The organism is Faecalimonas nexilis (assembly GCF_059731825.1).
This window is the reverse complement of sequence record NZ_AP029189.1, coordinates 3,287,275-3,344,945: the sequence shown is the minus strand read 5'-3', so window position 1 is coordinate 3,344,945 and position 57,671 is coordinate 3,287,275. Positions and strand designations below refer to the sequence as shown.

53 protein-coding genes and 6 pseudogenes (2 of these 59 only partly in view) are annotated in these 57,671 nt (G+C 40.0%); 46 read left to right on the top strand and 13 right to left on the bottom strand.

Translation table 11 applies throughout. The features are described from left to right. The 9 genes and pseudogenes from AC6I5B_RS16520 to tnpB all read left to right on the top strand — a co-directional run. A protein-coding gene (locus tag AC6I5B_RS16520) for a CHC2 zinc finger domain-containing protein (RefSeq protein WP_004612911.1) crosses the window boundary here: on the top strand, positions 1 to 625 show its 3' portion. It extends 2 nt beyond the left edge of the window; the window shows 625 of its 627 coding nt (coding positions 3-627); only part of the start codon is in view: it crosses the left edge, with 1 base visible at position 1; its stop codon occupies positions 623 to 625. After that, positions 561 to 1,913, top strand: coding sequence for a virulence-associated E family protein (locus AC6I5B_RS16515; RefSeq protein WP_330409490.1), 1,353 nt, complete (start codon positions 561 to 563; stop codon positions 1,911 to 1,913). The genes AC6I5B_RS16520 and AC6I5B_RS16515 overlap by 65 nt, the downstream gene beginning before the upstream one ends. A 251-nt stretch (positions 1,914 to 2,164) precedes the next feature. After that, positions 2,165 to 2,344, top strand: coding sequence for a transposon-encoded TnpW family protein (locus AC6I5B_RS16510; protein WP_004612908.1), 180 nt, complete (start codon positions 2,165 to 2,167; stop codon positions 2,342 to 2,344). Between the two features lie 43 nt (positions 2,345 to 2,387). Then, a pseudogene (locus AC6I5B_RS16505) lies at positions 2,388 to 3,113 on the top strand (VirD4-like conjugal transfer protein, CD1115 family); the annotation flags it as partial. 759 nt (positions 3,114 to 3,872) lie between these two features. Next, positions 3,873 to 5,416 (top strand): annotated as a pseudogene (gene ltrA, locus AC6I5B_RS16500) (group II intron reverse transcriptase/maturase). Between the two features lie 62 nt (positions 5,417 to 5,478). Next, entirely contained in the window at positions 5,479 to 5,820 is a 342-nt protein-coding gene (locus tag AC6I5B_RS16495) for a transposase (protein WP_004615554.1), read from the top strand. Continuing rightward, the gene (locus AC6I5B_RS16490) at positions 5,820 to 6,725 is read left to right on the top strand and encodes an IS3 family transposase (protein ID WP_117788463.1); all 906 of its coding nucleotides are present in this window, start codon (positions 5,820 to 5,822) and stop codon (positions 6,723 to 6,725) included. The genes AC6I5B_RS16495 and AC6I5B_RS16490 overlap by 1 nt, the downstream gene beginning before the upstream one ends. Positions 6,726 to 7,370: 645 nt before the next feature. Beyond that, positions 7,371 to 7,784: an IS66 family insertion sequence element accessory protein TnpA gene (tnpA, locus tag AC6I5B_RS16485; protein ID WP_497773462.1), complete on the top strand. Its 414-nt coding sequence runs from the start codon at positions 7,371 to 7,373 to the stop codon at positions 7,782 to 7,784. After that, on the top strand, positions 7,778 to 7,990 hold the full coding sequence (tnpB, locus tag AC6I5B_RS16480) for an IS66 family insertion sequence element accessory protein TnpB (protein ID WP_497773461.1): 213 nt from the start codon (positions 7,778 to 7,780) through the stop codon (positions 7,988 to 7,990). Before tnpA ends, tnpB begins: the two co-directional genes overlap by 7 nt. 79 nt (positions 7,991 to 8,069) lie before the next feature. On the opposite strand, the gene AC6I5B_RS16475 is transcribed toward tnpB, so the two are convergent. The 3 genes and pseudogenes from AC6I5B_RS16475 to AC6I5B_RS16465 form a co-directional block, all read right to left on the bottom strand. Continuing rightward, complete coding sequence (locus AC6I5B_RS16475; protein WP_004615744.1) at positions 8,070 to 9,107, bottom strand: tyrosine-type recombinase/integrase; 1,038 nt, start codon at positions 9,105 to 9,107, stop codon at positions 8,070 to 8,072. After that, positions 9,104 to 9,660, bottom strand: a pseudogene (locus AC6I5B_RS16470) (tyrosine-type recombinase/integrase). Before AC6I5B_RS16470 ends, AC6I5B_RS16475 begins: the two are co-directional and overlap by 4 nt. Positions 9,661 to 10,079: 419 nt before the next feature. Further along, positions 10,080 to 10,655: a tyrosine-type recombinase/integrase gene (locus AC6I5B_RS16465; RefSeq protein WP_497773775.1), complete on the bottom strand. Its 576-nt coding sequence runs from the start codon at positions 10,653 to 10,655 to the stop codon at positions 10,080 to 10,082. 913 nt (positions 10,656 to 11,568) lie between these two features. Here AC6I5B_RS16465 and AC6I5B_RS16460 point away from each other — a divergent pair. From AC6I5B_RS16460 to AC6I5B_RS16445, 4 genes are read left to right on the top strand one after another with little or no spacing between them, the layout of a single operon-like run. Next, positions 11,569 to 12,582 carry a hypothetical protein gene (locus AC6I5B_RS16460; protein WP_071144540.1) on the top strand — a complete coding sequence of 338 codons (1,014 nt, stop codon included), beginning with the start codon at positions 11,569 to 11,571 and terminating at the stop codon, positions 12,580 to 12,582. 11 nt (positions 12,583 to 12,593) lie between these two features. Continuing rightward, positions 12,594 to 12,965, top strand: coding sequence for a DUF6054 family protein (locus tag AC6I5B_RS16455; RefSeq protein WP_004612894.1), 372 nt, complete (start codon positions 12,594 to 12,596; stop codon positions 12,963 to 12,965). Beyond that, on the top strand, positions 12,946 to 13,764 hold the full coding sequence (locus AC6I5B_RS16450) for an ABC transporter ATP-binding protein (RefSeq protein ID WP_004612893.1): 819 nt from the start codon (positions 12,946 to 12,948) through the stop codon (positions 13,762 to 13,764). Before AC6I5B_RS16455 ends, AC6I5B_RS16450 begins: the two co-directional genes overlap by 20 nt. Further along, entirely contained in the window at positions 13,757 to 14,557 is an 801-nt protein-coding gene (locus AC6I5B_RS16445; RefSeq protein WP_004612892.1) for a hypothetical protein, read from the top strand. The genes AC6I5B_RS16450 and AC6I5B_RS16445 overlap by 8 nt, the downstream gene beginning before the upstream one ends. 26 nt (positions 14,558 to 14,583) lie before the next feature. Here the strand turns inward: AC6I5B_RS16445 and AC6I5B_RS16440 are convergent, their stop codons facing one another. Genes AC6I5B_RS16440 through AC6I5B_RS16430 form a run of 3 tightly spaced genes read right to left on the bottom strand, consistent with a single transcriptional unit; the run spans position 14,584 to position 17,650 of the window. Further along, positions 14,584 to 15,684: an alginate O-acetyltransferase AlgX-related protein gene (locus AC6I5B_RS16440; RefSeq protein WP_022250744.1), complete on the bottom strand. Its 1,101-nt coding sequence runs from the start codon at positions 15,682 to 15,684 to the stop codon at positions 14,584 to 14,586. Positions 15,685 to 15,699: 15 nt separating this feature from the next. After that, a complete protein-coding gene (locus AC6I5B_RS16435; RefSeq protein ID WP_044987280.1) occupies positions 15,700 to 17,088 on the bottom strand; it encodes an MBOAT family O-acyltransferase in 1,389 nt (462 codons plus the stop codon). A 1-nt stretch (position 17,089) separates the two neighbouring features. Continuing rightward, positions 17,090 to 17,650 carry a hypothetical protein gene (locus tag AC6I5B_RS16430; RefSeq protein WP_004612889.1) on the bottom strand — a complete coding sequence of 187 codons (561 nt, stop codon included), beginning with the start codon at positions 17,648 to 17,650 and terminating at the stop codon, positions 17,090 to 17,092. A gap of 143 nt (positions 17,651 to 17,793) precedes the next feature. Here AC6I5B_RS16430 and AC6I5B_RS16425 point away from each other — a divergent pair, with 143 nt between their 5' ends. The 7 genes from AC6I5B_RS16425 (at position 17,794) to AC6I5B_RS16395 (ending at position 25,652) form a co-directional block, all read left to right on the top strand. Further along, positions 17,794 to 18,579 carry an HD domain-containing protein gene (locus AC6I5B_RS16425; RefSeq protein ID WP_004612888.1) on the top strand — a complete coding sequence of 262 codons (786 nt, stop codon included), beginning with the start codon at positions 17,794 to 17,796 and terminating at the stop codon, positions 18,577 to 18,579. Positions 18,580 to 18,595: 16 nt separating this feature from the next. Next, a complete protein-coding gene (locus AC6I5B_RS16420) occupies positions 18,596 to 20,389 on the top strand; it encodes a flavin reductase (RefSeq protein ID WP_004612887.1) in 1,794 nt (597 codons plus the stop codon). 553 nt (positions 20,390 to 20,942) lie between these two features. Beyond that, entirely contained in the window at positions 20,943 to 22,133 is a 1,191-nt protein-coding gene (locus AC6I5B_RS16415) for a glycosyltransferase family 4 protein (protein ID WP_004612885.1), read from the top strand. A 15-nt stretch (positions 22,134 to 22,148) separates the two neighbouring features. Then, positions 22,149 to 22,808, top strand: a complete 660-nt coding sequence (locus tag AC6I5B_RS16410; RefSeq protein ID WP_004612884.1) for a PHP domain-containing protein — start codon at positions 22,149 to 22,151, stop codon at positions 22,806 to 22,808. Positions 22,809 to 22,817: 9 nt separating this feature from the next. Next, positions 22,818 to 23,735, top strand: a complete 918-nt coding sequence (locus AC6I5B_RS16405; RefSeq protein ID WP_004612883.1) for a LysR family transcriptional regulator — start codon at positions 22,818 to 22,820, stop codon at positions 23,733 to 23,735. 114 nt (positions 23,736 to 23,849) lie between these two features. Next, positions 23,850 to 24,965, top strand: a complete 1,116-nt coding sequence (locus tag AC6I5B_RS16400; protein ID WP_004612882.1) for a 5-methyltetrahydropteroyltriglutamate--homocysteine S-methyltransferase — start codon at positions 23,850 to 23,852, stop codon at positions 24,963 to 24,965. A 21-nt stretch (positions 24,966 to 24,986) separates the two neighbouring features. Next, positions 24,987 to 25,652, top strand: coding sequence for a YoaK family protein (locus tag AC6I5B_RS16395; RefSeq protein ID WP_044987277.1), 666 nt, complete (start codon positions 24,987 to 24,989; stop codon positions 25,650 to 25,652). A 24-nt stretch (positions 25,653 to 25,676) separates the two neighbouring features. Here the strand turns inward: AC6I5B_RS16395 and AC6I5B_RS16390 are convergent, their stop codons facing one another. Next, on the bottom strand, positions 25,677 to 26,042 hold the full coding sequence (locus AC6I5B_RS16390; RefSeq protein ID WP_004612880.1) for a metal-dependent transcriptional regulator: 366 nt from the start codon (positions 26,040 to 26,042) through the stop codon (positions 25,677 to 25,679). A gap of 182 nt (positions 26,043 to 26,224) precedes the next feature. On the opposite strand from AC6I5B_RS16390, the gene AC6I5B_RS16385 reads away from it, so the two are divergent. The 8 genes from AC6I5B_RS16385 (at position 26,225) to AC6I5B_RS16350 (ending at position 33,685) form a co-directional block, all read left to right on the top strand. Further along, positions 26,225 to 26,437 carry a FeoA family protein gene (locus AC6I5B_RS16385; protein ID WP_004612879.1) on the top strand — a complete coding sequence of 71 codons (213 nt, stop codon included), beginning with the start codon at positions 26,225 to 26,227 and terminating at the stop codon, positions 26,435 to 26,437. A 22-nt stretch (positions 26,438 to 26,459) separates the two neighbouring features. Continuing rightward, entirely contained in the window at positions 26,460 to 26,681 is a 222-nt protein-coding gene (locus AC6I5B_RS16380) for a FeoA family protein (protein ID WP_004612878.1), read from the top strand. A 71-nt stretch (positions 26,682 to 26,752) separates the two neighbouring features. Further along, positions 26,753 to 28,909: a ferrous iron transport protein B gene (gene feoB, locus AC6I5B_RS16375; RefSeq protein ID WP_497773460.1), complete on the top strand. Its 2,157-nt coding sequence runs from the start codon at positions 26,753 to 26,755 to the stop codon at positions 28,907 to 28,909. 37 nt (positions 28,910 to 28,946) lie between these two features. Next, positions 28,947 to 29,084: a FeoB-associated Cys-rich membrane protein gene (locus tag AC6I5B_RS16370; protein ID WP_004612876.1), complete on the top strand. Its 138-nt coding sequence runs from the start codon at positions 28,947 to 28,949 to the stop codon at positions 29,082 to 29,084. Between the two features lie 19 nt (positions 29,085 to 29,103). After that, the gene (locus AC6I5B_RS16365) at positions 29,104 to 29,511 is read left to right on the top strand and encodes a Fur family transcriptional regulator (protein WP_004612875.1); all 408 of its coding nucleotides are present in this window, start codon (positions 29,104 to 29,106) and stop codon (positions 29,509 to 29,511) included. Between the two features lie 165 nt (positions 29,512 to 29,676). Then, positions 29,677 to 29,994, top strand: coding sequence for a DUF6110 family protein (locus AC6I5B_RS16360; protein ID WP_044987274.1), 318 nt, complete (start codon positions 29,677 to 29,679; stop codon positions 29,992 to 29,994). 48 nt (positions 29,995 to 30,042) lie between these two features. Then, positions 30,043 to 32,079: a heavy metal translocating P-type ATPase gene (locus AC6I5B_RS16355; RefSeq protein WP_497773774.1), complete on the top strand. Its 2,037-nt coding sequence runs from the start codon at positions 30,043 to 30,045 to the stop codon at positions 32,077 to 32,079. A gap of 286 nt (positions 32,080 to 32,365) precedes the next feature. Beyond that, complete coding sequence (locus tag AC6I5B_RS16350; RefSeq protein ID WP_497773459.1) at positions 32,366 to 33,685, top strand: IS4 family transposase; 1,320 nt, start codon at positions 32,366 to 32,368, stop codon at positions 33,683 to 33,685. Between the two features lie 684 nt (positions 33,686 to 34,369). Here the strand turns inward: AC6I5B_RS16350 and AC6I5B_RS16345 are convergent. Together AC6I5B_RS16345 and AC6I5B_RS16340 are read right to left on the bottom strand one after the other, a co-directional pair. After that, on the bottom strand, positions 34,370 to 37,954 hold the full coding sequence (locus AC6I5B_RS16345) for a hypothetical protein (protein ID WP_497773458.1): 3,585 nt from the start codon (positions 37,952 to 37,954) through the stop codon (positions 34,370 to 34,372). A 113-nt stretch (positions 37,955 to 38,067) separates the two neighbouring features. Next, positions 38,068 to 38,454 (bottom strand): MmcQ/YjbR family DNA-binding protein, encoded by a 387-nt coding sequence (locus AC6I5B_RS16340; RefSeq protein ID WP_022249850.1) that lies wholly within the window; start codon positions 38,452 to 38,454, stop codon positions 38,068 to 38,070. Between the two features lie 394 nt (positions 38,455 to 38,848). Between AC6I5B_RS16340 and AC6I5B_RS16335 the strand changes: the two genes are divergently transcribed. From AC6I5B_RS16335 to AC6I5B_RS16305, 7 genes and pseudogenes are all read left to right on the top strand, one after another. Then, on the top strand, positions 38,849 to 39,235 hold the full coding sequence (locus AC6I5B_RS16335) for a plasmid mobilization protein (RefSeq protein WP_022249849.1): 387 nt from the start codon (positions 38,849 to 38,851) through the stop codon (positions 39,233 to 39,235). Continuing rightward, positions 39,213 to 40,793: a relaxase/mobilization nuclease domain-containing protein gene (locus AC6I5B_RS16330; RefSeq protein ID WP_147611891.1), complete on the top strand. Its 1,581-nt coding sequence runs from the start codon at positions 39,213 to 39,215 to the stop codon at positions 40,791 to 40,793. Before AC6I5B_RS16335 ends, AC6I5B_RS16330 begins: the two co-directional genes overlap by 23 nt. A 290-nt stretch (positions 40,794 to 41,083) precedes the next feature. Beyond that, positions 41,084 to 41,854: pseudogene (locus AC6I5B_RS16325) on the top strand (FAD-dependent thymidylate synthase). Continuing rightward, the gene (locus AC6I5B_RS16320; protein ID WP_022249845.1) at positions 41,851 to 42,264 is read left to right on the top strand and encodes a dUTP diphosphatase; all 414 of its coding nucleotides are present in this window, start codon (positions 41,851 to 41,853) and stop codon (positions 42,262 to 42,264) included. The pseudogene AC6I5B_RS16325 and the gene AC6I5B_RS16320 overlap by 4 nt, the downstream one beginning before the upstream one ends. Positions 42,265 to 43,566: 1,302 nt before the next feature. Beyond that, positions 43,567 to 44,100, top strand: coding sequence for a zinc metalloprotease (locus AC6I5B_RS16315; protein WP_004612870.1), 534 nt, complete (start codon positions 43,567 to 43,569; stop codon positions 44,098 to 44,100). 21 nt (positions 44,101 to 44,121) lie between these two features. Then, complete coding sequence (locus AC6I5B_RS16310) at positions 44,122 to 44,724, top strand: hypothetical protein (RefSeq protein WP_004612869.1); 603 nt, start codon at positions 44,122 to 44,124, stop codon at positions 44,722 to 44,724. A 155-nt stretch (positions 44,725 to 44,879) separates the two neighbouring features. Beyond that, a pseudogene (locus AC6I5B_RS16305) lies at positions 44,880 to 46,635 on the top strand (IS1182 family transposase). 445 nt (positions 46,636 to 47,080) lie between these two features. On the opposite strand, the gene AC6I5B_RS16300 reads toward AC6I5B_RS16305, so the two are convergent. Together AC6I5B_RS16300 and AC6I5B_RS16295 are read right to left on the bottom strand one after the other, a co-directional pair. Next, positions 47,081 to 47,305, bottom strand: coding sequence for a hypothetical protein (locus AC6I5B_RS16300; RefSeq protein ID WP_022251049.1), 225 nt, complete (start codon positions 47,303 to 47,305; stop codon positions 47,081 to 47,083). After that, positions 47,292 to 47,450: pseudogene (locus tag AC6I5B_RS16295) on the bottom strand (helix-turn-helix domain-containing protein); the annotation flags it as partial. The pseudogene AC6I5B_RS16295 and the gene AC6I5B_RS16300, both read right to left, overlap by 14 nt. A 75-nt stretch (positions 47,451 to 47,525) precedes the next feature. Here AC6I5B_RS16295 and AC6I5B_RS16290 point away from each other — a divergent pair. The 4 genes from AC6I5B_RS16290 to AC6I5B_RS16275 are packed head-to-tail and all read left to right on the top strand — an operon-like array spanning position 47,526 to position 51,470. Then, the gene (locus AC6I5B_RS16290) at positions 47,526 to 47,870 is read left to right on the top strand and encodes a nitrous oxide-stimulated promoter family protein (RefSeq protein ID WP_004612863.1); all 345 of its coding nucleotides are present in this window, start codon (positions 47,526 to 47,528) and stop codon (positions 47,868 to 47,870) included. Positions 47,871 to 47,880: 10 nt separating this feature from the next. Continuing rightward, positions 47,881 to 48,087, top strand: a complete 207-nt coding sequence (locus AC6I5B_RS16285) for a hypothetical protein (RefSeq protein ID WP_004612862.1) — start codon at positions 47,881 to 47,883, stop codon at positions 48,085 to 48,087. Then, positions 48,077 to 49,819 (top strand): ABC transporter ATP-binding protein/permease, encoded by a 1,743-nt coding sequence (locus AC6I5B_RS16280; RefSeq protein ID WP_497773457.1) that lies wholly within the window; start codon positions 48,077 to 48,079, stop codon positions 49,817 to 49,819. The genes AC6I5B_RS16285 and AC6I5B_RS16280 overlap by 11 nt, the downstream gene beginning before the upstream one ends. Next, positions 49,812 to 51,470 carry an amino acid ABC transporter ATP-binding/permease protein gene (locus AC6I5B_RS16275; protein WP_071144534.1) on the top strand — a complete coding sequence of 553 codons (1,659 nt, stop codon included), beginning with the start codon at positions 49,812 to 49,814 and terminating at the stop codon, positions 51,468 to 51,470. The genes AC6I5B_RS16280 and AC6I5B_RS16275 overlap by 8 nt, the downstream gene beginning before the upstream one ends. Before the next feature lie 35 nt (positions 51,471 to 51,505). Here AC6I5B_RS16275 and AC6I5B_RS16270 read toward each other — a convergent pair whose 3' ends face one another. Together AC6I5B_RS16270 and AC6I5B_RS16265 are read right to left on the bottom strand one after the other, a co-directional pair. Next, on the bottom strand, positions 51,506 to 52,879 hold the full coding sequence (locus AC6I5B_RS16270; RefSeq protein WP_004612857.1) for an MATE family efflux transporter: 1,374 nt from the start codon (positions 52,877 to 52,879) through the stop codon (positions 51,506 to 51,508). Continuing rightward, positions 52,860 to 53,321: a MarR family winged helix-turn-helix transcriptional regulator gene (locus tag AC6I5B_RS16265; protein WP_004612856.1), complete on the bottom strand. Its 462-nt coding sequence runs from the start codon at positions 53,319 to 53,321 to the stop codon at positions 52,860 to 52,862. Before AC6I5B_RS16265 ends, AC6I5B_RS16270 begins: the two co-directional genes overlap by 20 nt. 172 nt (positions 53,322 to 53,493) lie before the next feature. On the opposite strand from AC6I5B_RS16265, the gene AC6I5B_RS16260 reads away from it, so the two are divergent. The 7 genes from AC6I5B_RS16260 to AC6I5B_RS16230 all read left to right on the top strand — a co-directional run. Next, positions 53,494 to 54,111, top strand: coding sequence for a DUF3793 family protein (locus AC6I5B_RS16260; RefSeq protein WP_004612855.1), 618 nt, complete (start codon positions 53,494 to 53,496; stop codon positions 54,109 to 54,111). Between the two features lie 12 nt (positions 54,112 to 54,123). Next, positions 54,124 to 54,552, top strand: coding sequence for a flavodoxin (locus AC6I5B_RS16255; protein WP_004612854.1), 429 nt, complete (start codon positions 54,124 to 54,126; stop codon positions 54,550 to 54,552). 61 nt (positions 54,553 to 54,613) lie between these two features. After that, complete coding sequence (locus AC6I5B_RS16250) at positions 54,614 to 54,898, top strand: DUF2325 domain-containing protein (protein ID WP_004612853.1); 285 nt, start codon at positions 54,614 to 54,616, stop codon at positions 54,896 to 54,898. 135 nt (positions 54,899 to 55,033) lie between these two features. Then, positions 55,034 to 55,228, top strand: coding sequence for a nucleotidyltransferase family protein (locus AC6I5B_RS16245; RefSeq protein ID WP_004612852.1), 195 nt, complete (start codon positions 55,034 to 55,036; stop codon positions 55,226 to 55,228). Next, positions 55,200 to 56,282 (top strand): DUF3878 family protein, encoded by a 1,083-nt coding sequence (locus AC6I5B_RS16240; protein ID WP_136017832.1) that lies wholly within the window; start codon positions 55,200 to 55,202, stop codon positions 56,280 to 56,282. Before AC6I5B_RS16245 ends, AC6I5B_RS16240 begins: the two co-directional genes overlap by 29 nt. Further along, the gene (locus tag AC6I5B_RS16235; protein WP_004612848.1) at positions 56,279 to 56,917 is read left to right on the top strand and encodes an endonuclease III domain-containing protein; all 639 of its coding nucleotides are present in this window, start codon (positions 56,279 to 56,281) and stop codon (positions 56,915 to 56,917) included. The genes AC6I5B_RS16240 and AC6I5B_RS16235 overlap by 4 nt, the downstream gene beginning before the upstream one ends. 91 nt (positions 56,918 to 57,008) lie before the next feature. After that, positions 57,009 to 57,671, top strand: the 5' portion of a protein-coding gene (locus AC6I5B_RS16230; protein ID WP_004612847.1) for a peptidylprolyl isomerase. 75 nt of this gene lie beyond the right edge of the window; the window shows 663 of its 738 coding nt (coding positions 1-663); the start codon lies at positions 57,009 to 57,011; the stop codon falls past the right edge of the window.

Here is a 57,671-nt window from a genome sequence, read left to right as displayed (position 1 = left end):
GAATTTATTTGAAGCAGTAAAACAGAATGTAACAACCCGACAGGCGGCAGAACGCTATGGAATCCGTATTAGACGAAACGGAATGGCGGTCTGCCCCTTTCACAATGATAAGAACCCCAGCATGAAACTTGACCGCCGCTTTCATTGCTTTGGCTGTCAGGCAGATGGAGACGCAGTTGACTTTGTTTCCCGACTGTTTGGCTTGCCGAGCAAAGAAGCCGCCATGAAGATAGCTGATGATTTTGGTATCAGCTATGACAGCAGACAGAAACCGTCAATCAGACCGAAAATCCGAGAGCCTACCCCGGAGCAGAAATATCAGCAGGAAGAAAATCACTGCTACAAGGTGCTGTCCGATTACTTCCATCTTCTGAGGAAGTGGGAAAAGCAATACGCACCGCAACGGACGGATGAAGTGTGGCACCCGCTTTTTGTGGAAGCATTGGAGAAGAAAAGCTATATCGAATACCTGCTGGATATTCTTCTCTATGACACTCCCGAAGAAAAGAAAGCTCTTGTAGCCGAGCAGAGAAAAGAGGTGATGAAACTTGAACAGCGAATTGCAGGACACACAGCCGAGCATGACCGTGGAAGAAGTCAGAGGAAGTCTGGACTTGACCGATAACGGAGCAATCAAGAACAGCATACGCAACTGTCTGACCGTTTTTCAGAATGACCCCGTTCTGCAAGGTGCTGTCAGATATAACATTCTTACCGAGCGTATCGACATTGTGAAGCCGCTTTGGTGGAGCAAGCAGACAGCGACCTTGACCGACACGGACTTAAATTATCTCATGCTCTATCTGGAAGATAAATATAGTCTGACCAGCGAGAAGAAAATACAGAAAGCCCTTTCCATTATCGCTGACAGCAACAAGTACCACCCTATCCGAGATTATCTGAACGGTCTGGAATGGGACGGAACAGAACGCATCCGCTATGCCTTGCCCCGATTTCTCGGAGCAGAGGAAGGCGAGTACACTTATCAGGCATTACGGCTGTTCATGTTGGGAGCAATCAGCAGAGTGTTCAAACCCGGCTGTAAGTTTGAAGTTATGCTCTGCCTTGTGGGTGGACAGGGTGCAGGAAAGTCCACTTTCTTCCGTCTGCTGGCAGTCAAAGATGAATGGTTCTCCGATGACCTGAAAAAGATTGACGATGACAATGTGTACCGTAAAATGCAGGGGCATTGGATTATCGAAATGTCGGAAATGATTGCCACAGCCAATGCCAAGAGCATTGAGGATATTAAGTCCTTTATCAGCAGGGCGAAAGAAACCTATAAAGTGCCGTATGAAACCCATCCGGCAGACCGCTTGCGACAATGTGTGTTCGGAGGTTCTTCCAACACGATGGACTTTCTACCCCTTGACCGAAGCGGCAACCGTAGATTTCTGCCTATCATGGTACACCCTGAAAATGCAGAGATTCACATTCTGGAAGATGAAGCCGCATCCAGAGCGTTCATTGATATGATGTGGGCAGAAGTCATGTTCATCTATCAGAACTTCCCTGTAAAGCTGACCTTATCAAAGGATATGGACAAGGAACTGAAAGAACTGCAAAAGCAGTTTATGCCGGAGGACACGAAAGCAGGACTGATCCAGTCTTTCCTTGATAACTTCAAAGGTACACAGGTCTGCTCCAAGCTGATCTATGCAGAAGCTCTGAACCACCCTTTTGATGAGCCGAAGCAATGGGAAATCCGAGAAATCAATGAAATCATGAACAACAGCATTGAGGGATGGAGACCGTTTTCCAATCCACGCAGCTTTGCCAAGTATGGCAGACAGCGAGGGTGGGAACGCATACCACCGCCCGACAACGAGCCATCGGCAACAGGCTCAAATCTGACGGACGGTTTTCGTGAACTGACCGAGGAAGAAGCCCGACAGATGGAATTACCGTTTTGAAAAAATGACCGTGTTGCCGACTATGTTGCTACCCCGTTGTCAAGTCCGTTGCAGGGCAAATCTCTTAAAAGTCCTTTATTTACAAGGGATTTTCTTCTCTGGCAACAAAAGCAACGGAGAAATCAAAGAAAAAAGTAAAAATAGTAAATAAGCCAGATAGGACTATGTTCGAGGTTTTTTGAAGTCCGTTGCCGGACTTCGTTGCCGACCACACACCCTGTCTGGCTTTTTCCATTTCAAGGAGGTATTGCATGACACAGAACACAACCACAGCAAAAGCACACAAGGCAACCCCGGTAGGAACATTCAACATGAGAATGGGAAACACCACCTATGTTATCGGCGTTCATTTCAGCAAGGAAAGCAAGGACACCTTAGAGGACAAGATGAAGCGGTTAATGCGTGATGATGTGAAAGCGGCGAATTTCTGAATTGAAAATAATTTGTGACTTTTCCGTTTTCTATCTTGACGAAACGCTTCCGAAGGGAACGATCATTATTGAGTGCGGAAAGATGCTGGTACGGCATGGATATAAAGTGAAAGTATTGAATACGATCAATTTTTCCAAGAGTATGCACTACAACCCATTCCACTATATTCATTCAGAAAAAGATATTCTGAAACTGGTGAATACTATCATGGTAAACACCAAAGGGGAAGGGGAGAAGTCCAGTGAGGATTTCTGGACGAAGGCAGAAAGGCTTCTGTACTGTGCATTGATTGGCTATATCTGGTATGAAGCACCGGAGGAGGAACAGAACTTTGCGACGCTGCTTGAATTTATCAATGCATCGGAAACAAGGGAAGATGATGAGACATTTAAAAATGCAGTAGATATGCTGTTTGAGGAACTGGAGAAAGAAGAACCGGAACACTTTGCGGTACGCCAGTATAAAAAATATAAATTAGCCGCCGGCAAAACGGCAAAGTCGATTCTTATTAGCTGTGGAGCCAGACTTGCTCCATTTGATATTGCAGAGCTTCGTGAGATCATGAGCTATGATGAAATGGAACTGGATATGGTAGGAGATCAAAGAACAGCATTGTTTATCATTATTTCAGATACCGATGATACGTTTAACTTTGTTGTGGCAATGATGTACAGCCAGTTATTTAACCTGTTATGTGACAGGGCGGACGATGTACACCATGGAAGGCTGCCATATCACGTCAGAATATTAGCTGATGAATTTGCAAATAGTGTGACACGTTCTACGCCGAAAACGGTGGGAATAACCGACAAAAGCGTAGCCTAAAGTCACAAATAATTTAATAAATGTGGTTTTAGAGAACTGCATAACTGAAATTTCAAATGAAGGGGTAACGCCCTGAAGGGAATTCACTAATACTCCGAATAGCGTTAGTCGGATACAGACGATTAAGGTTATAAGCTCGGGGAAGTCGTGCGAAGCACACCCTAACACTGCAAGGTGAGGAAAGGTTTGTAGAGGTACAAGCTGTGTGTGACAGTGCGGGTGGGGTTGCCATATGGTTAGAATGACCAGTAAGGCGGTCTGACAAAATTCCGAATGTACGGCTCTAAACGAATGGCTGGCAGAAATGCCAGTGTACCAGTAGGTACGCAAGTGGGGTAAAGTAAAAGTTGTTAGTATGAAATACCCTCTGTGTTTACAGGACACAGGTATCTATAAAGATAATACTTGCAGGGCTAAAGGAATGACCTAAGTGACAACAATCCTAAGTTATGTGGAACGTGGAAAGCAACCAATACGGGAACTGACTGTATCAGTGACAAAGTACCGTAGTTGTGTTGAAAAGGAAAGGTATAAAGGAATCCTTTCTACAATAAGCACATTTATGGTTGTGAGAGTAGTGGCACAGTACCGATGAAACCGTGATAATAAGCGGTGGAGGGATAGCCACAAGCCGATACTAAGATTTCCTTTATGTCTATATAGTAATCACCAAATGGAGATTTTCATAGCTGTCGAGGTGAGATGAAGAAAAAATCATTCTCCAATAAGGAGTTGGTTACTATGGCAAAACGAATTGTAAATAAAGCAGAAAGAAATGCAGAAAGATATGACGCAAAAGAAACTGGATATCAGTTATATGAAGGCAGTCTGAAAGGTAATAAATTTGACAGGCTTATGCCCCTGATAGTATCAGAGCAGAATATCATACTTGCATATCGGAATATCTGCAAAAATAACGGGAGCAAAACTCCTGGAACAGATGGGAAGACAATAACAGAAATTCAGTCACTCCCAATCGAAACGGTCATTAAAACCGTCAGAAATAAATTGAACTTTTATCAGCCTAAAAAGGTCCGGCGTGTAGAAATACCAAAAGACAATGGAAAAACCAGACCATTAGGAATCCCAAGTATATGGGATAGACTGATACAGCAATGTATTCTGCAAATACTGGAACCGATTTGTGAAGCAAAATTTCATGAACGAAATAATGGGTTCAGACCATACAGGTCAACGCAAAATGCGATTGCTCAATGCTATAAAATGGCACAGTTGCAAAATCTGCATTTTGTAGTAGATGTGGATATTGTTGGATTCTTTGACAATATTGACCATAATAAGCTGATTCGGCAGTTGTGGGGACTTGGAATACAGGACAGGAAACTGATTATGATAATCAAACAGATGCTAAAAGCAGAAATCCTGTTTAATGACATTGTAATTACCCCGGAAACAGGTACACCACAGGGGGGATTTTATCCCCACTTCTTGCAAATGTAGTATTGAATGAGCTGGACTGGTGGATTGCTAATCAATGGGAGATGTTTAAAGTCAAAGATGGAAAATCCGGACTGGAATTTTACAGGACTGATAAGGAGGGAAATATCCTCACAATAGACAGGTCACCAAAGTGGAAAAAGCTGAGGGAAAAGACAGAACTTAAAGAAATGTACATCGTAAGGTATGCAGACGATTTTAAGATATTCTGTCGGGACTATGTAACAGCTAAGAAAGCCATGTATGCAACAAAATTATGGCTTACAGAACATTTACATCTGCAAACAAGCGATGAGAAATCTGGAATCACAAACCTGCGTAAGAACTATACAACTTTTCTTGGAATCAAATTTAAAGTTGTTCCAAAAGGTGATAAATGGATAATCCGTTCACATATAGCCGACAAAAGTAAAGATAAGGTTATCAATAAGCTGCGGACTGTCTGGAAAGATATCAAAAATCCAAGCAAGCAAAGCGAAATTGATAAAAATATAAGTCTTTACAATTCAATGGTTATGGGTATGCACAATTATTATTGTATGGCAACAATGGTATCAGCAGATTTTGCAGAAATCGCCTATAAAGTGAATGGGAAAAGTAACGGTATGAACCACAATAACCGATGTTTTCCGATAACAAAAACGGGTGAGATAACCAGTAAATTTATCCAACAAAAGTATGGAAAGTCAAAGCAGTTCCGATGGATAAAAGGAAGAATGATTATTCCAGTAGGGTATGTGGCGTATGAATATCCAAAATACAAAATGGTGTTGTATCATAAAAGTTGACACCCTATTCTCAAGGATTTTGATATATAATCATAATCAATACGAGAACAGGAGAAAAACCTATGGCACAGAATCAAAAATCTTATGACAATGAATTTAAAGCACAGGCGGTAAAGCTTGCCCAGGAAATCGGCGGTCATAAAGCTGCTCAGGAATTAGGGATTCCAAAGGGTACTATGTACACTTGGATAAAAGCCTTCAAAGAGGGGCGTCTCAGTGCAAATGAAGCAGTTCATACGCCCAAGAATGCTTTATCCCTTAACGATGAGCTTATTGAACTCAGAAAGCGTGTAAAAGAGCAGGATAAGGAAATTCGTCGCTTAAAAGAAGAAAATGAATTCCTTGAGGAAGCAAGTGCTTTTTTCGCAGCCAGCCGTCGGAAGTCAGCAAAAAACAGAGATTAATGTTTATTGCAATCAAAACGGATGACGGCCGGATTAAGGGTAAAATTTCTTTTTATTGCAAAGTGCTTCATGTTTCAAGGCAGGCATTCAACAAATTCCTAAAAACAAAAGATACCCCTTGGAAATATCAGGCACTGGCAGATGCAATGCTTGATATTTGCAGCGAAGATGAATGCAATGACACTTATGGAAGAATCCGTATGTATCAGGCCTTACAGCTCAAACAGCCTGAGGGAGTACATATTCCCGGTGAGAGAACTGTTTATCGTGTCATGGCAGAAATTGGTCTTAATCATAAACCAAAACGTAAGCCGAATGGTATTACCAAAGCTGATAGAGAAGCCAGTAAATCCGACGATTTAATCAAGCGTGACTTCGCTGCTGAAAAGCCTCTTGAAAAGTGCATTACCGATATGACTGAAATAAAGGCTTCTGACGGGAAGCTCTATGTTTCAGCTATCTTTGACTGCTATGATTTAGCAGTATTGGGACTTGCTATGGATACAAATATGAGAGCTACCCTATGCGAACAAACCTTAGAGAATGCTTGCAAAGCTTACCCGATGCTCCGTGGAGCTATTCTTCACAGTGACAGGGGAACCCAGTATACCAGTGAGCTATATCGTAAAGCTATCAACAGATATGGCATTGTTCAAAGCATGAACAGTGCCGGTGGCAGATGCCATGATAATGCCAGATGCGAAAGCATGTGGGCACGCTTCAAAGAGGAATTACTTTATGGTCGTTACGATCCTACCTCAATGACCGTAGAGCAGTTAAAGACGCTCATCTGGAGATACTTCATCAGCTACTGGAATAATCGGAGGATCTGCTCTGCTAATGGTGGACTACCTCCAATGGTTAAGCGACAACAATACTATGCTTCGCTACAGGAGGCAGCATAAGGTCGAACATTCTTGAGAAAAAAGTGTAAACCAATATTGACAATATCAATGCTGGAATTGTACAGATTAGGTTCAATGGTCGATTGGATAGTTTTCAAATTAGTAAGATGCTATCTGATATACATTTCATTTTATCTGTATACAGAGGAGCATGCAAGAAAATTTGCTTTGTATGTAATGGTGTTTTTAAACCTAAAGATATGTTTGTATATGTTCTTTTTGAAATATTTATCTACACATTGAGATGCAAGTATAACTATGAGGTTGAATATTCCATTAGGGAAGCTAAAACTCACATTCATGCTCCGGGATTAAAGGACAGTCTTTTGCTCTATTTTTATAATGATAAGTTTGACAAGAAATTAATGGAAAAAAATTATTGTTGGATACATAATAGTAATCACTTTAGGCGCATAATATGTAAAGATAATATTCAAGGTGCAGCGGTTCTCTTGGGAGAACTAAAATTATTTTTGAGCTTATTCGATATAAACAAAGTAAGCGCAAAATAATTCGACGGATTGTGTTGCCCTAAAAATGAATCCATAATAATCATTAGAAAATGCAAGCATTTCACTTCATCTTCTCTTGCTAGAAATGATAGATGCGAGCATTTTACTCTATCCGATTTATGGAGGTGTGCTCATGAGAAGCAAAAGAATACCTGCCGAAGAACAATACCGTCTCATCATGGAATGCCGTCAAAGTGGATTGACAGATCATCAATGGTGTGTGGAACACGACATCAAACCGGGAACTTTTTACAACTGGGTAAAAAGGCTGCGTCAGAAAGGCTGTGTGGATTTGCCAGCGTCAACCGGACGCAGCTATCGTGCACCGGAAAACCAGGAAGTTGTCAGAGTGGATTTTCATGATACTGACCCGCTCCCATATGAACAGCCATTAAATGTGATTCCGGTAGCTACGGAAAGAAATAACCTTTCCGTAGCAGAGCCAATGAAGCTGTCTGTAGGAAGTTTTCATCTAACAATACCAAATGGAACAGATCCTCAGCTTCTGGCTCAAACGCTTCGCATTGTGAAGGAGTTGGAATGTTAGGGGATATCACAGCCGCCGATGAAATCTATATCGTAACAGGCAGAACGGATATGCGGAAATCCATTGACGGGCTGTGTGCTATTGTAGAGAATCAACTCCATATGGATCCAAGGCGAAGCGCCCTGTATCTTTTCTGTGGAAAACGTTGTGACAGGATCAAAGCTTTGCTCTGGGAAGCTGACGGATTTGTGTTGTTATTAGAATAGAATTATTATTCGAGATAATCTCTTGGAAAGCCCAGAAATTAAGACTTTCTAAGAAATCTTCTCGAATAATGATATCCTATTAGTGACTCTTCAAAAAATCAGGAACATTTCTTTCTTCCAAGTCTTTTTCATCAATATAAATCGAACGCGGAAAATTCATTTCGTTCCATTCACGGATATGTTTATCAACTGTTGCCTGTGGACTTTCTGTATAAATCTGTGTCGTTTGAACTGATGCATGTCCAAGGAAAGCTTTTATTACCATAATCGGAACTCCCGCTTCTAACATATGTTGTCCGGTCGTGTGTCTCATACTATGAGGTGAATAGTGTTCTTCTTTGAAAAGATTGGGCGTTTTTTCTTTAGCGAGTTTTATATATTTTTTGTATATTTCTTCCACGCATGATATTGTCATATGCTCATGCGTCTGACTCGAAAATATATGTCTGTCAGGTTCTGTTTCTATTCTGCGATGTCTAATATATTTTCTAAGCATAGATGCACAAGGGTCAGGAATACGTATGCGACGTGCTTTTGAACCTTTTCCTACTATATCAATAGTAGTACCAGTTGATCTGAAATTGACAGATTTTACAGTAAGATCACACACTTCCTGTGCACGTGTGCCTGTTGCATACATAAAGCTTAATAAAACCATGTCTCTTAAACCAGTCTCACTTTTTTGGTCAGGCAGTGCCAGAAGGATCTTTACTTCATCGGTGGTAAAACCAACACGCCGCTTTTTAGGTGCTTTTTTTGATGGAATCCTCAATACAGCACTTCTAAAAGTTGATGCTGCATCAAAGTCATAGTTTTGTGCATACTCGGAAAAAGAATACAGTGCGGCAAGTCTTTGATTTCTGGTTGTAACTGAACATTTACGTTCATTTTCAAGCCATGACATAAAATCGGAAAGCGTATTTACATCTAAACAGTCAAAAGTAATCTCATCTGCTTTCGTGTTTTTGACTGAATACATATATTTTATTAAAAGTGTAAATGTTGTTTTATAAGAGTTGATTGTGTTCTTACTTAACCCACGTGCTTCCGGCATATATGTATTTACATAGTATTCAAGATATTTCATAAAAATCGAAGGAGTCTTCTGCTTTCTCATAAATCAACCTCCGGAAACAGAGATTCTGTGAAATCAGCAAACAAGAGCATATCTTCTTCGAAGAGTTCACTGCTGAATTTCATATATTTTTCACTTTCCACAAGGGATTCATGACCACAATATACAGAAAAATATGGAGAAGCCATATCGATATGATATCCTGCAGTTTCCAGCTGTTTAAAAGCATGGAACATAAAACAATGTCTTAAACAGTGCAGGCATGGAGCACGTTTATGAGGATCTTCATTCCCTTTGATAATACCAGCTTTCCTAAGAATCTTTTTAAATTGGCGTTCAGCAGTTATTGGGGATAAATGTTCGCTTTGTCTTGGGAATAAAAATGGATTATCTATACCATAGATTTTTATCACCTTACAATAATCCTTCAGCATGTTTGTTAATGTTTCATGCATTGGAACTAATCGTTGTTTCTTTTTTTTGAATGTATAATACGGATGACTCCGTTTTCTAGATCCAGATGCTCCATCTTCAAATTTAGAGCTTCGCCTAATCTGAGTCCACAACAATACAAAAGGCGTATGAGAACCGCCATTTCCATATGTATATGCGGAATGCTGCTAAATTTGTTTGTCATTGGATATGCATCAGCAATAGCAAATATATTCGACAATTCCTCATCACTAAATATATAGGGAATATACAAATCTTTCGTTTTCTGGAAGGGCGGAAGATAAACAACTTTTCCCATATCGGCTCTATATTTCATAAAGTTTCGTATAGTCTTTATGTATCCATTAATAGATGCCTCTGGAACACCTACATCATTAAGCCACTGATTTATTATTGTTTGTGGTACAATTTCATCATTATAAGATATTTTTGTAAGATATCTGTCAAAAGAAGACAGGCGATAATTATCCAAACGATAGGTATTCCATGCGAAAGTCGCAACACGATACTCCATGAATGACTGCATGTCGTCTTTAAAACAACTTTTAAAAATCACGGTTCTCATATACGACCTCCTTTCAGGAATTGGTGAAGTGTTCCTGAAGGTGCCGGGCATGCAAGAGCACAATTCCTAAGCATCTGAATATCAAGACGTGCATAGTGCCTGATTGCATTGGGACTATCATGTCCCAGTACTTTTCTTACGGTTTCATAAGATATGCCATCGTTTACCATCGATGACGCAAGAGAAGCTCTCAGACTATGAGGTCCATGTTTTTTACCTGCAATGTTAATACCAGAGCGAATCATATGTTTTTTTACAGCAAATGAGACAACAGAATACGATATTTCTGAATAAGGGGCACATGATTTTAAAAATACATAGTCGCTTGTGGATGCAGGACGATCTGTTGACAGATAATCCATCAGTGCTGTTTTGATTTCTGGCACCATGTAAAGTTCTGAAACACTTCCCGTTTTATTTTGGATAAAGCAGATACGCTGATTTTTGAAATCAAGAGAATCTAATTTAAGCGAGGCAATGTCTCCCGCACGCATTCCTAATCGCGAAGCGAGAAGCAATATCGCATAATCTCGTTTTCCGATAGAAGAAGTTCGGTCTACAGCATTTTCGATCTCGATGATTTCAGAGATATCATAAGTTTCAGGAATACGTATGGTAAATTTGGTCGCTCCCCTTGTGGGAGCGTGGATTGAAATATTTACTCCACCTCCTATCCCGCTTTCTTACTTTGTCGCTCCCCTTGTGGGAGCGTGGATTGAAATTTGGAATCGCGTTGTAAAAGCTCTATCTAGCAACGTCGCTCCCCTTGTGGGAGCGTGGATTGAAATTGCGTGTTGTGCTGCTTTCTGTTCTGCGGATTCAGGTCGGAGATATGTTGGATGAATGTGTGGAGCGCTTTCCATTTTAAATAATTGGTGATTTGAACGAAAAATATTGTAGCGGATGGAGTACGATTCAAATTGCACTAGCTATCTATCGATCAATCTGCTACAATCAGCTTATAGTGCGAGCTGAGAAATCAGCATAGCTGATTGTATATAGTAGAAAAATCCTGTCGGGTAAGGTCTAGCCAACCGCACGTACCGAGCCCTTGGAGGCAAAGCGGTAACGTTAGATTTCAGCGTAGGACAGGGAGCGACAGAGCCGAAGCGAAAATGAAGTGATCTGGGAAATGATTGTGAGGTCAGAAATGATAGATATGCTTATTAGTACAAGCAACGACAAGTTATTTTATAAAATTTTATCCGTACAAAACAGTGTGGACAACAATATGGATTGTCAATGGAATTATACAAAGCATATCAAAAAGGGGCATTGAGCCGTTTGCTATCTCATTTGTAATCATGTTAATGCCATATATTGTGCAAGCGATTATTAAAGGACTAGATGGATTAGATGATAGGTGGAGAGTAAAGCAGTGCCTGGAAAAGAAAGAAAAAGAGAAATATTCAAAAGTATATAGAAGATTACCTACAGAAAAACTTGAAGAAAAGGTAACAAAGAAAAATAGGGGGTACACGAAAGATGAGTGATAGCATTACCTTACATGAAATTTTAAGTCAATATCGGAAGAGCGATCTGGTGGAGATTGCAAAGCTTCATCATTTACATGGATATTCGCAATATAAAAAGGCGCAGATGGTTGAATTTTTGTGTCGTGCACTTCTTGATGCAGATGTGATGAGGAAATATTTTATGTATTTGAACGAAGCGGAGCTAGAATTATTGGATTCCGGCGAGAGTCAGGTTTGGATTGAATCAAACGAACATCAGTATGATTATTTGGCGGAAGGCGCCTATATCGGAATCGGTTATGACTGGGATGGAGGAGTTGTTTGTGTACCGGAAGAGGTGCGGAAGGCATATTTGAAAAATTGTGATACGATCTGGAAGCAAAGTCTTAACACGGATAAAAAGCTGTTAATGTATTTGAATGTATTGTCGGAACTATATGGTATGTGCTCAATTGAACAAGTGATAAATTTGTATGTGAGAGATGGCGGAAGTAAGAAGGAACTATTTGAAGTTATTTCTTTTTGTGAAGCGATACCGGAGAATAAAAAGTATTTTGAATTAAGAGGAGAGAAGTTGATTTTAAAACTTTGGACCGACGGAAATATGTATAAGGAGCTTCAAAAAAGACAAGGAGGCTGTCCGTTTTATGAGCCGACGAAGGAAGAAATTGAACATTTGGGGACGAAAGGCTATCTTCCATTTAACAAATATATGCTGGAACTGAAGGATTTCTTTATAAAAGAAGGACATGAAGAAGAGCGCGAGGCAGAATTGCTTTGTAAAACCATTCAGATGATTATCCGCACCGGTGGTACATATGAGCATATTCGGGATGTGCTGGAAGTAGGATTTATGGACTTTGATTATGTTTCAACGAATGAAAAGCTGCGGAGACAGCTATTGCAGAGAATCGACAATGTATGGGAGCATACGAATACCGTGATGAGGCGTGGGCATATGATAAAAGAAATGGTTGCGGAAGAACCGAAGAGTAATATTATTGTATTTCCGGGCAAGCGGTAAGAGAGAGGTAGATGTTTATGGCAAGTGTTGTGAAGAAAATGGAATGTTATAACATTCGAAAAAGTGTAAAGGATTTGGGGGAGGATTTAAAAGAAAAAATCAAAGCAGAGCGGGTGTGTGACGATTACAAAGTATTGGGGAATGCATTTGTAATGCTACTAAGTTTTGAGAGATATTATTGGAGAAATGGAAGCTATGCGAGTTTGACAGTGATGCTGACGGATGACGGGCAGATGCAGACGGCGGATATCGTTGGTTCCGGTGGTGGCGAAGGACTGTGGAATTTTAGTTATGGAGCAAATGCAGAGTTCGCAGATATGGCAGTAGAAGTTCTGCAGGAATATGGTTTTCAGGAGAAAAATAATGAGTGTAATAGAAATTGAGCACCTCTCGCGTGACTTTGGAGGAGGAAAGGGAATTTTTGATGTATCTTTTCAGGTTGGAGAGGGCGAAGTGTTCGGCTTTCTTGGACCGAATGGCGCCGGGAAGACAACCACGATTCGACATCTTATGGGATTTTTGAAAGCAAAATCAGGAAGCTGCACGATCAATGGTCTGGATTGTTGGAAGGAAAGTGACAAGATCCAAAAGCAGCTTGGTTACATAGCCGGAGAAATCAGTTTTTTTGAGGATATGACTGGGACGGAATTTCTTAAATTTATGCAGAAATATCGCAAACTTGGTTTCGAGAATCGCCAAAAGGAGCTTTTGGAGCGATTTGAGGTAAACCCGCGGGGAAAGATCAAAAAGATGAGCAAGGGAATGAAGCAAAAAATCGGGATTGTCGCAGCGTTTATGCACGATCCGACGATTCTTATCTTGGATGAGCCGACAAGCGGACTGGATCCATTGATGCAAAGTCGGTTTGTGGAGCTGATAGAAGAAGAGAAGAAACGTGGAAAGACGATTTTGCTGTCTAGTCATATGTTTGAGGAAGTGGAGAAGACTTGCCAGCAGATTGGGATTATACGCAATGGGAAGCTGATGGCGGTCGATTCGGTGGATGAACTTCGCAAATGTCATGTGCATTCTTATACGATTACACTAGATAATGTGGAGATGGCGAAACAGTTTGCCAATGATTTTGACGGAATTCGTGATGGACAGAACGTGACAGTTTTCACCAAACCAAGTTTGGAGCAAATCTTTATGCATTATTATGGAGGTGAGAGCGATGATTAGTCTTCTGTTGTACAAACGAGAAATGAAAGGCAGTATCAAGGTGTTACTCATTTTTGCGGCAGTGATCACGCTCTATGTCACTGTGATTATTCGGATGTATGATCCAGAGATGATGAAAACATTGGATGATTTTGTGAAGGTGATGCCGGAACTGATGGCGGCAGTCGGAATACATGCGGGAGCTACGAGCCTGATTGGATTTATGATATCATATTTATATGGATTTATTTTGATTGTATTCCCGATGGTATTCTGTATTCTGCGAGGAAATGGTCTGATTGCCAAATATGTTGACCGAGGTTCTGTGGTTTCTCTTGTGGCGGCGCCGGTAAAACGGCAGAAGATTGCGTGTACACAGGCGAGCGTACTTATCAGTGGAGTGATTCAGTTACTTGGCTATGAGACAGTATTGGAAATCGTGGTGGCACAGGGGAGCTTTCCGAATGAATTGGAGATCGCAGAACTTTTGAAACTGAACTCTGGATTGTTTTGCCTGTTGTTATTTATTGCAGGAATCTGCTTTTTGGCATCGTGTCTGTTCTCGGATACGAGATACAGTATTGGGTTAGGTGCAGGAATTCCTGCATTGATGTATGTTCTGCAGATGCTTGCAAATGCAGGGGAAGATGCAGAGAAAGCGAAATATTTTACGTTTTTTACATTGTTTCAGCCGGAAAATCTTGTGGCTGGAAAGAGCAGTGCGCTGATGGGAGTTACTATTTTACTTATCGGTGGAATTGCGCTGTTTGCAGCAGGAATTTTCCTGTTTTGCAAGAAAGATTTATATATCTAAAAAGAGACACTGATGACGGATTTCCGTCATTTCAGTGTCTCGCTGTGATTTAAGACCGATGTACTGTAGAGAAACAGGACATCCTGATTTTTAAAATCAATCAGTGATGGCAGCGAATAGCTTGAAAGATAGCGTACATCCAGCAGTGTAATCTTTTGGTATCCGGTGGCAAGCAGAGGTGCAATGGCACTGCCAAAGGAATCGCGGAAAATAACAAGTTCAAGGTCTGTCTGTACGGCAGGATTTTCAATTGTGATATAGGACAAAGAGCCGGACAAAAAGAGCTCGTAAGGGTCTTTTCCGTCGCCTTTTACAAAATCATACATGGAAATTTGACGGTCGTTTTGGTGGTCGAATACAGTGCACTGTTCTATTGCAGGACTTGTCAGGAACCAAAGTGGTTCGCCGGAAAGATTCTGAGCCGCCTGCCCTGCATAAGCGCCACGAAAATCGTTTGTAAATACCTGCTCTTGGAAATCATCTGAGACAAAAGTACCCATGGAGTCTGCGAGATGATTTGCAACATCGATGATTTTTTCCTGCCGCCAGTGGGGATCGGTCTGATAATAGTCGGTTAACTCCAAAAGCGGTGCAATATCGATATAATGCATCTGCGGATTTGCATCTTGCATCGTCTGGAAGAAATCATCATAGTCCATTGTCAGTGCAGAGTCATCGTCCTGTAAAAAATAGTTCTTATCCGGAATGATGGAAAGATAGATATTTTCCGCATTCCCTTTTAGACAGGTCTCATAAATTCTTTGAAACACTTTCGAGGCGTGCTTCAAAGAGTCCTCGTGCATCGGATATTCCATTGCGATTGCCATATCATCTTTTAAGTACAGTCCTTCTATATCTGATTTTCCAAGTAAATCGAGAGAAACAGTTGAATACAGGTGGCGGAATGCTTCTCGCATCGGAAACTGATCGACCGCATATTTATCAAATTTTTCCATAAAGCTTCCGGAGAGCAAGCTTCCTGTATCCGGCGAAGGAAACTGTGTGAGCGGGCGCCTTTCGCTGAGGGAAACCTCATCGGACGGCTTCAGAAGACAGGCGATGGAAAAAGAAAATAAGAGAATACCTGTGGTAACAATTACGATTCTGTTTTTCCATTGATCTGACATTGAAAATACCTCCTTCTAAAAGCGAAAATATAAAAACGGGTTATAAGAATCCTGAATAAGATAAGCAGTCACAGTAAGCATTAAAACAATCAGGACAGCCGGCTCTAAAATATTGAGGAGCTGTTTCGCCGTTTTCTTTGTACGGAATCTTTCAATCAGCTGCGCAGCAAAGGGGGTGGCGCCGACCACAGAAACGGTGAGGATAACACCATAGCTTTTGAGATAGTATAAGAATTCTTTTGAAACAAGTGGCAAAGAGCCGCCGCTAAACATGACCTTGAGCGTTTCGAGAGCATCTTTGGTGGAGACTGCATTGAAAATGACAAAGCTTACGGTCACTGCGAGCAGGACATACATATGGGAAAATAAAGAATGTTTTTGCAAAAATGCAGAAAATCCTTGCTTTTCTAATACAAGCAGAACCGCAAAGAACATTCCCCACAGGACAAAATTCCAAGATGCACCGTGCCACAGTCCGGTCAGAAACCACACGACTGCGATGTTAAAAAACCAGCGGCTTTTTTTCACGCGGTTGCCGCCCATCGGGATATAGACATAGTCACGGAACCATGACCCCAGTGTAATGTGCCAACGTCTCCAGAATTCCGTGACACTTCTTGACAAATACGGGTAATGAAAATTATCCGGAAAATGGAACCCGAAAATATTGCCGAGACCGACAGCCATATCACTATAACCGGAAAAATCAAAATAAATCTGCAGCGCAAAGGAAAATGCATACAGCCAATAATAGAGAACAGAACGGTCTGTGGAGGTTTGGAAGGTACTGCAAAGCGCGCCGAGAGAGTTCGCAAGAAGTACTTTTTTGGATAATCCCAATATGAATTTTCGGATGCCAAGTGCTGCTTTCTCAACAGAATGTTTCCGCACTTCAAGCTGTGCTGCAATGTCTTTGTACCGCACGATCGGTCCTGCGATCAACTGCGGGAACATCGACACATATGCTCCAAAAGAAATCAGATTTGTCTGCGCCGTACAGTCTTTTCGATACACATCGATGAGATAACTCAAAATTTGAAAGGTGTAGAAGCTGATACCGATTGGCAGAGCAATGTGGAAAAGCGGTATAGACAATCCAATTGCATTCAGGTTTCCAATCAAAAAATCAATGTATTTAAAATACATTAAAAGTCCAAGATGAATGCAGCAGGCGCCTGCCAGAATCAGTCGGGAATGCTTCTTTCTCTCGATGAGGATACCTTCGATATAACCCAGTAAGATGGAGAGAACCATCAAAAAAATATATCGTGGTTCTCCCCAGGAATAAAATATGAGACTGAAGAAAAGCAGAATGAAATTCTTCCATCGAAAAGGCACGCAAAAGTAGCAGACTAAAACAAGCGGTAAAAAGTAGTATAAAAAAGGAATGCTTGAAAATAACATACTATAGGTTCTCTTCCGTCAAGATGACTGCAGATGGATATTGGTCTGTCAACTGTGTTTTGAAATAGTTGATCAAGTCTGTATTTCCAAAAGCAGAGACAACATAATCATCGCCAATTTGAGCGAGAAGCAATACTTCCGGGAATCCACACATCCACTGGTTGCCAAGTATAGATTCTTTTAAAGAATCGGCAAAGGTATTGAGCGTTTTGGGGTCAGACAGATGAAATGCAGATCCCGTAAATGTATTCGCATTCATTGCATGAATCAGGCTTGCTGCATCGTCGATCAGACCTGCTGAATCCTCAGGCACAATCAGCAGAGAGCGTAAACTTTCCGTGTCGCTGACATCGAATTTTCCGGGCTTATTGTCGGTCATATTGTTGTAGTCACCGCCCATAGCCTGAAATTTGTTGTCGTCCGAGTATGAGGACCAGACAGTTGTGAGAATCTCCAAGGCATCTTTTGGTGAGGTGTCTTCTTTTGAAGATTGTTTTTTTGTACAGCCTGCCAGTGAGAATGTTAAAAGGAAGGCTAATAGAATTGATAAAAATTTTTTCATAAGATCTCCTTTTTCTTGAATTTATTTTGTGGCTATATTGTATCAGAGTCCGGGCAGAATAGCTAGGAGGAGAGACACAAAATTTCTCAATTGCAAGTTCGGTACAGAAATGATATAAATAAAGACAAAGGGAGGCGTTTAGCATGGATTTTGAGCAGGCAAAACAGGCTTTTGAATTGTACCTTAACGGGTATGACAGAAAGGATGAAAAAGTTTATTTAAAAATTGTACATACATATGGTGTTGTAGACTGCAGTGAGGAGATCGCAAGGAGGATGGGATTGGGAGAAGAAGATATTTTTCTTGCGAAAATCATTGCCCTGCTGCATGATATAGGAAGATTTGAGCAACTTAAATTATATGATTCATTTGAACCGGGCATTTTTGACCATGCACAGTATGGTGCAGATATTTTGTTTCGGGAGGGGCGAATCAGAGAATTTCTTCCGGAGACAACGTGGGATGAGACAATCGAGACGGCAATCCGTTATCACAGTGCATTTCAGCTTCCAAAGATTTCGGATTCAAGAACTTTATTGCATGCCGAACTGATTCGGGATGCGGATAAGCTGGATAACTGCCGTGTGAAATTAGAGGAGCGGGTGGAGGTTCTGCTTGGAGGAGCGAGTGCGAAAGAAGCAGGAGCGCAGGAAATCAGCCAGAGAGTCTGGGAGGCATGTCTCAATGAACGCTCCGTATTGTCTGAGGATAGAAAGACAAATCTGGATTACTGGGTATCTTATATAGCATATTTTTTCGATATTTATTTTACGGAAACGCTGCAGATTATTCAGGAACACTCTTATGTGGAAAAGATTGTGGACAGGATCCCGTGTGAAAATCTTATCAGTAACGAACGGATGCAGGAGTTGAAAAACCATGTCATAAAATATATAATGAATCGTGTAACGAAAGCGAGCAAAAAATAATAGGAGGAAATGCGAAATGAAGGTTACGAACGACATTATTTATGTAGGAGTCAATGACCATCAGACCGATTTGTTTGAAGGGCAATATGCGGTACCGAATGGAATGGCTTATAATTCTTACGTAATCAGAGATGAAAAGGTCGCAGTTGTAGATACTGTAGATGTAAAATTTGCACATGAGTGGCTGGACAATGTTGGAGCCGCACTTGGAGGAACAAAGCCGGATTACCTGATCATTCAACATATGGAGCCGGATCATTCTGCGAATATTTATAACTTTATGAAAATTTATCCGGATACAACAATCGTAGGAAATGCAAAGACATTTACGATGATTGCGAATTTCTTCCGTGATATGGATTTAGATGAGAAAAAGCTGGAAGTAAAAAATGGAGATACATTGACACTTGGAAAGCATGAACTGCAATTTCTGTTTGCCCCGATGGTGCATTGGCCGGAAGTGATGCTGACTTATGATTCTTATGAAAAAGTGTTGTTTTCAGCAGATGCATTTGGAAAATTCGGCGCACTTGATGTGGAGGAAGATTGGGACGATGAGGCACGTCGCTACTATATCGGTATTGTCGGAAAATACGGAATGCAGGTGCAGAACGTGCTGAAGGCGGCACAGAATTTGGATACTCAGATGATTTGTCCGCTGCATGGACCTGTTTTGAAAGAAAATCTTTCACATTATATCGGAAAATACAATACATGGTCTTCGTATGAGGTGGAATCAGAGGGCGTGATGATTGCCTACACATCGATTTATGGAAATACAAAAAAATCGGTGGAAGTGTTGGAGAGTAAACTGCGCGAGAAAGGATGCCCTGAAGTAGTTGTATGTGACCTTGCCCGTGAGGATATGTCAAAAGCAGTGGAAAATGCATTCCGTTACGGAAAACTTGTGCTGGCGACAACGACATACAATGCTGATATCTTTCCGTTTATGAAGACATTTATTGAGCATTTGACAGAGCGGAATTACCAAAATCGCACAATCGGACTGATCGAAAATGGAAGCTGGGCGCCACTCGCCGCAAAAGTGATGAAGGAAATGTTTGAAAAGAGTAAAAACATTTCCTGGCTTGAGCATAATGTGAAGATCATGTCTTCGCTTAATAGTGATAATATGGATCAGCTCGAAGGTATGGCGGAGGAATTGTGTAAAGAATATGTTGCACAGTCTGACACAAAAGCGAATAAAAATGATCTGACAGCATTGTTTAAGATAGGATATGGACTTTATGTTGTGACTTCCAATGACGGGGAGAAAGATAACGGACTGATCGTCAATACAGTGACACAGCTTACAGATAATCCGAACCGTGTGGCAGTGAATATCAACAAAGCAAATTACTCACACCATGTCATCAAAAAGACGGGCGTGATGAATGTGAACTGTCTTTCTGTGGAAGCACCATTTGAAGTATTCAAGACATTTGGATTTCAGAGTGGTCGTCTGGTCGACAAATTTGCAGGATACCAGACACTTCGCTCAGACAATGGATTAGTATTTCTTCCGAAATACATCAATGCATTTATGTCCTTGAAAGTGGAGCAGTATGTGGATCTCGATACACACGGCATGTTCATCTGTACGGTGACAGAGGCGCGGGTGATGAGCGATAAAGAGACGATGACATATACGTATTATCAGAAAAATGTAAAACCAAAACCACAGACAGAAGGAAAGAAAGGATTTGTCTGTGTCGTTTGCGGATACATCTACGAAGGAGATGTCTTGCCGGATGACTTTATCTGTCCGCTTTGCAAACATGGAGTGGCGGATTTTGAGCCGATATCGTGAGAAGGAGGAGTCGAAGAAATTCGGCTCCTTTTTTATGTCTGAACATTCTTATTTTATTTCATAATCAAATGATAGTTGCTATTGTAATACAATCCGAGATCATCGCAGATTCTTTTATTTATCGCTGTGAGTGCATCGTGGTATTCTTTATATTTTGGCGAAAGCGCAATCATATTTGGGATAAAAATATCGTTGTACCCTTGATTTTGGAGTTCTCGCATAAATCGGCGTTGCGAGATGAACGCAGGGTGATATTTGCAAAAGAAGCTGTTGCGAAGTTTTACATTTTTTCGGGTCTGCTCTAAAAGTCTCTGATACTCCTCGTCTGTAGGATTTAAGTACTGATAAGAGACTGACCTGTTTTGCCACTTCGCTTAATAACATAAACGGTATGCTCCTTTCCTTGTGATGGGTATATTATAAGGGGGTACGCAGCGTACAGGTCAAGGAAAATCAGAAAATATATCAACTTTTTTCTTGTGTGGGTAAAAGAGTTATCGTATGATTGGTATAGACAGGTTACAGAAATGGGAAGAAAGAGTGAGAAAAACAAATGAGGATTTTAAATATTACAGCTCAGAAACCGCACAGCACGGGAAGTGGAATTTATCTGACGGAGTTGGTAAAGAACTGGAATGCCCTTGGATATGAGCAGGCAGTTCTTGCGGGAGTTTATGAGGAGGACAGTGTAAATTTCCCAGAGGGAGTTATATTTTATCCGGTGAAATATTTGTCGGAGGAACTGCCGTTTCCAATTGCAGGAATGTCGGATGAGATGCCATATAAGAGTACGAGATATAAGGACTTTACAGAAGAGATGTTTCAAGCGTACCGGAGTGCATTTCAAATGGTGGTGCGAAAAGCGGTCGAGGAGTTTTGCCCGGATTTGATTGTGTGTCATCACCTGTATCTTTTGACTGCGTTGGTGCGGGAATGGTATCCGAAGAAGAAAGTCATTGGAATTTGTCATGGCTCTGATTTGCGTCAGATTTGTAAAAATCCATTACAGATGGAATACATTCAGAAGTGGATTCCGCAGTTGGATGGCATTGTGGCATTGCATGACGGACAGAAGAAAGAGATTATCCGGATTTTTAATTGCGGCGAGAAGCTTGTGCACACTGTCGGGGTTGGCTACAATCAAAACCTTTTTTATCGGAAGAAAACAGAAGAAAAACCTTATAGACAGTTGGCATTTGCGGGGAAAGTGACAGAGAAGAAGGGGATTTTCAGTCTGCTTCGGGCATTGGAGATGCTTTCGGTCAAACCGGAAAATCTGGTTGTGAAGATTGCAGGAGGGCATGGCAGCAGAGAAGAGTATGAAGAAATTTGCAGGCTTGCCAGAGAATGCAGATATCCGGTGATATTTTTAGGCAGTTTGCAGCAGGAAGCTTTAGCAGAGGTATTTCGGCAAAGCGATGTGTTTGCTCTCCCGTCATTTTTTGAAGGATTGCCACTGGTGACAATGGAGGCAATGGCATGTGGATGTAAGGTGGTCTGTTCGCAGATTCCTGGGATGGAAGAGTGGTTAGATGAGCATGTGCCGGGGCAACAGGTGGAGTTTGTTCCGTTGCCTGAGATGACTCGGGTAGATGAGCCGAAAGAAGAAAAATTGCCAGAGTTTGAAAAGAAATTGGCGGAGGCAATAGAGAAGAAATTAGAACAACAACAAGAAGAATGTCCCGATTTGAACGGTGTCTCATGGGAAGGCATCAGTCGGACTGTTCTGGAAATGATAACGTAGAAAAGAGGAAAAAACATGTTTATAGATATGCACATGCACGAATCGACATTTTCAAAAGATAGCTTTTTAAAATTGGATGAGATGGTGGAGCTTGCAAAGGAGCGGGGACTTGGAGCAATCTGCATTACAGATCACGATGATATGGGATTGAAAGAGTACGCAAAAGAATATTCGGAAAAAACCGGTTTTCCGATTTTTGTGGGAATTGAATTTTTTTCTCTGCAGGGGGATATCGTGGCTTTAGGAATCGAGGAATACCCGAAAGAGCGGGTGGATGCACAGAAGTTTATCGATATTGTGAAAGAGCAGGGTGGAATCTGTTTTAGTGCACATCCGTTTCGCAATAATAACCGGGGATTGGAAGAAAATCTGAGAATTGTAAAGGGACTGGACGGTGTTGAGGTGCTCAACGGAAGTACACTTCCTGAGGCAAACAAAAAAGCGGCAGATTATGCAAGAGAACTTGGACTGGTCACTGTTGGCTCAAGCGACTGTCATATACCGGGAAAGATCGGCTTTTTTGCAACTTATTTTCCGGAGGAGGTGCGCACGATGGAAGACCTGATTCGTGTGTTTAAAAGTGGTAAGTGTAAGCCGGCTTACTACTGGAATGGAGAATACAAAATATGGGATATGGAAACACCGATTCACAAACCATTTGAGATTGAAAGATAAGAGGGAACTATGACATTACAACAGTTGAGATATGTGGCGATGGTGGCGGAGAAGGGAACGATGACCGAAGCTGCAACAGAATTATATATATCACAGCCAAGTCTCACCAAATCAATTCGAGAGCTGGAAAAAGAGCTGGAAATTGTAATTTTTGAGCGAACAAACAAAGGGATTGTTGTCTCACATGAGGGGGAGCAGTTCTTGGCATATGCAAGACAGGTGATTGAACAGGCAGATCTTTTGGAAGAAAAGTATATGCATAAATCCGGCAGAAAGCAGCAGTTTTGTGTCTCCACACAGCACTATTCGTTTGCGGTGAATGCGTTTGTGGACTTGATCAAGGAGCATGGAACCGCCCAATATGATTTTTCTCTTCGGGAAACACAGACATATGAGATTATAGAAGATGTCGCGGCGATGAAAAGTGAGATAGGGATTCTGTATCTGAATGATTTTAATGAAAAAGTGCTGCGAAAAATTATGAAGGTAAAGGAACTTGTGTTTACAGAACTGTTTGTTGCAAAGCCGCATATTTTTATAAGCAACAGACATCCGCTGGCGAGTCGAAAATCTGTGACAATGGAAGAGCTTCATGAGTATCCATATCTTTCGTTTGAACAGGGAGAACATAATTCCTTTTACTATTCGGAGGAGATTTTCAGTACAGTACAGAGGATAAAAAACATCCGGGTGCGTGACAGAGCGACACTGTTTAACCTGCTGATTGGGTTGGACGGATATACTGTCTGCAGCGGAGTGATCGATTCGGAGCTGAACGGGGGAAATATTGTTGCAGTGCCGCTTGAAAAAGAGGGGGATATGCATATCGGATATGTGAGCCATCAGAAGTCACATTTCAGCCGTTTAGGAATAGCATATATAGATGCACTCAAACGAAATATCGGCGAAAATACAGAGTTGATATAACTAAAAGTTATAGCTAACAGATATTTTTGGATATTTTACGTATTTATTGTGTCCCGATATAATACCTTCATAGATTACCGGAGGGTAAGACAAAAGTATTTGGAGGTAGAAGATATGAGTAAGAATGCACCGTTTCGATATGATTTTGTAGGAAGTTTTTTAAGACCTGCACAGTTAAAGCAGGCGAGAGCAGATTTTGAGAGTGGAAAAATATCGGAGAAACAATTGGAAGAAGTTGAGAATGAGGCGATTCGTGATCTGGTAGAAAAACAAAAGGCAGCAGGATATCATGTGATCACCGATGGAGAATTTCGCAGAAGCTACTGGCATTTGGATTTTATGTGGGGATTAAATGGAGTTGAGCATATTGAGCTGGATCATGGATATTTCTTCCATGGAGAAGAGACTACGCACGGCTCCGTTGCTGTGAGCGGAAAGATCAGTGGAGAGGGTCACCCGTTTGTAGAACATTTTAAATTTGTGAAACAATTTGAAGATGAAAACACAGTGGCAAGACAGACGATTCCTGCCCCGGCGCAGCTGCTGGCAGAGCTATTTCGAGAAGAAAATGGAAAAAATACAGTGAAATTTTATCCAGATGAGGAAGTGCTCATTCAGGATATTGCGAAAGCATATCGCACTGTGATCAAAGAACTTTATGAAGCAGGCTGCAGAAATATTCAATTTGACGATTGCACATGGGGTATGTTTTGTGATAAAAAATATTGGGAGGCAAGACAGCAGGATTGTGTTACAATAGAAAGCGAGGCAGAAAAATATCTTCGCCTGAACAACCTTGCGATTGAGGGAAGACCAGAGGATCTTGTGATTACAACTCATGTATGCCGGGGAAACTACCATTCTACCTGGGCATCATCAGGCGGGTATGAGCCAGTGGCAAAATATCTGTTTGCAAATGAGAACGTGGACGCATATTATCTGGAGTTTGACGATGAGCGCTCGGGAGGATTTGAGCCGCTTAGATTTGTTTCAGATGATAAAAAAGTTGTTCTTGGGCTTATTACAACAAAATCACCGGTTCTTGAGAGCGAAGAGCTAATCAAAGAAAGAATTCGGCAGGCGGCTAAGTATGTACCGCTGGAACGTCTGTACCTCAGTCCTCAGTGTGGATTTGCATCGTGTGAGATCGGAAATAAACTGACCGAGGAGGAGCAGTGGGCAAAGCTTGCGCTTGTTAAGAAGATTGCCTCAGCAACTTGGAAAGAATAGAAAATTGAAAGAAGTGGTACTGTGAAACGATCAAGACAAATGTCGGAGTCCATTCGGCTTGGAATTATACTTGCGCTTTCGGGAGGGTTTATGGATGCCTATTCCTATATGTGCAGAGGAAAGGTATTTGCGAATGCCCAGACGGGAAATATCTTATTATTTGGTATCTATATGTCGGAAAGACAGTGGGATATGGCAATCAGGTATTTAATTCCGGTCATTGCATTTGTGACCGGAATCGGAGTTGCAGATCTTGTCCGAATGAAGATTAAAGAAAAAAGTATTTTCCACTGGAGACAGCTGTCGGTGTTAAGTGAAGCAGTTGTATTATTTGTAGTCTGTTTCATACCGCAAAAGTTCAATCTTCCGGCAAATAGTCTGACGTCACTTGCCTGTGGGATACAGGTTGAGAGTTTCCGGAAGATACATGGAAATGGAATTGCGACGACGATGTGTATTGGAAACCTGCGCAGCGCGACACAGCAGATGTGTGAGTATTTGGGCTCGAAAAGAAAAGAGCATCTCAAAAAAGGGTTTTTATATTACGGAATTATTTTTTGTTTTGTAATGGGGGCAGTTTTGGGGAATATCTGTGTGAAATACTTGTCTGAAAAAGCATTGATAGTCTGTGTGGTGATGTTAGGTATGGCGTTTGTCATGATGTTCATAGATGGAGAAAAGCAATAAAAATGCCGGCGTTTGCCGGCGTCTTTATTTTACATGTCTTTTAATCGCTTCAAAGCTTTCTGCACTGATCACGTGTTCCATACGGCAGGCGTCTTCGTTCGCTGTCTCTTCCGACACGCCGAGGCGAATCAACCAATCGGACAAAAGACGGTGCCGTTCATAGATCATCTCTGCTATTTCACGTCCGGATTCTGTTAGATATATAAATCCGGCATCTGTGACTGTAATATGATTCTTTTCACGCAGGTTTTTCATTGCAACGCTTACACTTGATTTTTTAAAATCCAATTCGTTTGCGATATCTACAGAACGGACAACCGGTAACTTTTTGCTCAACATTAAAATCGTCTCGAGATAATTCTCAGCGGATTCATTTACAAAAGGTTTCATAGGCTTCCCTCCTTCACTCTATTATGCATAGACATAATGCCTAACAGCATTATATCATATCCCTGTAAAGATTGCCATAATGGAAAAAAAATAGAGAAATTATATTGACATCTAATAAACGTTAGAGTATACTAACCATGTGAAATGAAATTGTTTATCATTATCAGAAAGAAGAGGTGTGTATGATGCCGTTAACGATGGTGAATCCAGGAGAAGAAAATGTAATTAAAAAAGTCGGTGGAAAAGAAGAGACAAGACGATTTTTAGAAAATCTTGGCTTTGTTACCGGCGGAGTAGTTACCGTAATCTCTGAAATCGGAGGTAACATGATTGTGAATGTGAAAGATTCCAGAGTTGCGATTGGGAAAGATATGGCAAACAAGATTATGGTTTAGTGATGAAAGAGGGCGAAAAGAGATGAAAACGTTAAAGGAGGTAGCCTGCGGTAAGACCGTCAAGGTAAAGAAACTGACTGGTGAGGGACCGGTGAAGCGAAGAATCATGGATATGGGGATCACAAAAGGAGTAGAGATTTTTGTGAGAAAAGTAGCGCCGCTTGGTGATCCGGTGGAAGTAACAGTAAGAGGATATGAATTGTCGTTGAGAAAAGCAGATGCTGAGATGATAGAGGTAGAATAATTTTTTTTAGCAAATGGTTAGTTAAAACTAATAAAAACAAGATTCGACAAACATAAAAAAGGAGAGAGAAGATGTCAGTAAAGATAGCACTAGCAGGTAACCCAAACTGCGGAAAAACAACGTTGTTCAATGCTCTGACTGGTTCAAACCAATTTGTAGGAAACTGGCCTGGAGTAACAGTAGAAAAAAAAGAAGGAAAACTGAAAGGTCATAAAGATGTTATTATCATGGACCTTCCGGGAATTTATTCTTTGTCACCATATACATTAGAGGAAGTAGTGGCGAGAAACTATTTGATTGGCGAGAGACCTGACGCCATTATTAATATCGTAGATGGTACAAATATTGAGCGAAACTTATATTTGTCCACACAATTGATGGAACTTGGCATTCCGGTAATTATGGCAGTCAACATGGTAGATGTACTGCAAAAGAACGGAGACAAGATCTATACAGATAAGCTGAGCAAAGAGCTTGGCTGTGAAGTTGTCGAGATTTCAGCATTAAAAGGAACAGGAATTCAGAAAGCTGCGGAGAAGGCAGTAGGGCTTGCGCAGAAGAAAAAAGCGATGACGCCGGTACATGCATTCTCAGAAGATGCTGAAAATACGATTAAGACAGTTGAAAACATGCTGACGGGAACTGTTCCGGAAGAACAGAAGAGATTCTTTGCAATCAAGCTGTTGGAAAAAGATGATAAAATTCAGGCACAGATGAAATCTGTTCCGGATGTATCCGCAGAGATTCAAAAAATGGAAGAATTGTTTGACGATGACACAGAAAGTATCATTACAAATGAGAGATACGTATATATTTCTTCTATTATTCATGACTGTGTCAAGAAGAATAAACAGAATAAGATGACAACATCAGATAAGATCGACCATATCGTGACGAACAGATGGCTTGCGCTTCCGATCTTTGCGGCGGTTATGTTCCTTGTATATTATATTTCGGTCACAACGGTTGGAACTTGGGTGACAGATTGGACTAATGATGTATTGTTCGGAGAAATCATTCCGCCTGCGATTGAAAAATTCCTGGTCGGTATCGGCTGTGCAGGATGGCTTCAGGGATTGATTCTTGACGGTATTGTGGCTGGTGTAGGAGCAGTTCTTGGTTTTGTACCTCAGATGCTTGTGTTATTCTTGTTTCTTGCATTTTTGGAAGCGTGTGGATATATGGCGAGAGTTGCGTTTATCATGGATAGAATTTTCCGCAAATTTGGACTTTCCGGAAAATCATTTATCCCGATGCTGATCGGAAGCGGATGTGGTGTTCCGGGTATCATGGCGTCGAGAACGATTGAAAATGACCGTGACCGTAAGATGACAATCATGACAACAACATTTATTCCATGTGGAGCAAAACTTCCGATCATTGCATTGATTGCGGGAGCGTTGTTCGATGGCGCATGGTGGGTTGCACCAAGTGCTTACTTTGTTGGAATCGCAGCAATCATCTGTTCCGGTATCATTTTAAAGAAAACAAAGATGTTTGCGGGAGATCCGGCACCGTTTGTAATGGAACTTCCGGCGTATCACTGGCCAACAGTTGGAAACGTACTTAGAAGTATGTGGGAAAGAGGCTGGTCATTTATCAAAAAAGCAGGTACAATTATTCTGTTATCTACAATTGTATTGTGGTTCTTGATGAACTTTGGATGGGGTGACGGTACATTTGGTATGTTGGAGGCAGAACAATTGAACGACAGTATTTTAGCTCACATCGGAAGTGTGATTGCACCGATCTTTGTACCTCTTGGATGGGGCGACTGGAAAATGGCAGTTGCGGCAGTTACAGGATTGATTGCTAAAGAAAATGTAGTTGGTACATTTGGTATTTTATTTGGATTTGCGGAGGTAAATGCAGACAACGGTATCGAGATCTGGGGACAGCTTGCAGGAAGTATGACAGCGGTTGCGGCTTACTCATTCTTAGTGTTCAACCTTCTTTGTGCGCCTTGCTTTGCGGCGATGGGAGCGATTAAAAGAGAGATGAATAATGCAAAATGGTTCTGGTTTGCAATCGGATACCAGACAGGTCTTGCATACATTGTTTCACTTTGCATCTACCAGATTGGAACATTGATCAGCACCGGAACATTCGGCGTTGGAACTGTAGTAGCGTTTATATTAGTAATTGGGTTTATTTATCTGCTTGTCAGACCATACAAAGAAAGCAAGACATTAAATGTCAATATGAAAGGTATGGTAGGAGCAAGATAATTGACAGACCGATTGATTTTGAAATGGAGGCGGTAATATGGGAACAGCAGTTGTTGGCATTGCGTTAGCTGGAATCGTAGCACTGATTATCAGAAAAATGATTCGAGATAAGAAGAACGGAAAATCAATTCAATGTGGTGGAGACTGTAAACACTGTGGAGGACATTGTCACTAAAGATGAGGAGTGAGACTGGATGCAGAAGGAGGCTATCATTCAAAAACTGAAAGAACGAGGATGCAGAATTACAAAGCAGAGATTGATGTTGCTTGATATTATTATGGAGGAAGATTATTCCTGCTGTAAGGAAATCTATTACCGCGCATCGCAGTTAGATCCTCAGATTGGGATTGCGACGATATACAGAATGGTAAATACATTAGAGGAGATCGGAGCGATCAGCAGAAAAAACATGTATAGGATTTCGGATGTATGTGAGTGTGACGGTCAGAATGGATGTGTGATTGAGTTTGAAGATCATTCTGTGTGCCGGCTGTCATCAAACAAGCTTCAGTCGGTGATGCTTGCGGGACTGAAGGCATGCGGTTATGTGAATGAACAGAAAATTAAACACATTGCCTTGCAGCCATGCCCACATATGTAGGAGAAAAGGAGAATGACACAGTCTTGGAGTACTGGACGGTGGCATTCTCCTTTTTGCTGTAGAGAAAATAAATGATAAAATTTATCGATAGTGTAAAAAAAACTGGAATTTGTCGAATCATGGGAATATAATCAATGGATAAAATTATTCTAGGAGGTATTTATGATGTTAGATTGTTTAAAAGGTATCAATTTTAAGAAAACAGGTATTTTTGCAGCAGGTGTGTTATTTGGGACAGCAGGAATCAAGCTATTATCAAGCAAAGATGCAAAGAAACTTTATACAAATGGAACGGCAGCGGTGCTTAGAGCAAAAGAATGTGTCATGAAGACTGCAACTACTATTCAGGAGAATGCAGAAGACATCTACGAAGAGGCAAAAGCAATCAATGAAGAAAGAGCAGTAAAAGAAGAGCAGGAGTTTGAAGAGACACAGACAGAAGAAATTACGGAAGAAGCTGTGGAAGAGACAGTGGCAGAATAGAGGCGACAGCAAGTGAGATTTATCATAAAACATGAGATGAAAGGCAGAATGCGAATTCATCTTCTGCAAAACAGAATGACTTATGAGCAGGCAGATATTTTGCTGTATTTTTTAACCAACATGAAAACGGTTTCATCAGCGAAAGTGTATGAGCGCACGCAGGATGCTGTCATTCGCTATACCGGTGACCGAGAGGTCATTATAGAAGAAATGAAGAGATTTTCTTATGAAAAGACGGAGGTGCCGGCGGGACTTTTAGAAAATTCCGGCAGGGCGTTAAACGCTGCTTATCAGGAAAAGTTAATCAATAAAGTTTTGTTCCGGTATGCAAGAAAATGGTTTCTTCCATATCCGGTAAATGCCCTTTATACGGCGGCAATATCGTTAAAGTATATTTATAAGGGTTTAAAGGTGTTGTGTAAAGGAAAGATTGAAGTTCCGGTTCTTGACGCAACAGCGATTGGGGTTTCCATTTTACGAAATGATATTGATACGGCAGGTTCGGTCATGTTCCTGCTGGGAATCGGAGAAATTTTAGAAGAATGGACACATAAAAAATCAGTGGATGATCTTGCGAGAACAATGTCGTTGAATGTGGGGAAAGTATGGCTTAAACAGGGGGAACAAGACATTCTTGTTCCGGTGTCTGATATTCAGGCAGGAGATCAGGTTGTTGTACATATGGGAAATGTCATTCCGTTTGACGGCACAGTGGCAGATGGTGAGGCGATGGTCAATCAGGCGTCTCTTACCGGAGAATCTCTACCGGTAAGAAAAGTACAAGGAAGTTCTGCGTATGCAGGAACCGTGGTGGAAGAAGGCGAAGTGACGATTACGGTCAAAGCAGTGGGCGGCTCCAGCCGATTTGAAAAAATAGTCACAATGATCGAGGAGTCGGAGAAGCTGAAATCTGCATTGGAAGGCAAGGCGGAGCATCTGGCGGATAAACTTGTGCCGTATACACTTGCGGGCACAGCGCTGACCTATCTTTTGACACGTAATATCACGAAAGCACTGTCCGTATTGATGGTCGATTTTTCCTGTGCATTAAAGCTTGCGATGCCGATTTCTGTCCTTTCAGCGATTCGAGAAGCAGGCGTGCATAATATTACAGTAAAAGGCGGTAAGTTTTTAGAGGCAGCGGCAGAGGCGGATACGATTGTGTTCGACAAGACAGGAACACTCACAAAAGCAAAGCCTACTGTAGTGGATGTCGTTTCGTTCAATGGAGAAGATCCGGATGAACTACTTCGGATTGCAGCATGCATGGAAGAACATTTTCCGCATTCTATGGCAAAAGCAGTCGTGAACGCTGCCAAGAAGAAAAAATTGGATCATGAGGAAATGCATTCGAAAGTGGAATACATGGTTGCACACGGAATTTCCACGATGATCAATGAGAAAAAGGCAATTATCGGAAGCTATCATTTTGTCTTTGAGGATGAAAAATGTATGATCCCAGAGGGGAAAGAAGCGCTTTTTGCATCACTTCCGGTGGAATACTCTCATCTGTATCTTGCGATTGAAAAAGAATTGGCAGCAGTCATCTGCATTGAAGACCCTCTCCGAGAGGAGGCGGCAGATGTCATTGAAATACTGCGAGAATCAGGCATTTCAAAGATCGTGATGATGACAGGGGACAGCGAGCACACTGCGGCAGCGATTGCAAGAAGAGTCGGTGTAGATGAATATTATTCAGAAGTACTTCCGGAAGATAAGGCTGATTTTGTGGAAAAAGAAAGGGCAAAAGGCAGAAAAGTCATCATGATCGGAGATGGCATCAACGACTCACCGGCGCTTTCGGCTGCTGATGTAGGAGTCGCAATCAGTGACGGAGCAGAGCTTGCAAGAGAAATTGCGGACATTATGATTGGTGCAGAAAACTTATATGAACTTGTAATATTAAAGCAGTTGAGCGATGGACTGATGAAACGAATCAAAAGAAATTACCGATTTATTGTTACTTTTAATGCAGGACTGATTTTACTTGGGGTGAGTGGAATCTTACAGCCGACTACGTCAGCATTGTTCCATAATATGTCAACACTTGGAATCAGCCTGAAGAGTATGCAGGATTTGCTGTAGTCACATACCAGGAGGCGAAAAGATATGAAAAAACATAGATTTTGGGCATGGGCAATGATAGGATGCCTTTTTATGACACTGTACACAGGATATAAACACAAATAGTGGTGCAAGGGGGCTGTCGGTTAATCAATGTCAATAAGTTAAGATAATCTTGAAAGAGTGGGTAATACAAAAATGTATGCTCACTCTTTTTTTGTAATAAAATAGAAAAAACGCTTGACAAATCTTCAAAAATTTGCGGCGAAGCCACTTGAATATATTTTTTATTTAAGGAGGTTCCCGTATGTTTTATGACTCACCTACTATGTTAAAACAGAATCTGCTTCGCACAATCTCGAATGTGCAGGAAGTATCTCAACTGTTTGTAAAGCAGCCCGAAAAAGACTTTTCTAGGAAACGGAAGATTTCTTTTGCAGACACGATCCGTTTTCTTTTGTCTATGAATGGAAACACGGTTCCAAAAGAATGGATGGATTATTGGGATTTTTATCCTGATATGCCCTCTGTTTCTGCCTTTTCACAGCAACGACAAAAGCTGCTCCCTGATGCAATGGATTTTCTATTCCATACTTTTACGGATTCCTTCTCAACTCTGAGTACTTACCGGGGATTTCGTTTAATTGCCTGTGACGGTTCAGACCTTGCCATCGCCTGCAATCCGAAAGACAAAGAGACCCATAGACGGCATAATTCTATCGAGCGAGGTGAAAAGGGGTATAACCAACTTCATTTAAATGCACTGTATGATCTGAAAAACCGCATTTATATAGATGCTGTCATACAACCCGGCCGTCATCCAAACGAGGCACAGGCGCTTATTGAAATGCTGAAACGCTCTAAGGTGCAGGAGCCGGTTCTGCTGATTGCAGACAGAGGATATGAAAGTTATAACATCATGGCTAACGCACAGGAAAAAGGGTGGAAATTTCTGATCCGTGCAAAAGATCTGGGAAGCCGCGGTATTCTTACACATTTACCGATACCGGAAGATGGAACTTTTGATTGTACTTTGTCCTTAATCCTTACCAGGAAGCAAACAAAAGAAATAAAAAGCCAGCCCTATAAATATCGCTTCCTCACAAACAAAACTGTATGTGATTTTCTGGATCCAATCGAAAATCCCTTTTATACACTTCATTTTCGTGTCTTACGGTTTCCGATTACAGAAAGTACGATGGAATGTATCATTACGAATCTAGAGGAAGAAGATTTTCCAATGAAAGAAATCAAAAAACTGTATGAATGGAGATGGGGAATTGAGCGTTCTTTTCGAGAATTGAAATATACGATTGGATTAACGAATTTCCATGCAAAAAAGGTGGAGTATATCTTGCAGGAAATTTTTGCCCGACTGATCATCTACAACTTTTGTGAAAGGATTATCACAAAGATCGTAATCCAACAGAAAAACAGGAAGTATATTTATCAGGCCAACTTCACTGTTGCGGTGCTGATATGCCGGGAATTTTTTTCGGGCAGGGTTCCTCCACCAAATTTAGAAGCACTTATTCAAAAGAATATCCTGCCTGTAAGAGAAGGGCGTAAGGCTCCTCGGAAAATCCGTCCTAACTCAGCAGTGAGCTTCTTATATAGAATAGCATAGAAAGAATAAAAAAATATATATAATCTTACAGCCCATGGGACTGTTTTATTTGCTATGCGCAAAAATAGCCAAAAGCAGAAATATCTGCTCTTAGCTATTTGATCATTCATAATGAAGTTGTTGGGACAATCCTTAACTTATTGACATTGATTTCCCGACAGCCCCTTCTACTCATTTACTCGTTACAAGTATCGTTTTTCATGCTACCAGCATTCATCGAAATAACTCTGTTAAAGCTACGGTTTTCAGAATAATCACCATGAGAAGCTACTATAATGTAAGCGCAAAATAGTATTCTTTTCATAGGCAGTGGTCTCTTTCTGTATTGGCTTGCCTAAGTCGTATAACTTCAAAAGCCTATATCTTGGAATTTATTGGAAATGATAGACGAATTGAAAAACAGTAACTTATTAACTATAGCTGAGCTACGCTCAGTTTAAAGCGGAACAGCACTCCGTTCTATTGGAACGTATGTGCAGTTCTTGCAGAATATGCATTCTTATCGGAAACACTTTGTTTCTGATAGGTTCATTATAACTTATATATATAATTTCAATAGTGTTTTGAGCAAAAGAAATGAGGTGTCGTTTTTTACTAACACCTCAATTTTCTTAACTTATTCAGTTTTGTTTCATTTCTTAAATCGTATACTTTCACAAATCATAACCATTGGATAACTAACTATTACTTTTCCTCAATTTCCACCATTTGTTCCTCAGACTCTATGTTTACAAGCGAAAAGGATAAATACCCTGCTGCATCGATAAACAATTCAATTTTCTGCTTTCGAAGTAAAAGTATATTTTTAGTCAATACATGAAGAATACCTTTATCAATGTTTCTTACCTCATCTCCAAACGAAGCAACGATCTCCGACACAGCTTGAATAAATACATCCTTTTGTTTATCTGGAAAGTTATCAACTCTACTTAATAAATCATCCCACATCAAATACATTCTCTGTTTAGAAACACTATCTTTCTTTGATGCTTCTAATGACATGTAATCAATCACATCTTTAGTAACAGACATTAAGCAACCTTCATCCAGTAAAGATTGCAAGTACCCAATTAATCTCGAATCATCCATTTGCTGTCTAACCAACCAATCTGAAACTGAAATAACATTTAGATTGACTAACTCATTTTGTGACAAAGATGCTAATATTGCTTCAATTATTACCAAAGAATACTCTTCATTATGTTGAACAAATGCTATAGCATCATAATCACAAATCCCGAATAATTCCTTGCTATCAAATTCCCCAAAAAACTCTCCGGATAAATCCTGATCACTCTTGACGGTAGGTATAGCTTCACAATACTTTTTAAAACCTCCGGCTTCTTTTAGCCAATAATCTTTACCGGCCTCATCTACTTGATTAATAAAAAGCTTCTCGTCCATAACCCCTAAAAAAGCTACAGTATCTCTATTATATTCTTTAATGACCTCTGCAACATCTGAATCAGCTTGTACCAATGTGGATTCCATAATGGTTCCGCCAGATTCACCTATTTTATCTGCCGGATATCCCGTTTTATACAAAGCAACTAACGCCGAAAAGGAAATTACATATTTCTCTGCTGGTTTAGATGCATGAATCATCTGCCTAACAAAATAGTCATGAGATGAAAGAATCACATCTACAAACTGAAAATATGTAAGACGTGTAAATCTTTTATACGTATACAGTGGTAACGGAACATCTTGAATGTTATTATACTGTTCAAGCCAATCAACTGACTGTCTTTCATCAGGGATGATTTGAGAAATCATTTCTGTAAAAGCAGAAGAATCCATTTTTCCATTCTGTACTGGAATAGATAGTTCCTTAGCAAATCCATTCTGAGTCATTTTCGCTGTACATGTTCTAAATAAGTAACAATCTAACGGCACTATGTCTGTAATTACATATAAATCATTATCTATAGTAATTTGATTACCGGTATGCTTTCTTAAAAAGCCTAGCCTAGCAGCATCATCAATATGCATATGATAATCATTATTCCAAACATATGGAGATGTTGGGAGAATACAATCCTTATATACACATAACCAACGTTGACTACCATTATTTTTTTTACAGCATGCCGCAGTATCGGCCTCGATTCCTGTTATTGTTATTACTTCATTACTGTGTATGGATGTCGAAATTGCTATATATTGTCCAAACGCAGGATTATAGCTTTCTCCGGACATTAAAATAGCACGTATATTTTCACTCTTCGCTCTTGATATGTCGCCCTCATTCAAATAGCAGGCAGCCGCAAGCATATGTAGTCGTGATGTATCTGTCTTTATTGCTGCATTTAATACCTCTTTACTGACTTTTCGCTTGTTCATCAGTGATAATGTTATCAATGAATCTATAACCAATTCATCGGTGCTATTATCTTCAAACGCTGCTCTATACCACTTCAAAGCTTCTACATCATTCTTTTTACCTTGAAGGATAATCGCTTTATATTTTTTTATTCTAAAACCTTTTTCACCTATTTTTTCATGTTTTTTCACATACAATTCAGCAAGATCATATTCATGAAAATTGAGTAAACGCTCAATTATAAGATAAGCTGAATGGTTAAACAAGCATGTCATTTTACCATCACGACACGCTTCAACAAACGCCTTCTGATTTTCCTCTAAATCTGACAAATTCAACAGTTCATTCCAATATTCATATACATTACTTAATCCATCGCTATGTTTTTTTAATTGAAATTCACGTTCATCATTGAGCCCCAAAACCTTCAACGCACCTTGATACATGAAAAACAGCGACCAATCTTTTTCAAAGATTTCCTCATGTTCCCTACAAAAGTCTATTATTTCCTTTTCGTTTTTACTTGATACAAAATAATTGTTTAGCAACCAATATGCTTCATTTCGTACCGAATAACCGTAAATCTCATTTAACCCTACTTCCCTTTTCTCAATTTTTATGGCATAAACATAATCAGAAAGGGGACGTTCCTGCATCAAATCCTTGGGAACATACTTTTCTGCTACGTCAATTTTATCCATTAACAAATATGCTTTTACTAACACAGCATAGTAAAAGTTTCGTTTTTTTTTGCATAATCCGTCATAGATCTCCTTATACTGCAGTATTTGAGTTATTACAGTGGTTAATTCTTGCGAATTATCATCTGCATTATCGCTTATTAAATCCTCTATCCTCTTATCCGCTATTAAGATATCCGTGAACCAAGTTCCCTTTCCTTTTCCTACCTCTTCCATGGCAAAATGAATATTTCTTATCGGCTTCTCATATAAAGATAAAATGACAATCAACTTTATTAGTCTTTCTTCCTCATAGACCAACTTTTTATTGAGCGTAAAATTGTGAATTTCAAGACCGCCATCAAGAGTAATCTCTTCTGAAAAGATTCTTTCATTATTGCCACTTATCAAACTATCTACAATATTCCGCAGTGATTCCACAGTTGTGGCTTCCATCAGTCCATCTATAGCTTCGTCTCTAAACAGAAGTAAAGGAAGCACTGTTCTAACTGCGTTATCCCTAATTCTCGCATCAGAAATATCAGCTATTCTTTTGACCGTGTCTGCACATCTCTCTGAACGTAGGATTTGAGACAAACAGTCGTAGAAAACCGACAAATCATCAGATTTATCTTTTACCGCAATTGCAAGATCACCAAATTCCTGAATCCGTCCTTCGTACAGCTCCTTCGATAACAAATCGGCTATCAATGCCGCTTTTGTATTGCTAAGTTTTCCTCCCTCTTTTATTGCATTAAGAATTTCTCTATGCTCTTTGCAATCTTCTTTATGATTAGCATTTACTGCTTCTTCTAATTCCGCAAATTGATTCAGGCATATAGACACCATATGTCGCTGTTCAACAGACAGACTATTACGATAATAAGTACCTACCCTATCCATTATTAAGTGATATAAGTCTTTTATCACACGCTCTTCACTGTTTGCAAACATAACACCTTCTGCGACTGCTATTTCTCTCGCTTTTTTAATCTCATCTCTAAGGAATTCTTTATTTCCCTTTTCAAGTTTGGTTGCAATCGACCGCTCGATTACCTTGTTCAAAAAATCTGTATTACGAATGAAGTAATCAAAAGCACTCGAATCAATATACATGCTCTCATTTTTCTCGCAAAACTTACTAATATCTTTTCTAAGCATCTTGAGAAAACGTTTCAAGTGATACCTGTCTAGCCGCTTCTTTATGACGGAAGTAGTAATATCATATATTAAGTTCTCCAACATAGTCGACAATAATTCTGTCATAACCTCTTCAGATCCTTTCTCTCTCCAATACCCTAAATACTGCATCCCCCGGAGAATTGTATAATATAATCTAGAATGTCACAAACGTACCATCCATGTAAAACAACACACTTCTAGTCACTTGTTCTTTTTGATAATTTACTATTTTTTCCAGTTGATGTAAGCTCATAACTTAATGTTATGAGTTTCTGAATCTCATCCCTCGACACCGATCCATCCAGAAGGATACTAATCCAATTTTCTTTATTCATATGATAAGCCGGAAAATATCCTGTCCTATTTCTCAAAGAACCAACTAATGCCGGATCACATTTTATATTCACAACATCTGTCATTCTTTCATCAGATAATCCCAATTTTTTTGTATTCACTTCCAAAATGACAGCATACCATTTTTGATTCTCTGAATGACGCAATACTGCATTCCAATCCTTCCACGGATAATCTGGCTTCGTTCCATAGACTTCTTTTACCCAGCAAAACAATTCATTTCGTTCCAATTCTGCATCTCTCCTGCTACATTTATTTACCTGTAATAATAATCCATATCAATATTATAAAATTCTGAAAAGCACTGCACAATAATTTTTTATTATTTTTCTATCTTACCTTGTATTTTATATTCCCGCAAATTCTATAAGTGAGAGGGTTTGAATCTTCAAGAGCAAGATCCACTCATGTTAAACAGTATAGCCTTTTCAGGCATCTGTTTATCTTCTGAGTTTTATCTTGATGGGGATTTCGTTTTCCCCATACCCTCGATATCAGACGTATTCTACGTCAACCGGCTTCCACCAAATGGTGTACGCATCAATAATTCAAATATCGGAAGGGACAGCCGATATTCATTAGTGGCATCACTATGTGATGAAAAATCAATGCGAAAGGAGGAATATGAACGCAAGTAAAAAACAATCAGAGCTGCTTCATCCACATTTTGTGGCTGTACGATTATCGGATATTGAAATAGAACTTTTAGATCAGAACGCTTCCATTTTGGGTGTCTCCCGGTCAGAGTATCTTCGCAAACTTTTAATAGAAAAAGAAATTTGTAATCGTATAGAAATTGTTGCAGATATAAAAATACTTCGCAAGCTAGTCAGCGAATATGGCAAGATTGGTTCTAACCTGAATCAGATTGCCCGGTATTTTAACAGTGGCGGAGACCGTTCTCGTGCTGTCGAAGAAGAAATCCATCAATGTATTTCCGCTCTTTTTCTCCTGAGAAAAAAAGTGTTGAGAATGGCAGGTGAAACAAATGGCAATCTTAAAACATATTAAAAGCCGAAATGCAAATTACACAGATGCAATTGATTATCTGCTCTTTCAGCACGGTGAAAACACAGGGAAAAAGATCAGGGATGAGTTAGGCAGAAGTATTCTTAGAGAACACTATTATATGGACGGCATCAACTGTGATCCCATGTCTTTTGATAAGGAATGTGAAATAACAAATTCAAAATTCCATAAAAATAAAAAAAGTTCCGATATCAAAAGCCATCACTACATCATCAGTTTTGATCCTGCCGATGTAACAGAATGCGGGCTGACCGGGAAAAAGACACAATCCTTATGTTTGGAACTTGCCAGAAAAATATTTCCCGGATACCAGGCCCTTGTGGTCACGCACACGGATGGACACAATCAATCCGGAAATATTCATACACACATCGTAATAAACAGTGTCCGGAAATATTCCGCTGACCGGGAACCTTATATGACGCAACCTCATGATCATGAAGCAGGATATAAACACCGTTCCACCGACAAGTTTTTGGAACATTTCAAAAAAGAAGTTATGGATATGTGTCTTCAGGAAGGCCTGCATCAGATCGATCTGCTGTCACCGGCAGAGAAAAAGATCACACAGAAAGAATATATGGCTCAGCAGTCCGGACAGGAAAAACTGGAAAAGACAAATAAGAAAATTCTCGCAGATGGACTGGAGCCATCGTCATCCGTTTTCCAAACGCAAAAGCAGGAATTACGGACTGCCATCAAAGCCTGTGCTGCACAATCCAAAAACTTTGAAGAGTTTCAAGTCAGGCTTTTGGACGAATACCATATTTCTGTGATTGAACAAAGAGGCCGATACAGTTACCTCCATCCAGATCGTGATAAAAGGATTACGGAACGTTCTCTTGGAACCCGTTATGGGAAAGAACGACTGGAACAGATCTTTTTACATAAGGATCCTTTCCTGATTTTCCGTATCCAATCTCATCTACGGCTGGTTGTAGATCGCCAGACAAATGTAAAAGCAATGCAAAGTCAGGCTTATGCTCATCGAATAAAGATTACCAATCTGCAACAGATGGCAAATACGATCATCTATATTCAGGAACATGGATATAACTCGCAGCAAGATCTGAAAAAACAACTTTCCCAAATGACCAACGAACTTGAAAAAACGGAAAATCTGCTCAAACAATATACAGCAGAATTAGAAACCGTAAACCTTCAGATCCGCTATACCGGACAATACTTTGCCCACAAAGAGCTTTATTCCCAATTTTTAAAAAGCAAGAATAAAGGAAAATTCCGTAAAGAGCATTCTACAGACATTCAGGCATATGAAGATGCAAGAGACTGGCTGAAATCATTTTATCCGGATGGAAAAATGCATTCCATGAATATTATGAAATCTCAGAAAAAAATATTGTTGGACAAGATACAGTCTCAAAAAATCTCCGTTCAATTTTTAAAGGAAAAGCAAAAAGAACTGGAAACTGCAGATAAAAACGTAGATGCAATTCTTCAGATGCAGGTTCCAAAAGTACAATCCTGCATGATGGAATCGGTCATAGAAAGATCCAGATACCAAAACTGTACGATATAATCCCAGGTACTCTTAGGAAGGGAAAAAGGGTCGGGATAAAATTTAAGAAACTCGGATACGAAAGTATCCTGATAGGCGGAGTGTCCGCCGATATTAACAGGTAACATAAAAATCGCCTCCAGTCGATTGAAATAAACTATAATCAATCGGCTTCGCCGCAAATTTTTGACGATTTGTCAAGCGTTTTTGTAAAAAAAGTGGGTGATTTTTTGAACAGGGGTCTGGAAGCCTTGTAAAATCAGGGCTGAAGATTCCGAGAAGTTATGCATTAGTAAAGGAGGAACAGGCCTATGGATCACATTGAAACAGAAATCTTAAACTGCATTGCCATCCGGGAAGCAGAGCAACATATGGTCTTTACTGCAAGACTGACGCAGCATGGACATACCATTCGTGACATGAAAGACCTGTTAAAACTCTATCAGAAATCATTCAGTAATGAAACGCTGAAAAACATTGCACCCCTTCCGCATCCTACGGTACAGAAATTTACTGTATTCACGGTTGCTGTAGTAGGTGCCAGCAGACGTTTTCTGACACAGATAACCAGACACTAAAATGAAGTAAAATATATGAGCGCTTCTTTACAGTACAGTAATTATTCCGGAAAGGCAATGTTCGCAGTGCCATATGAAATTTTAATAGCAGGAAAAGAAATCAAAGATTTGTATATGAAAAGCTGCCAGTCTGATCTGAGTTGTTATGAACAGCTCTGTAACACAGGAATCAGCCATGATGCTGCCGCATATGCTACTCCCCAGGGATTAAGGAATGTTTTAGTCATCAGTGCAACTCCTTATCAGTGGAAGCATATGATCGGACAGCGCACCTGCAGGAGAAATACAGATGAGACCAGAATCGTCATGTTAAATATCTGGCAAAAACTTTACGAACTCAGTCCTGCTTTATTTGCTCCAAATCTTACCAGTCCATTTTGTCAAAAGGGAGCTTGTAGAGAAGGCAAAATGTCCTGTGGACATCCGATCCCATCCTTATGGTTTCCGATCGATATTTTAAAAGTAGATTATCCGATTCTTTCAGAAAGGGGAACGCTCTCATGAAAATAAAATTGATTGATTTTGGATTGAAAAAAGATCATTTTCCATTCCGTCCACATGCCAAGGATGCCGGCGCTGATGCTTTCATGCCTTATGATCATACATTAAATCCCGGTGAAATTATTCGGATACCCCTTGGATTTGGGCTTATCATTTCGGACGGATTTGCAGGATATGTGTTTCCGCGAAGTAGCATGGCAGCCAAAGGCCTGGTATGCGAACTTCTGCCAATCGCTTCCGGATATCGCGGAGAAATCCATGCCATTATCAGCAACGTAGGAACAGAACCACAAATACTGCGCAAAGATAGCCGCATAGGCCAATTAATCATTACCCCTATCCTAATTGCAGATTTTGTTTCAGAACTTGGAGAAACTAGAAATAAAGATTCCTTTGGAAGTACTGGTCAATAGCGAAAATATCAAAACCGGTGTCTTTTTTATCACTTGACACCGGTTCACTTCATTAGCAAATGAAACGATAAAAATACTATGATTATATTTGGAAAGAAATATCCAAATGATATAAGTATAATTCCATGTAATCGTTTTTATAACCGTTCTATAGTCAACGATTGAAATGCTGCTATATTACCTTAAGCTCACCAGTTAGCCACTACAAATTGGAAGATTTTGCAAATTATCAAATAGTAAATAAACTTATTCCTTATTTTTCTTGTATTCTCAATCGGTTCGCGCAATATTGTCCAACTTTTTTGTATTTACCATTATTTATTCATTTATAATATACTATTCTGTTAAATATATAGTTTTTTAACATTTATACCAAAAATTGTCCATCAATACATTGATATTTTAGGAATAAAATTATATACTATTTATAAATAAGAATTGCAATTCTATCTGTAAAACATGAAAATAATAATATTTAAGCCTACAAATAAAAAGTCATGGCTAAATTGATGAACATTGAAAACTTTATACAGGTTGAAAATCAGGCAGCAAAATAAAACTTTCACACTTATGCCGGTTAAGGAAACTGCTATACAGCTGTTCAAATTCTAGAAATAATAAAAAGATATCCTTTTACACAATACCATATAATCTGCAAAATTACGGTTATGTAAACGTAAAAAGGCATATTTTAGACTCGTTTCCCATCGAAAAACTGTTAAATAGGATTATCCTGAGGCATTGTTTCACTCAAAACATCCATTTTTTCATAAAATCTAGATTCATCTATATCAATATATTATAATCATAGCTTTTATGGATGAAACGCTCCCCCCCCTAATCGCAGCCATTAATTGCTAATCAAACAAAGGAATCTTTCATCATATAACAATAGGGTGTGGGGAAAGTTTTAAAGCAGTTTTATTCATGAGTGCGTGTACTGACAGACTCCACGATTGCAGAATATTTATTGAGTTTGATTACAGCTTAATTGGTAATGGGTGTTTACTGCTATCCTTTTGAAATACGAAAATTTGATTAATGGATATGTACTAGATTTATTCATTGCCTATTCAAGCTCCTGTGGTGTGATAAGAATACGCTTACGACAATTCAACCTGCATAAAACGAACGCTGCAAATGAAGAGTTGGTTATTAGTCTTTTTTTACAGGCATGAAGTTCAAGAAAGAAAGCCGACATACCTATTACTCTATCATTATACAGCTCAAGCAACAAGATGGGAATTTTCTTATTGGCTGCAAGAAATATTAACCATCAATATATTGTAGAAAGGAGCATTTATGAGGGAAAAAACAAAAAAATTATCAAGCATTCTTTTATGTTTAGTATTTTGCTTTTCTTTTTCTACAGCTGTATATGCCGCATCATATATATATTATGATGGAGGTTTGAAAAGTGCAACTGTAGATGTAGAAAATCGACTTTCAAATTCTAGTGTTTACAAGAATAGTGTAAGTGCTTGGAATAGCACAAATACACCAGTAAATATTAAAACTGTACCTGGATCTGGCCATAGTTATGTTATTGATGGTGTCTACAATGATACTTGGTATGGTCTATATACTCCCAAAAATCGTCAATGGATTATTTCAGGACGTGCTGGTAAGTTTACTATTGAATTAAATCGAAAAGAATTAGTAAGCGAATCAGATAATTTTTGGCAAAGTGTTTTGGTTCATGAATTAGGTCATGCTTTCTGTTTAGATGATAATCCATCTAGTGGTAATTCTTCAATCATGAATTATGATAGGAATAGAAACACTCTGATTAAACCTACAAGTAATGATATTGCGGGTGTCAATAGTGCTTATTAATGGATTTAAGGAGGTGAGTTTATGAAAAAAATATATAATAAAAAAATCATAATCTGTTGTACTATATTTTGTTTAGCACTTACCTTTGGAATTGTAGGGCATTTTGCATCGTCCCCAAAAGTTCTTGAAGCAGACTATCCATATTATCCAGAAGTTAGTAATATCACAGAAGCTGCTGATGTAATTGTTGTAGGCAAAGTTCTTGAAGCAGAAGATGTACAAAACCTTAATATAAATACTGATCCTCAAACTCGAAATAGTACAGATTCTATACCATATACCATTTCTAAAATTGAGGTAACTAATGTAATTAAGGGAAATGTTGAAATTGGTGATATTTTAGAAGTGAAACAATTAGGAGACTTCGAAAACATGCCAGAAGCATTTTTAGCCGAAACCGATGGGTATTTTAACACAAATGATTCCGAATTGCTATTTTTAGCATCATTTGAAGGTACTCCATACTCTCCACTAAACCCAACGCAAGGAGCTGTGAAAGTTTTGGAGGATCAAACATTATACTCTGCAAGTAAATATTCTTTATTTGGATATGAAGCAAAAACTCGTTCTACTCCTCAAACTTTGGATGATGCAATAGCTGAAATTTCTAAATACGTTCAATAATAAAAAAATCAGGCGGCTGTCGGGAAATAGATAGTTCCAAACAGGGGCAGCTTTGACTCGCATGAGTCAAAGCTGCCCCTGAAATTTTTCCGTAAAAAGAGAAAAAGATGGCTAACGACAACCATCTCTTCTCCGTTACATGTTATAATGTAACTATGCAAAAACAAGATTATTATAACGAATTTTTTGAATTAGGGCAACAGAAAATTAACTTTAGTTTCTTTGAATTGAGTTTACCTGATGACGATCCAGTCTATACCCTGAAAAAAGTGATGGAGGAGTTAGATTTTTCTGGATTGTTAGCCAATTGTTCAGATAAGGGAAGAATCGGGTACAATCCAATTATGATGTATGCTGTAGTTACTTACGCAAATATGCGTGGGGTAAGAGCTGTTGACCGTATCGTAGAATTATGTGAAAGAGACCTTGCTTTTATCTGGCTTACCAAAGGCCAAAAACCGAAAAGGGATGCTTTTTATGAATTTAAAAACAAAAAACTAACCGCTGATGTATTGGATGAACTGAACTATCAGTTTCTTCGTCGTCTGCAAAAAGAAGGATTCATCACGTTAAAATCTCTATTTATTGATGGAACAAAAATTGAAGCCAATGCAAACCGCTATACGTTTGTATGGAGAGGAACACTGAACTACCACCTTGCAGGATTATTAGATACCGTTGATTCGGTATATCAAAAGTATAATGCTCTGATTGACGAAAATGAATATGGCATCAAATATGACCTTCCCCATGCTCATATGTTTGTGATAGAAGGAATGGAAAAAGTAAGAGATGTCATTGAAAAGAACCGGACAAGGAAACTGACAAAACATAAAAAGTTATCAAATAATACAATCATCGAAATTGACAACTGTTCTCCGCTGGAGATTCTGAAACTTCAGAAAAATCTAATGCAGATCGCAGAGCAGGAACACATTACGTTTGTTTATGGAAAAGGAAAGAGAAAATCGGAAATCCAGCAGCTATATGAGGAACTGGAAAGCTGCGGTGAACGTCTCATGGGATATAAAGAGTGTTTTGAAATCATGGGAAAGGATCGGAACAGTTATTCCAAAACAGATTTAGAGGCCACCTTTATGCGGATGAAAGAGGACCATATGAAGAACGGACAGTTAAAGGCCGCATATAATGTCCAGATTGCAGTAGAGAATTATTTCATTGTCCAGACTTATGTAAGCAATGACCGGACAGATTATAATACATTGATTCCTGTGTTAGAAAAGCACAAAAATGCGTTTGGAGAAATTTTGGAGGAAGTAACTGCCGACAGCGGTTATTGTAGTGAAAAGAATCTTCTGTACTTAAAGAAACATAAAATCTCCAGTTATATCAAGCTGCAGGATCATGAAAAACGGAAAACACGTGCATACACGGAAGAGATTGGAAAGTATTACAACATGAAAACGCAGATATTTGAGGATGAACTTTATTATATCTGCCATGATGGAAGAGAACTTCATCATATCAGGACAGAGAAAAAAGAACAGGCTGGTTATACACAAAACCTTTGAGGTGTATGGATGTTCCGATTGCAGCGGCTGCAGACATAAAGAAAAATGTCTCTATAAATATGATGCTGAAAAAGATGCAGAGAAAAATAAGGTCATGAAGATCAATGAACAATGGGAAGCTTTAAAGGAAGAATCCCATGCGAACATCCAGAGTGAGAAGGGAATATTAAACCGTCAGATCCGTTCTATTCAGACAGAAGGACATTTCGGAGATATCAAAGAAAATGATAACTTTCGAAGATTCAACTGCCGAACAGCAGAGAAGGTTTATAAAGAATTCATGCTGTATGCGATTGGAAGAAATATCAATAAATATCATCGTTTTCTTCATGAAGAGATCAAAAAATTTGAAGGAAAAACTAAGGAAAAGACTGCTTAGAAAAAGAGTGTTTTCGAAAATGCAGTTGAGGGGTTTTTGCGTGTATTTGCAGAGAAACTCCCGGATAAATGGAATAGCCAGATTGGAGAAAATGGATGTGAGCTATCAGGCGGAGAATGCCAGTGAATGAGAATTTGATTCACCTGCATTGTTACGTTTGATTCAAGATAAAACGGTTCTTGTAATTGTTCAAGAGTATTCATGTTTTTACGTTCTGCCGATAGTGGTTTAAAGCATAGAACAGCCACCATTGCGGAAGGCTGTTCTCTTTGTATTTATGAGTTACAGAATCGATTAAAGTGTTCGATAGAATATTTACAACACTTCATCTAAATCTTTTTGCATTCGCAATCCTTCATGAATCAAACAACCGAAAATGATAATTAGAATTCCCAGTGTTAGATTTATACCATCGATCAGAACAAAACTTCCATAGCTAAAAATCTCAATTCCAGAAGAATGATAACCTGGAAGACGCGGAAACAAAACGGAAGATGCCAGGAACAGCCAACCAATCATCTGAACACAGAGGCCCAACGATTTGTATAATGCCGACTGTGGAAATAAGTCCGGTCATGAATAGCGCAAGGAATAAAAGAATACGCATGCGTGTTGAAAATGTTTTCGAATGTTTATAAGAAATATTTGTATCAAAATCATTTGGTTTCATCTTTCGGTTCTCCTCCCTGTGTTTTGTCATCTTTTATAAATTCCAATATGCCACCGGGCTGGCAGTCTAATACGTCACAAATCGCATTGAGTGTAGAGAAGCGTATTGCACTGATCTTCCCGGTTTTTATTTTTGAAAGATTTAAAATTCTTGACATGAAATAAAAGTTAGCATATACTAATCCATGTATTTTAAATGAAAATGCTTATCAATATCAAAAATGGAGAACGAAATGGTGGACATAAATAAGAAGAGAGAAAAGGAAAAGAAAACGCTACGTGTGATGATTGGGGTGTATTGTCGCGGAAAACACAAGCACAAGGGAGAACTCTGTCCGGAATGTCAGAAACTGTTGGACTATGCGTTGCTCCGAACGGAAAAATGTCCGTTCATGGAGACAAAGACATTTTGCAGTGCCTGCAAAGTGCATTGTTATTCAAAAGAGATGCAGGAAAAGATCAAAGAAGTTATGAAGTATGCAGGACCGAGAATGTTGTTTTATCATCCGCTTCAGGCGCTGGATCATATGTGGGTGACAATGAAAGGAAAAATGAAAAAGAGATAGGAGAAGAAAAATGAATAAGAAGAAAATTATTGATAAGTTGTTGATTGTTTCGATTGTAGTGATGGCGGTCAGCGGTTTTTTGATAAGACCGACAGGAGAGATGATGGCAGTCATTGTTATGCATAAGCTTTCGGCGGTTATTTTTTGCGTATTGGGGATAGCCCATGCTGTGCAATATAAGACTAAGAAAAGGAGGGGAAAGCAATATGTTTCATAAGAGGTTGATCAAAGAATTTAGAGAAAATCAGAAAAACATTTGGGGGATGGTTCTTACACAGTGGGTCATGCTCATTGCAAATGTTGTGCTGATGCTCCAGACAGCTACATTTATAGCTGGAATGGTTCGTGGAGAAAATCTGCAAAACCAAAGTATCAGGCTGCTTGTGACGTTGGCAGTTGTTGGGGTTGTACGAAGCTTGATGTCGCTGCTCAACAGCAAGCTGTCATTTGAGGCATCGAAGCAGGTGAAAGCGAGACTTCGAACGATGGTGTATGAGAAAATGATGCGGCTTGGGAGCAGTTATAAAGAATATTTTCAGACATCTGAGGTGGTGCAGATCACCACGGAAGGTGTGGAACAGTTGGAAATTTATTTTGGAAAATACATGCCACAGTTTTTCTACAGCATGCTTGCACCGGTCACACTATTTGTCATTGTAGGAACGATGAGCCTGAAAGTGGCGGTCGTGCTTTTAATCTGTGTTCCGTTGATTCCGCTTTCAATTGTAGCAGTTCAGAAATTTGCGAAAAAGATGCTTGCAAAATATTGGGGAACATACACGGAGATGGGAGATTCCTTTTTGGAGTGCCTTCAGGGACTTACGACATTGAAAATTTATCAGGCAGATGAGCGTTATGCAAAAAGAATGGATGAGGAAGCGGAAAAATTTCGTAAAGTAACGATGCGCGTGCTCATCATGCAGTTAAATTCCATCAGTATTATGGATTTGGTAGCCTACGGTGGGGCAGCAGTCGGTATCATCTTGAGTATTTTAGAGTATCAAAAAGGTGTAATCGGACTGGCGCAATGTTTCTTCATTATTATGATCTCAGCCGAGTTTTTCCTGCCGCTTCGTTTGCTTGGTTCCTTCTTCCACATTGCGATGAATGGAAATGCTGCAGCGGATAAGATTTTCCGGTTGGTAGATTTAGAAGAAGATCAAGGAGAAAAATCTGCCGAAATGGAAGGGGAATCTGATGAGATTGCGTTTTCAAATGTAAGTTTTTCCTATGAGGCAAAGAAAAAGGTGCTGGAAGGTATCAGTTTCCGGGCAGGTCATGGATTGACTGCATTGGTCGGGGAATCCGGTTGCGGAAAGAGTACAACTACGCTGCTTTTAATGGGAGACAGAAGGGCAGATGAGGGACAGATTTTTATCGGAGATATGCCAATTGACAAAATGGACTTGAAAGCACTTCGAAGAAAGATTACCCGTATCCGACATGACAGTTATCTGTTTGCAGGAACAATTCGGGAAAACCTTCTCATGGGAAAAGAAGATGCGACAGAAACACAGATGAAAGAGGCGCTTCGCGAGGTGAATCTGTCGGATTTTGTGGAAAAAAGCGGAGGGCTGGATTTTGTTCTCCTTGAGAAAGCGTCTAATCTTTCGGGCGGGCAGAAGCAAAGGCTGTCTCTTGCAAGGGCGCTTTTGCATGACACGCCAATCTACATATTTGATGAGGCAACTTCTAATGTAGATGTGGAAAGTGAAAATGATATTATGGCGGTTGTGAGAAAACTGGCAAAAACAAAAACAGTTCTTTTGATCTCACACAGACTTGCGAATGTTGTGTCTGCGGATCAGATATATGTACTAAAAGACGGAATGATTGTGGAAAAAGGACAGCACGAAGTGCTTTGCAAAGAAGATGGATACTATCACAGATTATTCAGACAGCAGAGCGCATTGGAGCAATTTGGAAAGGGGGCGGTTGCCAATGAATAAAAACAGAAATGGATTTCAGGTGATGCTTGGTCTGATTGGTATGATCAAACCCCTTCTCGGAGTGATGTGTATTGCGATCATCATGGGATGTATCGGAAATTTGATGGCGATTTTTATTACGATTCTCGGAGGAGCGGCAATTGGAAATCTGCTTGGAGAAGTGACTAGCATTTCCATGAAAATGATATTCGTGCTGCTTGTTGTATTTGCGGTATTGCGAGGAGTACTTCGCTATGCGGAACAGGCAAGCAACCATTATATTGCATTTAAATTACTTGCCAGAATCCGTCATCAGATATTTGCCTCTTTGAGAAAATTGGCTCCGGCAAAGCTGGATGGCAAAGAAAAGGGGAATCTGATTTCGATTATCACAAGCGATATTGAACTTTTGGAAGTGTTCTATGCACACACGATTTCACCGATTGCAATTGCGGCGATCACGTCGCTTGTGATGGTTGTATTTATCGGACAGTTCCATGTGGGACTGGGAGTATTGGCGGCGGTGTTCTATCTGCTTGTCGGAGTGGTTGTTCCGGTGGTGAACAGTAAAGCAGGACAGAAACACGGGCAAAAATACCGCAGTATTTATGGAAAATTAAATACAACTGTTTTGGATAATCTGTATGGATTAGACGAAATTTTACAGTATGAAAAGCAGAAAGAACGTCAGGAAAAAATGGATGCGTTCACGGAGCATCTGGAGCAGGTGAATGCAACTTTGAAAAAACAGGAGGCAGTACAGAGAATCAGTACAGATACGGTTATTCTTGTCGCAGGAGTGTGCATGACATTATATAGCGGTCTTTTGGCATCGAACGGGGTGATCATCACCGGAAATGCAATTATCTGTATCATCGCCATGATGAGTTCATTTGGACCGACAGCGGCATTGTCCGCACTTTCAAACAACCTGAACCAGACGCTTGCAAGTGGAAATCGTGTATTGAACCTGCTTGCCGAGGAACCGGTTGTGATGGATGTGGAAAGTAATGTGGGAGTTCCGGATGAAGATATTCGTATTTCAAATGTGACGTTCACATACCCGGAAGACAAAAAAGAAGAGAAACCAATTTTGAAAAATTTCTCATTGGATATCCGCAAAAATACGATTCATGGTATTCTCGGAAGAAGCGGATGTGGAAAATCAACGTTGTTAAAGCTGCTTATGCGGTTTTATGAGACAGATTCCGGCAGTGTCAGCTATGGAACGCGCAACGTAAACGAGATTGACACAGGGCATTTGCGAAATCATATTTCCTATGTGACGCAGGAAACCTTCTTGTTCCAGGACACAATTGAAAATAATATCAAGGTGACGAAGGCGGATGCGACAAGAGAAGAGGTGATTGAGGCTGCGAAAAAGGCAGCAATTCATGATTTTATCGATTCCCTGCCACAGGGGTATGATACAAAGCTTGGGGAACTCGGAGATTCGGTATCGGGAGGAGAACGCCAGAGAATCGGAATTGCGAGGGCATTTCTTCATGATGCCAAGACTATTCTGCTGGATGAGCCTACAAGCAATATTGACAGCCTGAATGAAGGAATTATCTTGAAAAGCTTGTTGGAAGAGCGGAAAGATAAGACAATTGTACTTGTGTCTCATCGCAAATCGACAATGTCGATTGTGGACGAAGTGACACAGATGTAAAAAAGATTGCGCAGTAGCGCAATCTTTTTTAATACCTAGACTTGTGATTCGCTCTTTATAATTTTCTTGAAATTAATATAAAACAACGTGGCAGTTGTGAGAATTGCAATGGCATCTGCAATTGGTTCCGCCAAAAAGACTGCTTTGACATTGTCCTCCATGAATGCCGGCAAAATATAAATAAGTGGAATCAGCACAAGTATCTTTCGGAATACGGCAAGGAATGCACTGATTTTAGAATTTCCGAATGCGATAAATGTTTGCTGGCAGGAAACCTGAACGCCCATAAGGAAGATACATGCCAGATAAATGCGAAGCGCCCATTGTGACAATTCTGCCAACTGCGGATCGCTTGTGAATATAGATACAAATATCGACGGCGCAAACTCGGCAATGAGCCAAATGATTGTGGCATAGACAACACACGAGATGGTCTGCAGTTTGAATGCCTGCTTGATTCGGTCTATTTTTTTCGCACCATAATTATAGCTGATAATCGGTTGACCACCCTGAGTGATTCCCTGCAGTGGAAGCATTGCAAACTGCATGATGCTTGATAGAATCGTCATGGCGCCGACTGCCAGGTCACCTCCGTATTTCAGCAGAGAAGAATTAAAGCAAAGAACAAGCACACTTTCAGTAGCCTGCATTGCAAATGGAGCAATTCCGAGTGCTGCGCAAGGTAAAAAGACAGAAGCTTTTATTTTTAAATTTTTCTTCTTGATACGAAGAATCGTGTTTTTGCCACATAAGAATTTCAGCGCCCAGACAGCACTTAACGCCTGTGAGAGAACGGTGGCGACAGCAGCGCCTTGTACACCCATGTTGAAACCGAAGATGAAAATAGGGTCCAAAATAATATTTGTGACAGCGCCGATAATGACTGTCATCATACTAATCGTAGAAAATCCCTGTGCGGAGATAAAGGCATTCATTCCTAAAGTAAGCTGTACAAAAATCGTACCGATAGCATAGATTGTCATATAACTTTTGGCGTAGGAAATTGTATTTTCACTGGCGCCAAATAAATAAAGCAGCGGTTCTTGAAAAACCAGCACAGTGACCGTTAGAATAATGGAGACAATGACCAGCGCCGAAAAACTGTTTCCCAAAATCTTTTCGGCAGTGTCATTGTCTTTTTTTCCCATGTAGATACTGGCTCTTGGCGCACCGCCCATTCCCATCAGATAAGCGAATGCGGAGATGATCATAATAATCGGGAAACAGACACCGACCCCTGTAAGTGCAGCGGAACCAACTTCCGGAATGTGTCCGATATACATACGGTCAACCATATTGTAAAGTGCGTTGACTACTTGGGAAGTAATAGCCGGAACTGCCAGAACAAGTAAAAGATGTCGGACTGGTTCGTTCCCTAAGTCTACCTCTCTAGACATTGTTTTTTTCATGTTGTGTTTCATTCCTTTCTTTAAAACGTGTCAAAATTTTCGTCATTGTAGCTTCAACCTGTTGAAGTTCTTCTTTGGAAATATCTTGTAAAACTTCATTGTTCATCTTTGTGACTTCCTCGTTCAGCTTTTGAATGACAGGAGCTGCCTGAGGAGAAAATGAAAGTCGTTGGATACGTTTATCAGCGTCATCTTTTGCACAAATAATGTATCCTTTCTCAACTAATACATCAATACTCCTGCTGATCAGCCCTTTGGATACGCCGAGAATCGTACATAACTGACTGCTTGTATTGATGGAGGGATTATTGGAAAGAAGAATCAGGATGGAAATTTCATTTGGAGAAAAATTTTCATTTGTAAATTTCAAATTCAATTCATTTGCATATACTCGGCGAATTTGATTAAAGTATCCGAGCATCTCTTCCACGGTTTGTCTCATATCCACCTCCGATTTCTAAAAAAGTTTACTTGTAAACAAAATATAGTATAGAACTGAATGCAAAACGTGTCAATGCGTTATTGAGCAATTTTATTGATAATTTGTCTTGACTTATAGGATAAAATTAGATATTATAAACGTAAGTTAGAAATAACTAACTCAAGGAGGAAATATGAGCAGAGAAATATTTGAAATCGTTCAGGGAATGGATTTGAAAAATATCGAGACGCAATTGGCATTACAATGTGCGCCGCTTATCACAGGATTAAAAATTTCTAATATGTTGATTGTTTCAAACAAAGATGAAAAATTAGTGCGGATAATTTTAAAAAGAACAGGTATTTCTTGCTATCGTCTTTTACAGAATGAAAAGAAGATCACGCTTCTTTTGTTCCGCAGAAATCAATTGGAGAAATTTTTGGAGAGAGAGGATGTAAGCGAGGTACTCCGCGAAGAAGGGTATGTCGAAATCCAGCTTGGAAGAATCCTCAGTATTTTTCAGATGCGCTATCGGGCATATATGAATGGTTCAAAAATATTTCCGCATGAGATGGGGCTGCTTTTAGGGTATCCGGTGGAAGATGTGACTGGTTTTATGGTGCATGGAGGAAAGAATTCTCTGTATTCCGGATATTGGAAAGTTTATGCAGACGTCGCAAAAAAACTTGAGATTTTCAAGCAGTTTGAGATGGCAAAAGAGATGCTCATCCGGCTTGTTTCAAGCGGTGTCAGTATGGAAGAAATTATAGGATATTATAATGAAAATATACTGCAGACAGCGGTGGTATAGGAGGTATGAAAGATGAGCAGAATCAATGTTGTATATTGGTCACAGACAGGTAACACAGAAGAGATGGCTGAGGCAATCGGAAAAGGAATCACACAGGCAGGAGGAGAAGCAGTTGTGTCTGAAGTTAGCGCAATTTCTCCGGATGTGTTGAAAGATGAGAATGTGTTCGCTCTTGGCTGCCCGGCAATGGGAGCAGAAGTGCTTGAGGAAGCTGAGATGGAACCGTTTGTCGAAGCAGTAGAAAGCTTTGCGGCAGGCAAGAAAATCGCGTTGTTTGGTTCCTACGGCTGGGGAGACGGAGAATGGATGCGTGACTGGGTAGAGCGTATGCAGAATGCAGGAGCAGAGATTGTAAACGGAGAAGGTTTGATCTGTCAGGAAGCACCGGATGATGAAGTGCTTGCCGCGTGTGAAGAACTTGGAAAGCAGCTTGTGCAATAGAGGGAAAACAGGGCGTCGCAAGAGGTGACGACGTCCTCTTCTGAAAAGAAAGGAGATTTCTATGAGTGTTGTGATTGTTGGCGGACATGACCGTATGGTCTGTCAGTATAAAAAAATATGTAAAGGGTATAAATGCAAAGCGAAAATATTTACGCAGATGTCGGCAAACTTAAGTGAGCAGATCGGAAGTCCGGATTTACTGATTCTGTTTACCAACACAGTGTCGCACAAGATGGTAAAATGCGCGATTACCGAGGCGGAAAAATGTAATGCAGAAATCGTGCGCTGCCATACAAGCAGCAAAAGTGCGTTGAATGAAATTCTTCAAAATGCATGCGTGGGATAATGAAAATCTAACATGAGAGAGTTGTTAGTTGAGTGAATGAAAATGCTCGGACGAGGTGAAACGGTTCGGGCATTTTGCTGTACTTAAGGTAGAAAAATTTACAACGTTATGGTAATATTGGGGTGACTGGTTTTAATGAAAAATAGAGGTGCAGATATGGAAGAAACAGGAATTGACGGAGAAGTTTTGAGAGAAATTTGTGATTTGGCAGAGAAATATCATATTCAAAAAGTGATTTTGTTTGGTTCACGAGCAAGAGGCGACTTTAAGAGAACAAGTGATATTGATTTGGCGGTAGAAGGTGGCGAAGTGGAAAGTTTTGCGAATTGAAAAGAGAAGTGGAAACAAGATGGCTTTAGATTACACATATTTTTCCGGCGTAGAAGATGGCATCTCATCTGCATTTGAAAAGTTAGCAGAAGTTTTTGAATATCAGGTGTTTGAGCTGTGTGTCGGTGAAGAGTATCTGATTCCTTATATGATGAATGACGCGGTGGAGAATTATTTGATTTTAAAAGGCTGTCAGATGACAGGAAGCTATCTGCGCGATGATGCGCTTGAAGTGAGTGGAAAACTTGCAATCGAGGAAGACAGGTATGTCTTGAGTGTGAGGCAAGGGGAGGAAAATGCATTCACGCTCTGTTTTCAGGAACTTGAAGAAAAGATACAGTGTTTTCAGTATCACAGGATTGGTCATTTCTGGGTAGAGGGGCAGGAGCATTGGAGACAGCTTGTCTATATCATTGGGACAATTTATGAGAAATACAGTTATCTGGGAGAGCGCTATTGCAATGAAGGAGAGAAAGCACTGATGCGGCTTGTTGAATTTCCGCCGTTTCGAATGTGGTCACCAGTTCACGAATCATTGGAGGATAAATATCCGGCGACTTATGAGGGGATTGACTGTATGGAGCGGCTTGCAAGAAAAGCGGATGACCGTGGATATATAAAGTGGATTCGTCTTTACCGGAGATTTCCGAGTCGAGTACTCGAGAGGCTGCTCGGGAGGAGGCTTTTGAGCCCGAAGAGGCAGAAACTATATGAGACCATTTGTCAGGAAGTGCAAGCGGCATCGGAAATTTATCCGCAGCGGGATTACGGTGAGGAGTTGAATTGTAGGATTCAAAAGAAGAGAACAGAAATTCATGCGAAAATGCTTGAAGATGGATTTGAGGGAATGTATCCGGAATACTATAAGAAACAGATGCAGATTACTGTCACGGAAGAACATCCATTTACCGTATCGATGTTGGAATTTGAAGATTTTGTATTTCGTGTGCAATTCATGGTATCAAAATGTGGAAAACATGTTAAAATAGGAAAAAACTGTGGATTTTTTCGCGGATTAGGAAGAATAGGACAGATTGAAAGGGAAGAAACATGAGAAAAAAGGAATTAGCCTTGGAAGTAATAGAACGTTTGAAAAAGGAATATCCGGATGCAGACTGCACACTTGACTATGATGAAGCGTGGAAGCTGCTTGTCGGTGTCAGGCTGGCAGCGCAGTGTACCGATGAGAGAGTTAATATCGTTGTGGGAAAATTATACGAGAAATACCCGGATGTGAACGCATTGGCGGCTGCAGATGTGGATAAGATTGAAGAAATTGTAAGACCGTGTGGATTAGGCAAGAGCAAAGCGCGGGATATCAGTGCGTGTATGAAGATTTTGCGCGATGAATATGATGGAGGAATTCCGAATACGTTTGAAGAGTTATTAAAATTGCCGGGCGTCGGAAGAAAAAGCGCGAACCTGATTATGGGTGACGTATTCGGGGAGCCGGCGATTGTGACAGACACACATTGTATTCGTCTTGTAAATCGCATCGGGCTTGTCAAAGATTTGAAAGAACCGAAAAAAGTAGAGATGGAATTGTGGAAAATTATTCCGCCGCAGGAGGGGAGCGATTTCTGCCACAGACTTGTCTATCACGGGCGTGATGTCTGTACCGCAAGGACGAAGCCGCACTGCGAGAGATGCTGTCTGGAAGATATTTGTAAAAAAGCAGGGGTAAAGTAGCAGGGTGTCTTGCAAAGAATGAGTGAAATATAGTATCATCAGAGAAAAGCGGTTTAGCAGCCGATAATTATGAAAATAAGGAGAAAATAATATGAGTCAGGAAGTTTTAGCAGTAGTAGCAGGAGAAGAGATTACACAGGCAGAGTTTGATGCGTTTTTACAGGGGGTGCCAAGAGAGCAGCAACCGTATCTTTCCAACCCACAGTTCAGAGAACAGTGCTTGGAACAATTGATTGCATTACATATGTTTGCGAAAAATGGCGAAGAGATGAAGTTAGAGGAAACGGAAGAGTTCAAAAAACTGGTGGAAAGTGCAAGAAGAGATATCCTTGCACAGATGGCTATGAGAGAGACTTTGAAAGATGTTGTGGTATCGGAAGAAGAAATCGAAGCTTACTATGAGGCGAACAAACAACACTTCACAAAAGGAGACACTGTCAGTGCCAAACATATTTTGACAGATTCCGAAGAAAAATGTAACTCTATTTTAGAATCTATCACAACTGGTGAAAAAGAATTTGAGACAGCGGCGAAAGAATTTTCAACATGTCCATCAGGAGCGAAAGGCGGAGACCTTGGAGAATTCGGACGAGGACAGATGGTAAAAGAATTCGAAGATGCGGCATTTGCAGCAGAAATTGGACATGTAGTGGGACCTGTAAAGACACAGTTTGGATACCACTTGATTAAAGTTGAAAAGAAAAATGAAGCTATAGTTGCGTCATTGGAAGAAGTGAAAGAGACAATCAGAAGA

Bases quoted from the DNA above. Each gene is read 5' to 3' on its own strand.
- tnpA (WP_497773462.1), top strand. From the start codon at position 7,371: ATGAGAAGCAAAAGAATACCTGCCGAAGAACAATACCGTCTCATCATG.
- AC6I5B_RS16430 (WP_004612889.1), bottom strand. From the start codon at position 17,650: ATGAAAAAATTTTTATCAATTCTATTAGCCTTCCTTTTAACATTCTCA.
- AC6I5B_RS16315 (WP_004612870.1), top strand. From the start codon at position 43,567: ATGAGGGAAAAAACAAAAAAATTATCAAGCATTCTTTTATGTTTAGTA.
- AC6I5B_RS16495 (WP_004615554.1), top strand. From the start codon at position 5,479: ATGGCACAGAATCAAAAATCTTATGACAATGAATTTAAAGCACAGGCG.
- AC6I5B_RS16300 (WP_022251049.1), bottom strand. From the start codon at position 47,305: ATGAAACCAAATGATTTTGATACAAATATTTCTTATAAACATTCGAAA.
- AC6I5B_RS16350 (WP_497773459.1), top strand. From the start codon at position 32,366: ATGTTTTATGACTCACCTACTATGTTAAAACAGAATCTGCTTCGCACA.
- AC6I5B_RS16410 (WP_004612884.1), top strand. From the start codon at position 22,149: ATGTTTATAGATATGCACATGCACGAATCGACATTTTCAAAAGATAGC.
- tnpB (WP_497773461.1), top strand. From the start codon at position 7,778: ATGTTAGGGGATATCACAGCCGCCGATGAAATCTATATCGTAACAGGC.
- AC6I5B_RS16245 (WP_004612852.1), top strand. From the start codon at position 55,034: ATGAAAAATAGAGGTGCAGATATGGAAGAAACAGGAATTGACGGAGAA.
- AC6I5B_RS16235 (WP_004612848.1), top strand. From the start codon at position 56,279: ATGAGAAAAAAGGAATTAGCCTTGGAAGTAATAGAACGTTTGAAAAAG.
- AC6I5B_RS16335 (WP_022249849.1), top strand. From the start codon at position 38,849: ATGAACGCAAGTAAAAAACAATCAGAGCTGCTTCATCCACATTTTGTG.
- AC6I5B_RS16385 (WP_004612879.1), top strand. From the start codon at position 26,225: ATGATGCCGTTAACGATGGTGAATCCAGGAGAAGAAAATGTAATTAAA.
- AC6I5B_RS16355 (WP_497773774.1), top strand. From the start codon at position 30,043: ATGCGAATTCATCTTCTGCAAAACAGAATGACTTATGAGCAGGCAGAT.
- AC6I5B_RS16275 (WP_071144534.1), top strand. From the start codon at position 49,812: ATGAATAAAAACAGAAATGGATTTCAGGTGATGCTTGGTCTGATTGGT.
- AC6I5B_RS16345 (WP_497773458.1), bottom strand. From the start codon at position 37,954: ATGACAGAATTATTGTCGACTATGTTGGAGAACTTAATATATGATATT.
- AC6I5B_RS16415 (WP_004612885.1), top strand. From the start codon at position 20,943: ATGAGGATTTTAAATATTACAGCTCAGAAACCGCACAGCACGGGAAGT.
- AC6I5B_RS16290 (WP_004612863.1), top strand. From the start codon at position 47,526: ATGGAGAACGAAATGGTGGACATAAATAAGAAGAGAGAAAAGGAAAAG.
- AC6I5B_RS16255 (WP_004612854.1), top strand. From the start codon at position 54,124: ATGAGCAGAATCAATGTTGTATATTGGTCACAGACAGGTAACACAGAA.
- AC6I5B_RS16510 (WP_004612908.1), top strand. From the start codon at position 2,165: ATGACACAGAACACAACCACAGCAAAAGCACACAAGGCAACCCCGGTA.
- AC6I5B_RS16280 (WP_497773457.1), top strand. From the start codon at position 48,077: ATGTTTCATAAGAGGTTGATCAAAGAATTTAGAGAAAATCAGAAAAAC.
- AC6I5B_RS16360 (WP_044987274.1), top strand. From the start codon at position 29,677: ATGTTAGATTGTTTAAAAGGTATCAATTTTAAGAAAACAGGTATTTTT.
- AC6I5B_RS16370 (WP_004612876.1), top strand. From the start codon at position 28,947: ATGGGAACAGCAGTTGTTGGCATTGCGTTAGCTGGAATCGTAGCACTG.
- AC6I5B_RS16455 (WP_004612894.1), top strand. From the start codon at position 12,594: ATGTTTATGGCAAGTGTTGTGAAGAAAATGGAATGTTATAACATTCGA.
- AC6I5B_RS16400 (WP_004612882.1), top strand. From the start codon at position 23,850: ATGAGTAAGAATGCACCGTTTCGATATGATTTTGTAGGAAGTTTTTTA.
- AC6I5B_RS16450 (WP_004612893.1), top strand. From the start codon at position 12,946: ATGAGTGTAATAGAAATTGAGCACCTCTCGCGTGACTTTGGAGGAGGA.
- AC6I5B_RS16330 (WP_147611891.1), top strand. From the start codon at position 39,213: ATGGCAATCTTAAAACATATTAAAAGCCGAAATGCAAATTACACAGAT.
- AC6I5B_RS16420 (WP_004612887.1), top strand. From the start codon at position 18,596: ATGAAGGTTACGAACGACATTATTTATGTAGGAGTCAATGACCATCAG.
- AC6I5B_RS16250 (WP_004612853.1), top strand. From the start codon at position 54,614: ATGAGTGTTGTGATTGTTGGCGGACATGACCGTATGGTCTGTCAGTAT.
- AC6I5B_RS16490 (WP_117788463.1), top strand. From the start codon at position 5,820: ATGTTTATTGCAATCAAAACGGATGACGGCCGGATTAAGGGTAAAATT.
- AC6I5B_RS16390 (WP_004612880.1), bottom strand. From the start codon at position 26,042: ATGAAACCTTTTGTAAATGAATCCGCTGAGAATTATCTCGAGACGATT.
- AC6I5B_RS16440 (WP_022250744.1), bottom strand. From the start codon at position 15,684: ATGTCAGATCAATGGAAAAACAGAATCGTAATTGTTACCACAGGTATT.
- AC6I5B_RS16405 (WP_004612883.1), top strand. From the start codon at position 22,818: ATGACATTACAACAGTTGAGATATGTGGCGATGGTGGCGGAGAAGGGA.
- AC6I5B_RS16285 (WP_004612862.1), top strand. From the start codon at position 47,881: ATGAATAAGAAGAAAATTATTGATAAGTTGTTGATTGTTTCGATTGTA.
- AC6I5B_RS16320 (WP_022249845.1), top strand. From the start codon at position 41,851: ATGAAAATAAAATTGATTGATTTTGGATTGAAAAAAGATCATTTTCCA.
- AC6I5B_RS16310 (WP_004612869.1), top strand. From the start codon at position 44,122: ATGAAAAAAATATATAATAAAAAAATCATAATCTGTTGTACTATATTT.
- AC6I5B_RS16260 (WP_004612855.1), top strand. From the start codon at position 53,494: ATGAGCAGAGAAATATTTGAAATCGTTCAGGGAATGGATTTGAAAAAT.
- AC6I5B_RS16425 (WP_004612888.1), top strand. From the start codon at position 17,794: ATGGATTTTGAGCAGGCAAAACAGGCTTTTGAATTGTACCTTAACGGG.
- AC6I5B_RS16380 (WP_004612878.1), top strand. From the start codon at position 26,460: ATGAAAACGTTAAAGGAGGTAGCCTGCGGTAAGACCGTCAAGGTAAAG.
- AC6I5B_RS16475 (WP_004615744.1), bottom strand. From the start codon at position 9,107: ATGAGAAAGCAGAAGACTCCTTCGATTTTTATGAAATATCTTGAATAC.
- AC6I5B_RS16365 (WP_004612875.1), top strand. From the start codon at position 29,104: ATGCAGAAGGAGGCTATCATTCAAAAACTGAAAGAACGAGGATGCAGA.
- AC6I5B_RS16445 (WP_004612892.1), top strand. From the start codon at position 13,757: ATGATTAGTCTTCTGTTGTACAAACGAGAAATGAAAGGCAGTATCAAG.
- AC6I5B_RS16460 (WP_071144540.1), top strand. From the start codon at position 11,569: ATGAGTGATAGCATTACCTTACATGAAATTTTAAGTCAATATCGGAAG.
- AC6I5B_RS16270 (WP_004612857.1), bottom strand. From the start codon at position 52,879: ATGAAAAAAACAATGTCTAGAGAGGTAGACTTAGGGAACGAACCAGTC.
- feoB (WP_497773460.1), top strand. From the start codon at position 26,753: ATGTCAGTAAAGATAGCACTAGCAGGTAACCCAAACTGCGGAAAAACA.
- AC6I5B_RS16435 (WP_044987280.1), bottom strand. From the start codon at position 17,088: ATGTTATTTTCAAGCATTCCTTTTTTATACTACTTTTTACCGCTTGTT.
- AC6I5B_RS16265 (WP_004612856.1), bottom strand. From the start codon at position 53,321: ATGAGACAAACCGTGGAAGAGATGCTCGGATACTTTAATCAAATTCGC.